This window comes from Aliidiomarina soli (genome assembly GCF_003986975.1).
GTDB lineage: Bacteria > Pseudomonadota > Gammaproteobacteria > Enterobacterales > Alteromonadaceae > Aliidiomarina > Aliidiomarina soli.
Genome location: NZ_PIPO01000001.1, coordinates 1 through 57,111 on the forward strand (window position 1 = coordinate 1; position 57,111 = coordinate 57,111).

Below are 57,111 nucleotides of genomic sequence, written 5' to 3' on the forward strand. Positions count from 1 at the left end.
GTGTGGAAGCGCAGTAATGTGTTGAGCTAACCTGTACTAATTGCCCGTGAGGCTTAACCATACAACACCAAAGACGTATGACTCTGCACGAGTGCGTGTTGAGGGTATTACTGACAGAGATTTTTTTAACGCAGCGTCTATCGAGATGATGACGTTGATGTTGCAACAGCTTGTTGAAGTTGAACCAAATTTGTCTGGCGGCCATAGCGACGTGGAACCACCTGAATCCATTCCGAACTCAGTAGTGAAACATGTCAGCGCCGATGGTAGTGTGGGGCTTCCCCATGTGAGAGTAGGACACCGCCAGGCATCCATATAAGTCAAAAAGGCCACCCATCTGGGTGGCCTTTTTGCTTATGGTTGTTTAAAAGCAGGCCTCGCCGGCCGCACACGGGCCTTGAATCTTGAATGGGAACGAGATGGTGAACGTTGCTGGCACCTGCAGACCCATTCAAGATTCAAGCCCCGCGCCTGGGTTGCCCATCTACCACCGACAGCCCATCCCCACACCGAGCACCATCTACCATCGACAGCCAATCCCCAAACCGAGCACTCATCCAGATTTAAAAAACCCAATGCACTCCAACCATCAAACCCGCCTTACTGGCAGGCTCAAGTGTAGCGACACGTTGCTGGGACTGATCATAAAGACGAACCTCACGCTCAAGACTGTAAGTAACCTGTGCACTGAAGCTAACCTCGTCAGCAAGCGCATAGCGAACCCCGAACGAGGGTAAGATATCCTGATGCTTGATTACCGGTACGTTGCTGTCCTGCTGCGAATAGAAGCGAGTTTGCCACTTCAGCCCGGCATCCAGATACCAGGTGTCATTCAGTCGATAGCTTATTTTTGCCTGAGGGATGGTCAGGTTGCCTGACCATCGGCTTGCATCCTCTTCGGTAAACACAAGGCCGATAACGGGGTAAAGAACATTCTCAGTATCATGCAGGAGCATCCCGACACCACCGACCCAGGCGATATTGCCCTTCCCCTGGCGGATAAGCGCGAACTGAGGATTATAGGTAATAGCCTGCGAATTAATTGAATCACGAAAGCCCAGCCGAACCCGGAGGCTAGGCCATAGTGACCACTCGTCATTGAGTGAAGCAAGGTACTGGACACCGGGGTTAATATGGGTGTAAATGCTTGAATTCTGACTAAAGTGATACAAGCGTTGCTCTGCCGAAAAAAGCAAAGCCTGATGTTCACCTGTCAGGCTCCAACTATCCGACACTGCAAAGTTCTCATCACTGCCGGAACCAAGGCGTTGCCATTCAAGATCGACGCTTGCGGCATTTGCAGAAGCGGTCGTTAAAAGTGTTAGAATACCCATCCCATGCATTAGAGTGAGCAGAATGCTGTTTGGCATAAACGCTGTTCCTTGTTGTAGTCACCAGGTGAGATCACTATGTCACATTTCGCCGTAGCATCGAGACGACTTTACATCGCAAACGAACTGCAACCTTATCGGGTCGACATTACCGACGGTGACCTTTTCTATATTCCTGGTTGGCTGACCAGAGATGAATCCAATAGGTACTATAGCAAACTGTCGCAAACACTTGAGTGGCAACAAGATCGCATTCAGGTATTTGGTAAGTGGCATTTAATTCCCCGGTTGCAGGCGTGGTATGGTGATGCCGATGCCAACTACCAGTATTCGGGACGTACTTTGACCCCTAATCCCTGGACACCTGAACTGGCGGTATTGCGCAACAAGCTTAGCGAGAGCGGGATGGCGAGTAACTCTGTGCTGGCCAACTGCTATCGCAATGGTGAGGATCGTATGGGCTGGCACAGTGACAACGAACCTGAGCTGGGCCCTGCACCCACCATAGCCTCGATTTCTTTAGGGGCGACACGGTGCTTTCAGTTGCGCCATAAAGGTAGCCGGCAACGCATTGATATCGAGCTCGAAAACGGTAGCCTGTTAATCATGGGTGGGCAGTTACAACAGCATTGGCAACATGGCCTTCCAACGCGTAAACGCTGTCTGGATGGTCGAATTAATCTTACTTTCAGGCAGGTTAATGGTCGTACAATCAGAGCAAACGGCCTGAAGTAGAAAGAGGTAAGTGAGATGAGTATGCAGCAGCTTATAGAGCAAAAACTAGAGAGGGTATTTACCCCCGAGTATCTTGATGTGTTGAACGAAAGCCATATGCATTCGGGCCCGGCGACTGAGTCTCACTTTAAAGTGGTCATCGTCAGCTCTGGCTTCAAAGGTGAGCGCTTACTCAATCGTCACCGTTCGGTGAATGAGGTTCTAGCAGAAGAGCTGGCTGAGCATATTCACGCGCTTGCGCTACATACCTACACCCCGGAAGAATGGGTAGAAAAGGGCAATGCGCCGTTATCACCAGCCTGTAGGGGTGGCAGTAAAACCGATTAGCAACTCAGATGTGTTGGAGCGCTGGTTTCAAGTACACTAGCTGACATTTGTTGAGTTAAAACATACTGTTTAATTTACTTTTGCAAGGAAAGACCATGGTCATAAAACCTAAAATTCGCGGATTCATTTGCACTAACGCACATCCAGTTGGCTGTGCAGAGAACGTAAAACGTCAAATTGAGTATGTGAAACGACAGCCAGCCGTTAACGACGCGCCAAAACGTGTTCTGGTTATCGGAAGCTCGACCGGATATGGCCTGGCGACCCGCATTGTGGCCGCGTTCGGCGGTGGTGCTAAAACTCTGGGTGTTTGTTTTGAGAAAGAACCATCTGAACGAAAAACCGGGACTGCAGGCTGGTACAACACAGCGGCTTTTCATCAGCAGGCCGGTGAAGCTGGCTTATATGCAAAAACTATCAATGGGGATGCATTTTCAGACGAGCTTAAAACTGAAGTGATTGAAGCGATTAAAGCGGATCTGGGTGAGGTTGATCTGGTGATTTATAGTCTCGCATCACCAAAGCGCAAAGATCCGGAGAGCGGCGACGTATTCAGTTCAACACTCAAGCCAGTAGGTCAATCCTATACCACGAAGACCTATGACACTGACAAAGACAAGGTACATGAAATCAGCCTCGAGCCTGCAACGGATGATGAGATTAATAATACCGTTAAAGTGATGGGCGGTGAAGACTGGGAGCGCTGGATTAAAGCATTGCACGATGCAGGCGTACTGGCGAAAGGGGCCAAAACCACTGCTTACACTTACATTGGCAAGAAGCTCACCTGGCCTATATACGGTCATGCGACTATCGGTAAAGCGAAAGAAGATCTGGATCGGGCTGCAGATGCGTTACGCACCCAGTACACCGATGTGCAACTGGAAGCTTACGTGTCGTCGCTAAAAGCGTTAGTGACGCAGGCGAGTTCTGCTATCCCGGTTATGCCGTTGTATATTTCGCTGATGTATGGGGTGATGAAAGAAGAGGGCACCCATGAAGGCTGCATTGAACAGACCTATCGGCTGCTCTCAGAGGGACTGTACGCGGCCAACCCGAGCCTGGATGATGCGCATCGCCTGCGTATGGATGGCCATGAGACCAATGACCAGACTCAGGCCAAAATTGAAACCTTGTGGCATCAGGTAAATCAGGACAACTTCCATCAGTTGGCTGATTACGAAGGGTATCATCAGGATTTTCTGCACCTTTTCGGCTTCGGATTTGACAATGTTGACTACGAACAGGATGTAGATCCGCTCGTAAACTGGTAAACTATGGCGCCGAGGTTTTAGCTTGGAATATATTGGCTTTCTAAATAGCGTAGAAAGGTAATGTAAAAAAATGCTAAAATCGCGGCCTTAGGTGTAAGAAGAATTTATACGCGCTCATGCTGGCACTCGACTGTGTCAGGTATGGGCGCGAGCATGTTTTTATAAGGAATTTGGTCGTCAGGCCGAAATAAAGTTTCAATCTTCCCTAAATTGAGTAGTGCTAACGCGTATGATTACGATAAAGAAAGGTTTGGACGTTCCTATCTCAGGCGCTCCACAACAAACTATTGAAGACGGTAAAACCGTCAAATCAGTCGCTACGCTAGGTGAAGAGTACGTGGGAATGCGCCCGACCATGCAAGTCCAGGTCGAAGACCGGGTCAAAAAAGGTCAGGTTCTTTTTGAAGATAAAAAGAATCCGGGTGTTAAGTTCACGGCTCCTGCAGCTGGTGTAGTCAAAGCCATCAATCGTGGTGCCAAGCGTGTTCTGCAATCTGTTGTTATCGATATCGATGGCGACGAGCAGGAAACCTTTGCCAAGTATGACTCGAAAGAGCTACTTAACTTAAGCCGCGAAAAAGTTCAGGAAAACCTGGTTGAGTCAGGCATGTGGGTTGCGTTGCGCACCCGCCCGTACTCGCGCTCACCAGCCCTGGATGCTGAAGCAAAAGCTATTTTTGTGAATGCGATGGATACCAATCCACTGGCCGCTGATCCTGCTTTGATTATCAATGAAGAAAAGCAGGCATTTATCGATGGTCTAAAAGTCGTTAGCCGTTTAACGGAAGGTAAACTTCATGTTGCCACTGCGCCTGACGCCAACATCGATTTCGGTGATGCACCGGTAAATCACGAGACCTTTAAAGGACCTCATCCTGCAGGTAACGTCGGTACTCATATTCACTTCATTGAAGGCGCTGATTTCAAATACAGCGTTTGGCACCTTGGTTACCAGGACGTTATCGCTTTCGGTAAGTTATTTACCACGGGTGAACTGTTCACCAATCGAGTGGTGTCTGTAGCAGGTCCTGCAGCAACTAAACCGCGTTTACTGCGTACTCGTATGGGCGCAAGCCTGGATGATTTGCTTGCCGGTGAAGTTAAAGAGGGCAACCAACGCGTGGTCTCGGGCTCTGTGCTTAATGGTCACAAAGCCGATGGCTCACATGCCTTTTTAGGCCGCTTCCATAACCAGGTATCACTATTGGGTGAAGGCGACGAGAAACAGTTGTTTGGCTGGATCTGGCCTGGCAAAGAGATGCATTCGATTACCCGTGCTTACTTAGGGCATATCATTCCTAAGAAGAAGTTTGATATGAATGCGTCAACCAATGGTTCTGAGCGTGCAATGGTGCCAATTGGCAACTATGAGCGTGTTATGCCGCTGGATGTGATTCCGACACTGTTGCTGCGTGCAATTGTGTCTGGCGACATCGAGACCGCTCAGGAGTTAGGCTGTCTGGAGTTGGACGAAGAAGATTTGGCTCTGTGTACTTATGTTTGCCCAGGCAAGTATGAATATGGCACAGCTCTTCGTAAGGTTCTCACGACCATTGAGAAAGAAGGCTAATCATGAGCATCAAGAATTACTTAGAACGTATTGAACCGAACTTTGAACCGGGTGGAAAGCACGAAAAGTGGTATGCACTGTATGAAGCAGTTGCGACCATTCTGTATACCCCTGGTATGACTACTAAAGCGACTACGCACGTACGTGACAGCATTGACCTGAAACGGATCATGATCTTTGTATGGATGATGACCTTTCCAGCGATGTTCTGGGGTATGTGGAACGTTGGTTTTCAGGCAAACCTGGCGGTAATGGACGGTTACCAACTTGCTGATATCTGGCAAGTGGGCTTGTTCCAGGCGTTAGGTGGCGAACTGGGCGGTGATGCGGGTTGGGCCACTATGATGTGGTACGGCGCCTGTTTCTTCCTGCCTATCTACGCGGTGACCTTTTTTGTCGGTGGCTTCTGGGAAGTACTGTTTGCATCAATTCGCAAGCATGAAGTAAACGAAGGTTTCTTCGTTTCCTCTGTTCTTTTCGCATTGATTCTGCCAGCAACTATTCCATTGTGGCAGGTAGCACTGGGTATCACCTTCGGTATCGTGATTGGTAAGGAAATATTTGGCGGCACAGGTCGTAACTTCCTTAACCCGGCCCTTACTGGTCGTGCATTCCTCTACTTCTCATTCCCGGCTGCCATTACTGGTGACCAGGTGTGGACCGCAGTAGACGGGTATGCCGGTGCGACTAAACTGACTCAGGCTTTCCAGGGCGACCTGGACTATTCAGATATGGCTCTGTGGGTGAACGCCTTCCTGGGTAAAATCCCTGGTTCAGTCGGTGAAGTTTCAACCCTGATGATTCTTATCGGTGGTTTGGCTCTAATTTACTTCCGCATCGCTTCATGGCGCATTGTTGGTGGTGTATTTGTCGGTATGGTGTTGTTCTCAAGCTTGCTGAACCTACTGGGTAGTGACAGTAACGCGATGTTCGCAATGCCTTGGTACTGGCATCTGGTTGTCGGTGGCTTTGCCTTCGGTATGATGTTCATGGCGACCGACCCGGTATCAGCATCCTTTACCAACAGAGGTAAATGGGCCTACGGTATTTTGATTGGTTTCATGACGGTGATGATTCGCGTTATCAACCCAGCCTTCCCTGAAGGCATCATGCTAGCCATTCTGTTTGCCAACGTATTTGCACCACTTTTCGACCATTTCGTGGTGCAGGCAAATATGAAGCGGAGGAAGTTACGCCATGTCTAAAAAGAATGAGAGCACCAGTAAAACATTTATCGTGGTGATCGCACTATGTCTGGTGTGTTCCATCATCGTATCTGGCGCGGCCGTTGGCCTTAAAGACCGTCAGGAAGCTAACGCCGCGTTGGCAATGCAGCGCAACGTGTTGCAAGCAGCGCGAATCGACTTTCCTAGTGGGGAAGCCGCTAGCATCTATGCCGAGCGTATTCGTGAGTATCGCCTGAATATGGAGACTTACGAACTCACTTCAGCCAGTGAAGAAGAACTCGCAGCAGCAGCTGACACTGAAAGCCAGGGTGAAGTTGCCCGTCGCTTAAGTGCTGACGAAGATGTTGCTGGTGTTCGAGACCTTGAACAGTACACGATGTTCTATGTAGCACTGGGTGAAGACGGCGAGTCAGTTGAATCTTATATTTTACCCATTCGCGGTGCAGGCTTGTGGGGCATGATGTATGCACTACTGGCACTGGAGAGCGACGGTCAAACCATCGCTGGGCTGAACTTCTACGACCACTCTGAGACTCCAGGTCTTGGTGGCGAAATTCAGAATCCACGCTGGGTTAGCAACTTCGAAGGCAAGCAAGCGGTGGATAGCGAGGGGAACGTGGAAATTCGCGTCACCAAAGGCGCAAACCCACAGGATAACGAAGTGGATGCATTGTCGGGTGCTACTATCACCAGTAACGGCGTGGACAACACGTTCCAGTTCTGGCTGAGTGACACGGCATATGGCCCGTTCCTGCAAAAACTGCGTGAAGGAGAGGTGTTGTAATGGCTAGTGCAAAAGAAATGAAGCAGGTGTTGTTTGGCCCTATCTTTGCCAACAACCCAATTGCATTGCAAATTCTCGGTGTGTGTTCTGCGCTTGCCGTTACCGGTAGCATGGATAACACCCTGGTAATGTGCCTGGCGTTGACCTTTGTAGTCGCCGTGTCGAACTTTTCGATTTCGTTGATTCGTAATCACATTCCATCGAGTGTGCGGATTATCGTCCAGATGACCATCATTGCGAGTCTGGTTATCGTGGTTGATCAGGTTCTGCAGGCCTATGCGTACGATATTGCACAAGAACTATCGGTCTTCGTTGGTTTGATTATTACCAACTGTATCGTTATGGGACGTGCCGAAGCATTTGCGATGAAAGAGCCACCAGGCATGGCGTTACTGGATGGTATCGGGAATGGCTTAGGCTATTCCATCGTTCTGCTAACGGTTGCGTTTTTCCGCGAACTGTTTGGTTCAGGTAGCTTATTTGGTTTACAAATTCTGCCATTGGCAACCGAAGGCGGCTGGTATACCCCAGTGGGTCTGCTGGTATTGCCACCAAGTGCGTTCTTTATTATCGGTGGTTTCATTTGGGTACTGCGTACCTTCCGCACCGAGCAAGTTGAGGCGAAGGAGTAAACAATGGAACATTATTTAACAATGTTTGTTCGCGCCGTTTTCATCGAAAACTTAGCGCTTTCATTCTTCCTTGGCATGTGTACTTTCCTTGCGGTATCGAAGAAAGTTACTACGGCTATGGGCCTTGGGGTAGCAGTTATTGTGGTGCTGGGTCTTGCCGTACCGATTAATAACCTGGTGAACACCTTTGTTCTTTCTCCTGGCGCACTTGGCTGGGCTGGCTTCCCGGACGCGGACTTAAGCTTCCTGCGCTTCCTGACCTTTATCGGCGTTATTGCAGCGTTGGTTCAGATCCTGGAAATGGCTTTGGATAAGTTTCTGCCCGCGCTGTATAACGCTTTGGGTATCTTCCTACCATTGATTACCGTTAACTGCGCTATCTTTGGTGGTGTGCTGTTCATGGTTGAGCGTGATTACAACTTTACCGAGTCCGTAGTCTACGGTGTAGGTAGTGGTGTGGGCTGGGCACTGGCAATCGTCTTGCTGGCGGCTGTGCGTGAGAAGTTGAAGTATGCTGATATTCCTGACGGTTTACGTGGTCTGGGTATTACCTTTATCAGCACCGGCTTAATTGGTTTGGGCTTCATGTCGTTCTCTGGCGTGTCTCTGTAGGCCCTTGTTGTAATGAATCAGGAATAAAAGGAACAAGTCGATGCAAGAAATATATCTTGGCGTAGGCCTGTTCACCATTATTGTATTAGCTTTGGTTGTAGTGATTTTGTTCGCAAAATCAAAGCTGGTACCTTCTGGTGACGTAGAAATCATCATCAATGATGATCCAGATAAGAAAATCACGACGCAGCCCGGCTCTAAACTATTAGGCGCCTTGGCTAACGCAGGTATCTTCGTATCCTCAGCCTGTGGTGGCGGTGGGTCGTGTGGCCAGTGTATCGTTAAAATTAAAGAAGGCGGCGGTGAGATTCTGCCAACTGAGCGTGACCATATTTCTCGTGGTGAAGCGCGGGACGGTGCGCGCCTGTCGTGTCAGGTGAATGTTAAACAGAACATGAAAATTGAATTGCCTGAAGAAGTTTTCGGGATCAAGAAATGGGATTGTACTGTTCGTTCAAATGACAACGTAGCGACCTTCATTAAAGAGCTGGTGCTGGAAATTCCGGATAGCGAGTCTGTTCCGTTCCGTGCTGGTGGTTATATTCAGATCGAAGCGCCTGCGCATCACGTTAAGTTTAAAGACTTCGACGTGGCTGAAGAGTACCGTGGTGACTGGGAACGCTTTAAGTTCTTTGACCTTGAGTCGAAGGTAGACGATGAAGTGATTCGTGCCTACTCAATGGCAAACTACCCGGACGAAGAAGGCATCATCATGCTCAACGTGCGTATCGCTACGCCACCGCCAAATGACATGACGTTGCCACCAGGTAAAATGTCATCGTACATTTTCAGCCTCAAAGCCGGTGATAAAGCGACCATTTCAGGACCATTTGGTGAGTTCTTCGCCAAAGAAACTGAAGCTGAAATGATCTTTGTCGGTGGTGGTGCTGGTATGGCGCCGATGCGGTCACATATTTTTGACCAGTTACGCCGACTCAACTCTAAGCGTAAAATTTCGTTCTGGTACGGTGCTCGATCTAAGCGTGAAATGTTCTACGTTGAAGATTTCGATATGCTGGCCGACGAGAATGAAAACTTCGAGTGGCACGTAGCGCTGTCTGATCCAACCGAAGAAGACAACTGGGAAGGTTTCACAGGTTTCATTCACAATGTGTTGATGGAAAATTACCTGAAAGATCACCCTGCACCAGAAGACTGTGAATTCTACATGTGTGGACCGCCGGTTATGAACGCGGCTGTGATCAACATGCTGAAAGATCTTGGTGTCGAAGATGAAAATATCATGTTGGATGACTTCGGTGGTTAATTCACCAGCTTGTTAATATGATAGTACAAGGCCGCCCCACTAAGGGCGGCCTTTTTATTTGCTCGCTGGTAATGCAAGGCTGGCGACGGTAAAGGGTGAAGCCGGGTAAATTATTGCGTATAATACGCACAGATTCTTTAAAGCGCGGAGTAGTAATGCAGACGTTTTTGTTGGTGTTCATCATGATGGTTATTGGTTTTGCAGCAATGGCTATTGGTTACATGGTGCAACGTAAGTCTATCTCAGGTAGTTGTGGTGGCCTCGGCGCCATGGGGATCGAAAAAGCCTGTGACTGTGATAATCCGTGTGACGAAAAAAAGGCGCACATGGCTAAGCACGAGCGCCGTGAAAAAATCAAAGAGTGGCAGAAAAACCAGATTAATTAACGTGCCGGGTCAAAGTGGACTAAACCATTTTGACCTATGGCATAACACCCTTGCTCAAAGGTGCAGCTTAGCTGTCGGGCAGGGGTGTCGATCACTTCCCAGTTCTGTCCCCAGTCCGCCGACCAGGCGACACCCGTGGCATTGCCCACTAAGATATAATCCTGATACGTCGTTAAACTGGTAAGGACCCCGGAAAGTGGTGGTACTGGCAGGTTGCTGAATTCATTGTTGTGATAGCGGAATACCTGGCTGGCATCACTGTCCGTTTCAGTGTCTGCTCCGGTGAGTCCCCCGGTAAACAAGATATCGTCGTTACCAAGAGGCCATACGGAGGTCACCGCGGCGCCCTCGGCACCTGAAATCGGTGTAGCAACGACCCGGAAACGTAACCCTGTACTCGATTTGTACATCAACCGGGCCTGCTCCGCGTAAGCGCTGCCCATGGCCCATGTATTGTTGGCGTAGCGAACACAGCTGCCTGACTCATTAAAACCACTTTCGTTAGCCTGAGCAGGCTGGTTAAAGCCACTACGGGCACTAAGCCAGGTACGCCCGTTGGTACTGCGTACCGCATGCCATTCCTCGCTTCTGCCAGAGCCCAGTATCCAGGTTTCACCATTGGAGTCGTGGTCGAAACATCGCAGTGTTCGGTCGCCATCGGCACGGTGCAACTGGTTCCAGCTATAGCCGCTGTTGCGGCTATGGTAAAGCCTTGAGTCTGAACCTCGTCCTGAGGTAAGTACATAAGCTTCGCGGTCTCCCTTGGCTTTGATTTGAGTAATGGGAAGGGTTCCGTCGCGACCCACGGGTTGCGAAAGCGTCCAGCTGTTACCGCCATCCTCAGAATATGCCACGTGCCCGTTGGTACTGCCCAGCCACAGGGTTTGTGCAGTATTGCTGGCCACAGCTTGCCATCTCGTTTCTTCACCAGCTTGCGGTAAATTCAGTTGGGTTACCGCCGTATCAGCAGCGGCATTTGTAGCTAGAAAAGAAAGGCCGAGTGCAACAGAAATCCGGCGTAGCGTCATGAATACCTCGTTGATTAAGGAAAGTTATAAGCACCAAAAGGAACTCAAGCTTATGCTATAGTGTCGCACGACCATATTCTAAAGCAACTAAATGCGCGCAGCTTTGCTGTGCTGACAAGGGTGATTATGTTTCGAAGAGCAGCAGCAACAGGGCGTGCCACCGTGCTGATGACCATCCTCAGTGGGCTGGCAATTTCAGCCTCTGCTGCGGAAGGAGACACCCAAAAACTCCTCGCGTGGTTTGCCGGCGATTTTACTAATTATCAGCAGACTATCCACCAGCCGGAGCAATCGCTGACCCCGGTGATTAAACGTATTGAGCCGCTGGATTATGCAGAGCAAGGTCATGCATTTTTGAGTGAGCAGGCCTACCTGTTTGAACCGGACCAGGTGATACGTCGTCAGATTTATCTGCTTGAGCGTGTTCGGGGCGGCTGGCGGCAGGCTGTATTCAACGTTGAAACTGAACTGGGCGCCGCTGAATTAGCCGACCCCTCGAACTGGCAAGCCTCATATGGCTGTGAGGTAAACTGGCGCTGGCGAAATGGCGAGTTTGAAGGTGAGCGTAATCACCAACGCTGTTATTTTTACCGCAGCAGTGATGGTCAGAAGGTGAGCCTGTCAAGCCAGTTACGCCTCAGTGAAAACGCTCTGACAATCACTGAGCAGGCATTTCTTGCAACGAATACGCCGTTACTCCGTAGCGATCTTGCTGGCACCCACCACTATGCGCGGATGCAATATTATGACGCGCAAGTTGAGTACCGCGCCCCGGGCACGGATCGCTGGCGGCAGGCAGAGTTAATCGGTGTGCTGCATAATCAAGGTGCGCGCGTTGGCATTCGCTTGTCCGAGCAACAGCAGGAGCTGCGTTATCAGTTTGCTGTTACAACGGGCGGTGAACAGGCAGAGTTCGCTTTATATGACCTGAATGGGATGGAAACTGTTCATCAGGAACATGTAGCGGTGAATGATGTGATCGAGTACCAATCAGATTATCTGAAAATCGAACTAACCCCTCGTGCCAGTCGCTCTGATTGAGTGCGATGGCGCAGGCGCGACCGGCTGTTCACTACTGATTTGCTGCGGCTGCCGCGTTTATAATCATTGCCATACGCTGAGCTGAGCGGGTAAGTTGTTCTTTAACTACCTGTTTGGCTTGAATAAGATAGGCCGAATCCAATTCATCACCTGGCTCCAAATCAGCGTAGGCATATTCCCGGGCCAGGTGGTTGGCTTCCTCCGCCCACAGCTGCAACGCCTCATACCAGTCCTCGGTGGACTCTGGCAACGGGTTCTGCGCAGCCAGTTGAGCCGGAGCCGGGAGCTCTTTGCGCTCAATGATCAGCGAGTCCCATACCCGGTGTAAATTGATCCGCTCTCCGTCTACGGTCACATAGGTGTCATTGCCCCCTCGGTCCCGAGCAAAACCAAGATGCAAGGGCTGATGCAAGTCGGTAATCCAATGACTGAATTTACGCAGTTCATCGGCTTGTGCGGTCGGGTTTGCCTGCGGGTCAAACATCACATCCAGTGCGTTCATTGCCGCACCCACCACACAGCGACGGTTAGGGCAGTGGCGTTGCATGTCGATCTGTTGTTCATCTGGTGGAATGTTAGCGAAGTGAAGCGGACCGAGGAAGCGACCCTCTTCAGTGCCACGAACACGGTCCGCCCAGGTGGTCGCTGATGCCAGTGAAGTTTCGTCAAGTCGCTGCAGATGGCTGTCGACCCAACGACGTGCCTGTGGGGTTAAATACTCATAGGCAGTGGCTCCGATATACTCGTGGCCGGTGAAACCCCAGGCATGGACGTTTGCCGGAAGCAGTAAACAGGCGGCGAGAATAAGACTAGCGAGTTTGTGCATCAAGAGACTCTCCGCTGACGCCAAGACTGTCATCGCTCATCAGGTATAAATAAACTGGCATAATTTCAGCTGCTGTTTTGAGCTTGCTTTTATCTTCGGCAGGGTAGGCTTTTGAACGCATCGCCGTACGGGTCGCACCAGGATTAATGACGTTGACCCGTAAATGACTGTTGTCGTATTCGTCAGCCAGCACCTGCGCCATGCCTTCGGTGGCGAACTTGGAGACCGCATAAGGTCCCCAGTGGGCCCGGCCGGTCCGGCCAACACCTGATGAGGTGAATACAACCGATGGGTTTGGCGCTGCCATGAGCACTGGTAACAAAGCTTTGGTCATCATAAACTGGGCCGTTACATTGACCTTCATGATGTCTTCCCAGGTTGCCAGGTCAATATGAGCGAACGGCGACAGCACTCCTAACATGCCCGCATTATGCAACAGGCCGTCAAGGCGACCAAACTGGTTCATAATGGTTGCAGCCATGTCGCGGTAATTGGCTTCGGTAGCGCCTTTCATATCAAGCGGGATAATAGCCGGTGTGGCGCCGCCGGCTGCTTCGATCTCGTCGTACACGGCCTCTAGTTTAGCCACGGTGCGACCCAGTAGAATAATCGTAGCACCATGGCGGGCATAGCTGAGCGCCGCTTCGCGGCCGATGCCGTCACCAGCCCCGGTTACAAGAATGATTTTGTCGTTGAAAGCGCCCTGAGCGGGCTGAAAAGTCTGATAATTTTGCATAATCACTGCTTCATGGTTAAAGATATGCGATAGTGTACCTGTTTATGAATTCTAACTCAGTAGTTGCCAAGAATTTGTTAGAAAAACCTTTAATATTCGCCCATTGGGGTGTATAAATTCTGTAAATACTCAGTAATAGAGTAAGCCCATATTAAGCGGCCAGGTGGCTGCTTAACATTAGAACAACAAGGATTGGGGATACCTCATGAAAAAATTATTGCTTTCCGTGGCCGTTGGCTCCGTTCTCGGCCTCACTGGCTGTCTGGCAGATGGTGAAGATGCACCAGTGTCACAGGAGCAGGCGGGCGTTCCATACGTGCGCGTTGCTTTTGATCCGGCTGCAGGTGATATTTCAGTTCCAAGTAACTTCCTGTATCTGGGTACCCAGGACGGTACTCTGGAAGTTCCGAATGAAGGCCCAGATGACCCGGCCAATGCGCTTGATGCGCTAGACGGATGGTCAACCACTTTCCCAGCTGTTTTTAGCTTCAACTACCCAACTGGCCAGTATGGCAGCCGTTCTGTAACTGTCGATGCGTCGACAGCGGAAGCGGCAGGTGCTGTCCGTGTATTTAAAGTGATCGAAGGCGGTAACGCGGTAAACGAGCAATGTGCAGCATTGCAGCCCGTGGTGGCCTGTGCAGTTCAGTCTGAACTCGAATTCGGTACTGATTTTGCTACCTCATTCAATTCGGTTAGTGGCGCGTTAAGTGTTGTTCCGTTGCGTCCGCTTGAGCCTGAAGCCAGTTACATGATCGCGTTGACCGATGGCATCGAAGATGACCGTGGTCGTGCGGTGCGTCCATCGCAAACGTATTTCGCAGCCAGTCAGGATGATATTGAACTTGAAGGCCAAGGTGCTCAGGTTCAGGCCATCGTCCGCCAGAATCATGCTGTTCTTGATGGTGCTGGAGTGAACCCGGAAAACGTGATTTACACGTCCCTGTACACTACTCAGTCAATCGATACGGTACTTCAGGTTGTGCAGTCATATCTGGCGAGCGATTTAGCAGCGCTGGGTGCTGGTCAGCCAACACTGACTTCAGGTATTCAGACGACCTTTACTACTATGACTGTTGCTCAGGCGCTGTCACAAAATGTTGAGGGTTTCCCTGCGACTCAGCCTGCACCTGGCGAACCTTTCTTTTTCGAGTATGCGGTATCGAATACAGCTGAATTGCATTCCGGTAACTTCGAACTGCCATACTTCAGTGGCTTACCTACTGCTGAAAATCAAACCGCACCACTAAGCGAGCGTTGGGAAGCTGAGTTTGTCAGCCCTGCAACGGTTGGACTGGCGCTTTCTGAAGGGCGTATCAGTGCGGAAAACCTGATTGGTTGCGGTATGCCGCAAGCGACGGTTGGTGAGTTTGGTGCTACTGAGAACCCTGCGGTGTTCTTAGGTGAGCTGGCTTATGCTGACTTACCAGCAACTGACGCGTGTGCGGTACTGGACGATGGTCGCCACCTGACCAAATACAACCCGCTACCATTGGTTCGTGCTTCGGTTGAAGTGCCTCTGTGGATGTCGGTACCGGTTGAAGCCCAGGTTAATGGCGTGCGTGCGACTCTAGGTCTGCCTGCTATCAGCGAGCCAGCTGGCGGTTGGCCTGTCGTGATCTTCCAGCATGGTATTACCGGTAACAAAGAGCAATTCCTGGCTATCGCCGGTGCCTTGTCGGTATCAGGCCATGCTGCAATTGCTATTGATCACCCGCTGCATGGTGAGCGTGGTTTTGGACCAATTAACGCGTCCTCTCAGTATACCGATGCTAATGGTGACCCGGCTCAGGGCGATCCGACGGCGTATCTGAACCTCGGCAGCTTGCTGACGGCGCGTGATAACGTGCGTCAGAGCACGGCTGATTTGCTGTCCTTACGCTTTGCGTTGTCGCGTCCTGATTCGACGTTTGGTGGTGCACAAATTGACGGTAATACCGTTAAGTTTGTTGGTCATTCACTGGGTGGTATTGCAGGCGTTAACATGACTGCAATTGCGAATACACCGTTCCCGCAAATGCCAGAAGGCTTTGCCTTGGGTGACTACTTCGGTATTGACCAGGCTGTCTTTGCGATGGCGGGTGGCGGTATTGCACCATTCCTGATTGACAGCGAAAGCTTTGGCCCGCTGATCCGTGAACAGCTTGCTGCTCAGTCTGGTGGTCTGCAGGGTGCTCAGCTGGAAGCGTTAATTCAGCAGTTTACCTTTGCTGCACAAACGGTTATCGATTCCGCTGACCCATTGAACTATGCCGGTCATTTGGTTGAGACTGAAACGCCACGCTTGTTAATTCAGGCAAATGACGATGCAGTTATTCCTAACCAGGCTTCAGTACCGCTTTCTGGTACAGAGCCGCTGGCAGTTGTATTGGGCTTAGACGAAGTCACTGAAACAGTGATGGGCGAAGAGCCTCAATCAGGCTTTATCAAGGTTGAAGGCGCCTCGCACGGTTCGCTACTGCAACAGGGCGAAGATGATGAGGAAGGCACAACCCAGGCCATTCAGCTTATGATTGCAACCTGGCTCGAGAGCCAGGGCACGGTTATCAACTTAGATAACGATGAGTAAGCGAATTACCTGATTGCATGAAACGAACGTAAAGCCAGCATTGTTACAATGCTGGCTTTTTTTATGGCTATGCGGACGAGTGTGTTTAAGCCTGGGCAGCAACTAGGCTACACTTAGCATTCAACCAGCTGTTTACATGAGGTTTTTGTGGATTTTTTAATAGAATTGGGTTTATTTGTCGGTAAGGCATTGATAGTCGTTGTGGCTGTTTTCCTTATTGTCAGCATTGTCGTTTCTGCTGCATCAAAGCAGAAAGAAAACAAAGGTGAACTGCGGGTTGAAAATCTGTCGAAAGAGCTGCGAAAAACCACGCGGCAGATCAAGCACAGTTTACTCTCAAAAAAGGCCCGTAAACGCGCTGAGAAAGAGGCTAAGAAAGAAGACGCCCACGAAGTCGATGCGGCCAATAAAGTCTTCCTGATCGATTTCAAAGGCTCTATGGATGCCAAAGAAGTCGAATCACTGCGTCGTGAAGTCAGCGCAGTGCTGGCGGTCGCCAGTGACAAGGACGAGGTGATGGTCCGGGTCGAAAGTGGTGGTGGTGTGGTCCACGGTTACGGTCTGGCCGCTTCACAACTGCAACGCTTGCGGGATCATGGCCTGTCGTTGACGGTGACCGTGGATAAAGTAGCGGCGAGTGGCGGCTACATGATGGCCTGTGTGGCGAATCATATTGTCGCGGCCCCGTTTGCTGTGGTTGGTTCGATTGGGGTGTTAGCGCAGATCCCTAATTTTCATCGTCTGTTAAAAGACAATAAAGTTGATTTCGAGCAAATCACTGCCGGCGAGTACAAGCGTACTTTGACTTTATTTGGTGAAAACACCGACGAGGGACGCCGCAAGTTTCAGGAAGACATTGACGATGTGCATGAGTTGTTTAAACGTCACGTGGCAGAGCGTCGCCCTGAAGTCGATATTGACCGGGTTGCTACCGGGGAAATCTGGTATGGCTCGCAAGCACTGGATTTGAAATTAGTCGATAAGATTTCAACCAGCGATGACCTGTTGCTGGATGCGGCTAAAAATGCGGATGTTATTAAAGTTAGCTATAAGCCTAAGCAAAACGTCGCTCACCGCTTGACTCACAGTGCAGCGGGAGCCCTTGAAGGTGTCCTCTTGAAATGGCTGCAACGAGCGAGTTTCTGGCACCGCTAAACGACTAGGGTTAGTGCAAACACGAGCAACAAAAAAGGGGCCTGAATGGCCCCTTTTTTATACCGGCTGGCGTTGGGTTAACTGCCGCCAGTGCTACCTTTTGTTGGCGTATCGTTGATACTGGCGGTGGCACTGGTTTCGTTGCTAAGGTCTGCATCCGGGTTATTGTAAACCTGCTCGTCAAACTGACCTTCGCTCTTACCAATAATAGTGGTGACCATACAGTCACCAGTAATATTAACCGCGGTGCGGGTCATGTCTAATAAACGGTCAACACCGATGATCAGCGCGATACCTTCGACCGGTAAACCAACCTGCTGCAAGACCATCGCCAGCATAATTAAGCCGACACCAGGAACGCCGGCAGTGCCTACTGAGGCCAGGGTGGCAGTAGCGATTACGGTCAGGTAGTCAACCAGGGTGAGATCGATACCATAGACCTGGGCGATAAAGACTGTTGCAACGCCCTGCATAATTGCAGTGCCGTCCATATTAATGGTCGCCCCCAGCGGCACAGTGAACGAAGACACTGAATTACTCACCCCGAGCTTACGAGTCGCCGTTTCCAGGGTGATCGGAATGGTAGCGTTACTGCTTGCGGTGGAGAAACCAAATAACTGAGCATTGCGCAGTTTGCGCAGGAAGATCATGGGGTTTAATCCGGTTAGTAGCTTGAGCATGGTTGGGTAGGTCACCAACGCATGCAATATGAGGACTACAAAAACCAGCACAAAGTACTTGGCCAGGCTGCCGATGGTGGCAAAGCCCATATCAGCGAAGAGCCGTGCCATCAGCGCAAATACACCATACGGAGCGACGCTCATGAGGATCATGACCAGCTTCATAATGACACTGTTGAAGTCCTCGAAAACGTTCTTTAGTCGTTCTCCGGGTTTCCCCACCAGGGTCAGCGCAATACCAAACAGCAGGGCAAAGACAATGATTTGAAGCATGTTGCCTTCGGCCATAGCGTCAATTGGGTTACGCGGTACCATGTCGATCAGTACCTGACCAAAAGAGGGGGCTTCCTCGGCATCGAAGCTGGCATCACTGGAAAGATCCATACCTTCACCTGGCTGCACCAGCAAGGCGGCGCCAATAGCGAATGAAATGGCGACAGCGGTGGTGAACAGGTACAAGGCAATGGCCTTACCCCCAAGGCGGCCTAGCTTGGCCGGGTCACTCAGGGCACTGGTACCCAATACCAGCGAGACGAATACCAGCGGGACCACCAGCATCATCAAACTGCTGATAAAAATCTCCCCAACCACGGTGAACAAACCGTTGACCAGGAATGCGTCAACCCAGGGGTGATCTGCAATAGTCAGTTGCAGCAGGACGCCAAGCAAAATGCCCGACACCATACCAATGACGATTTTATGAGTCAGGCTTAACTTCTTCGATGCCATAATTGATCCTGATTATTCTAATGCTGAATATAGAAAGGTTGTTAGACTAGCAGAGTTGCGCCCCGGGCCAAAGTAGTTCGAGGCTCTGAATGCGACAAGAGAGCATAAAAAAGGGGCCGAAGGGCCCCTTTACAATGAATGCTGACGCTTACTCTTTACAGGAAGGTTGGCGCAAAGCCGTTGGTCCACGCCATCGCGGTGAGTACCATCAGGATAACCATTAGCACCAGTCCGGCTGTTACCACCGAGCTTGAGTACATAAAGCCGCGTTCTTCGGGAATATGCATGAGAATAGGAACACCCGCATAGAGCAGGTAAACTGAATAGGCAATGCCAGCCAGAAATGCCATGGAAACGAACCACAATTCAGGATAGATAGCAGCGATACCGGACATTAAAACAGGGGTGGCGGTATAGGCTGCAAGTTCCAGAGACTGGGTAAAGGTGGGAGCTGCGCCAAATATTTTCGCCATCGAATGAATCAGATAGGACAGCGCAAGCACTCCGAGCACAATACCGACATACATGGTAATAGCTAAGGTTAATGCGCTTTGTTCCGTTAACACGATGGATTCACGGGCGCCAATACTGAACCCGGCATGGGCCGCTGAGTAATAGGCGAACGCACAAGGAATTAAAGCGACAAGTAAAATGTGCGACAATGAAAAGCGCAGGCTTTCATGTCGTTGATCAATGGTTTTCCACTCATCCACCGGATGAGCATAGAGTCCCCAGATGTGATTTAGTATCATACGACCCCCTAAAGCAGTCTTGCTTACAACGATGGCTACCTCAAGTAGTGTAGCTCTATGTATTATAGATAGTTATTAAGAGAATAGATTCACTTATGCACCTATAGTGCCGGATTGCCGCAAGTTATCAAGACCTAAAAATTCTGAACCAATAGACTTCATAATTTTTTTGTTATAAAGCTGTTACTGGCTGACCTGTTACCAACTGAATTAGAGAAGATAGATGGACGAGAAGATTCGCACACTGATCCAACCCGTTACTCAGTTCCTGCATTGCACAACGCCCGCTGCATGGCTACGTATGGCAGCGCAAGCAGAGAACCAGCAGGCGTTGCTACTTGACCACCTGCACTGTGAACTGAAGGCGGCGCAAAGCGCAGCGTTCTTAATTCGTCGTTACGCACCGGACAGTTTACTGGCGAAGCATGTTTTGATCTGGCTCAAGCCATATGAAGATTTCCTTTACCGGGGAGAAGGCGATGGTCGCTTCCAGGGAGGGACCGGGGTGTCGCGTTCAGAGTCTCAGGTGCGTGGTGATGACACGGTGGTGAACGAATTGATTGGTAAAATGGTATTACTTATCAAAGAAGAGTTGCATCATTTTGAGCAGGTGCTGGAGATCATGCAACGGCGTAATATTGAGCTGGAGCCGATCAGTGCGGCGCGCTACGCGGCAGGTCTGCGCACCCATATTCGGACCCATGAACCTGCTGCATTTATTGATAAGTTAATTGTCGGCGCTTATATCGAAGCACGTTCCTGTGAGCGTTTTGCGGCACTGGCGCCGATGCTGGATGATGAACTGGCGCGATTTTACACCTCGCTACTGCGCTCAGAAGCGCGTCATTATCAGGACTACCTGCAATTGGCACGGATGATTGCGGAGCAGGCCGGCACACCGCAACGGGCTGTGGACGACCGTATTCAGTATTTTGGAGAGGTTGAGGCTGAGCTGATCAAAACTCAGGATAACGAATTTCGTTTTCACAGTGGTAAGCCTGCCAACGTTGTGGCCGGGTAGTTAGCTTAAGGGCTCGTTACGAAGCTCAAAGGTGTTATCAGGGTGCACGGCTAAAATACTGCCTTGTTCATACCAGTCACCGAGCACGATGCGAGTCGCCTGCTGGCCGTCAGGCAGCTGATGTTGGTGAATATCAGGGCGATGGGTATGACCATGAATAATACGCGTGGCAGCAGATTTAACCAGCGCCGCCTGCACCGCCTCTTCGGTGGCGTCCATACGGCGTAGTTGCTCGTGGCTCAGCGGCTGCTGACTGGCGCTGCCGGAACGCAACTTAGCAGCGAGCGCGCGACGCCAGGCTAAAGGGAGGCGAGTTAACAAGGCCAGCAAGACCCGGTTGCGGATCACTTTTCGAAAACGCAGATAACCAGTGTCCAGCGTACATAGAGTGTCCCCATGCATGATCAGAGTTGCGCTGCCGTAGAGGTCGATTACCGCGGATTCAGGGAGCAGGGTAACCCCAGTCATGCGTGCAAAACGGCGGCCAATCAGGAAGTCGCGATTTCCAGCAATAAAATAAACGGCAACGCCACTGTCTGTCAGCGCACGTAACGCATTAATTACCCGGCAATGAAACGGCGTCAGGTCGTCGTCACCTATCCAGGCGTCAAATAAGTCACCGAGAATATAGAGTGCATCCGCCTGACGCGCTTCGTGTTGCAAAAAGTGAATGAAAAGCCCGGTAATATCCGGGCGTTCCGCACTTAAATGCAAATCCGAGATAAACAGCGTACTCATGCGTCTTTACGAGCGCTCTCAAGTACCACGTCTTCAACAGGCACGTCCTGATGGAAACCTGCGCTGCCAGTTTTAACCCCTTTGATAGCGTCAACCACATCCATACCTTCGATGACTTCAGCAAATACGCAATAGCCCCAGCCGTGCATGTTCTCGGCCTGAAAGTCGAGGAAGTCGTTGTCTTTAACGTTGATAAAAAACTGCGCAGTTGCAGAATGCGGGTCATTGGTGCGAGCCATTGCCAGGGTGCCGCGTTTGTTAGAGAGACCATTATTGGCTTCATTCTTAATTGGGTCCTGAGGTTCTTTTTGTTCCATACCTGGCTCGAACCCACCGCCCTGAACCATGAAGCCATCAATTACCCGGTGAAAAATGGTGTTGTCATAGAAGCCACTTTCAACATATTGAAGAAAGTTCGCTACGGTGTTTGGCGCTTTTTCATCGAACAGCCGGATTTTAATGTCGCCATGGTTAGTGGTTAGGGTGACCTGCATAATGTTCTCTCTCTATTAGTGACTGGTACATGCTACTGGTGCATGCTTGGGAATAAACAGTCTGCCAGTTTAACTCAAGCAGCGTGCTGGCAAAAGCTACTCGTGGGTCTGGGCCAACGTTTCGATAATAGGTGCGACCAACTGCCAGCACTCTTCGACACTGTCGACCGGGTGGTAGAGCTCAATATCGGCCGGGTCTATAAGACCATGCTCAGCCATAACTTCGAGGTTTATCACCTTTTGCCAGAAATCCTTGCCGTAGAGCAAAATGGGCACGCGTGGCATTTTTTTGGTCTGGATAAGGGTCAGGGTTTCAAACAGCTCGTCCATGGTGCCGAAGCCACCAGGAAAGACAATAATTGCCTTGGCACGCTTAAGAAAGTGCATTTTGCGCATGGCAAAGTATTGAAATTCGAACGAATGCTTGGCTGCAATGAACGGATTCACATGTTGTTCCCGGGGGAGCACAATGTTGAGCCCGATACTTTGATGGTCGACATCGTGCGCCCCCCGGTTGGCCGCTTCCATCACGCCCGGGCCACCCCCTGTGACCAGTTTGGTGTGAGTCAGCTGACGTTGCTCGATGAGCTGACCGAGACGGCGAGCTACTTCTCGGGCTTCTGCATAGTAGTGACTGAGGTTCTGGCAGCGACGTTCTTTCAGATCGTAGTCACTGATGTTGTCGGGCGCAGGGATCCGGGCACTGCCAAAAATTGGAATGGTGTGGCGAATATCAGCCTGATCCAGGGCATCCTCGACTAACAGCCATTCATGAGCGAGACGCTGAGCGCGGTCAATGTCTTCATCAGAGGCGGTCTCGGCGAGCTTCAAAAACTCGGGGGTGGGCATTGCTTTTACGGTCATTCATATTCCTCGTAACGCTTGAAAATGCTATGCTTTGCGACAATTTTGACTATATCACTTATTTTGCGCTTTAAAATGGAGTTGCATCACATGCTCAAGCTTTTTAACTCACTGACCCGCCAAAAGGAAACCTTTAAGCCGCTTAAAGAAGGTGAGGTTAAGCTGTATGTATGTGGTGTCACCACTTACGACTATTGTCACATCGGCCACGCCAGAACCTACGTGGCTTTCGATGTGGTGGTGCGTTACCTGCGCTACCTCGGTTATAAGGTGACATTTGTGCGCAATGTGACCGATCTGGATGACAAAATTATCCAGCGTGCGAATGAGAACGGGGAAGATTTTCAGGCGCTGACGGAGCGCTTTATCGGTTATATGCATGAGGATTTCGCGGCACTGAACCTGACCCCGCCGGATATTGAGCCGCGGGTGACCACGCACATGGACGAAATCATCGAGTTGATTGAAACCCTGGTGGCTAAAAAGCACGCCTATGAATCGGCGGATGGTGATGTCCTGTTTGATGTGTCCAGTTTTGCTGAGTATGGGCAGTTAAGTCGGCAGAACCTCGAACAGCTGCAGGTGGGCACGCGAGTCAGTGGCGATCAGGACAAGCAAAGCCCGCTCGATTTTGTGCTCTGGAAGCACGCCAAGCCTGATGAACCGAGCTGGTCATCCCCCTGGGGGCAGGGGCGTCCGGGCTGGCATATTGAGTGCTCGGCAATGAACGGCAAGCACTTAGGTAAGCACTTCGATATTCACGGCGGCGGCTCAGACTTAATGTTCCCGCACCACGAGAACGAAGTGGCCCAGTCGTGCTGCGCCCATGACACACCCTATGTGAATTACTGGATGCACAGCGGCATGGTTCAGGTTAATGAAGAGAAAATGTCGAAGTCGTTGGGTAACTTTTTTACTATCCGCGAAGTGCTGGCGCAATATGACGCTGAAACGGTTCGCTTTTTCCTTTTGTCGGGCCATTACCGCAGCCAGTTAAATTATTCAGAAGACCATCTGCAACAGGCTCGCGCCTCGCTTGAACGTTTATATACTGCGATGCGTGGGGTGGCACCGGCTGCGGCGGGCGACGCGGTCCGGAAGCCATTTGACAGCCGTTTTAAAGACGCCTTAGATGACGATTTTAACGTGCCGGAAGCAATGTCGGTGGTGTTTGAGCTGGCACGCGAAGTAAACCGTTTAAGTGAAAGTGACTCAGCTCAGGCGGCGCAACTTGTCACACTGATGCAGGAATATGGTCAGGTACTGGGTATCTTACAGCAGGACCCAGAGCAGTTTTTTCAACAGGGACAGGACGACGTGGCCGCTATTGAAGCCTTGATTACTCAGCGTAACGATGCGCGTGCAGCAAAAGACTGGGCACTGGCAGACGATGCCCGCGATAAATTAACTGCTATGGGTATTGTTTTAGAAGACGGTGCGGGTGGCACAACCTGGCGCCGTCAGTAAAAAAATTAGTAGAAACAACATCAGGACTAGGGAGAAGCCGAATGGCTACACCATTACTACAACAAATTAGTGATATCACGTCGCTGCAAGAGGGTGATGCAGATGCGTTGATTATTATTGGAAGCACGTTTTCAAGTCTGTCAGCCCCGTTGGCGGAGGCGATTGCAGCCGCTCAGGCACATGACAAACGGGTCGGTCAGTCGGCTCAGCTATTAATTTCAGACCATGCACCAGGCCAGCGCCTGATCGTAGCGCCGACCGGACCACTTGATCGCGACTATGACGATGTTCGTCGTTTCTATGATGCGGCAAGAAAGGGTATTCGGATTGCGCAACAAGCGGGCGCCACTAAACCAGCGGTGTGGGTGGTCGATGTGCCAGCTACGTCGGAATTCAATAACGCGGAAGCAGTGAGTTTCTTCGGCTTGTGCCAGGAGCTCTATGAGCCGTTAGAAGCACGCGAGCATTTCGGTGATGAAGCTATTGAAACCATTGAAAAAGTGACCTTCGTTAGCGGGCAACTCGATGTCGGGTACTTGCTGGCGGTTGAAGAAGGGCGCCGCGCCGGACGAGACTTGTGCGGGACTGAGCCGGAGCGTATGGCACCGATTCGTTTTGCTGAATACTGTAAAAACATGTTCCTCGGCACCGATGTCAAAGTCACGGTGATTGATGATCGGATGCAGCTGGAACATGAATATCCACTATTGGCCGCGGTCGGTCGCGCGTCATTTAGTACACCTCGCCAGCGTCCCTGTGTGATCCGTCTTGAATATACGGGCTCGGGTGAGATCACGGATAGCCTGTTTATGGTGGGTAAAGCAATTACCTATGATACCGGTGGCGCTGATCTGAAAACTGGCGGCCATATGGCCGGGATGAGCCGCGATAAAGGTGGAGCTGCGGGGGTTGCCGGCTTTGTCAAAGCAGTGGCTGAACTTAAGCCAAATAATCTGAAAGTGGTAGCAGAAATTGGTGCCGCGCGAAACAGCATTGGTTCCGATGCGTTTGTGTCCGATGAAATTATTACCAGCCACGCCGGGGTGCGGGTACGTATCGGAAATACGGATGCAGAAGGTCGCCTGGTGATGGCGGACTGTTTGTCGCATTTACGCGAAGAAGCGTTGCAGGCAGTGAATCCTAGCCTTTACACAGTCGCTACGCTGACCGGCCATGCCGCACTAAGCAAAGGGCCTTATACTGCGCTGGTGCCTAATACTCAGGCGCAAAGCAATGGGGTGATCAGTGGTTTACTGCAAGCCAGTGAGCTCTGGGGTGACCCGGCTGAACTATCCCCGAGTCGGCGCGAAGATTTCGATTTCGTGCAGGGGCGGACCAAAGCCGATGACGTGCTGTCGTCCAACAATGGACCGTCGGCGATGACCAAACGTGGTCACCAGTTCCCTATGGCGTTCCTGACTATTAGTGCGGGTCTTGATAAGCACGGTAAAAATAGTCAGCAACCACTACCTTATATTCATCTGGATATCGCCGGTAGTGGCGTTGATACTGGCGACTGGCAACATGGTAAGCCGACCTCAACACCGGTCCTGGCATTGGCCGGACATTTTCTCGCCCGGCACTAATGCCCCCTAAGTAAGGTAAGCTGGCCTCAGACCGTTACAAGCCCGCACTGCTGGTGTTGACCACCCGGCGTGCGGCAAAATTCACTTCAATATACTTGTCTTCACTTCCCCAGCGGCATTCGTTGGGGCGGTCAAAATCGTCACACCAGTCGGGCTCGCCCAACATGTGTTTCACTTCGCTATAGTGCATGCCCACATCAAGCAAATTGTAATTGGTACGGGTCACTTTTGGGTTGCCACAGGCAACCAGTAGCAGCGGAAGTACTACCATCAATAGCTTTTTCATAGATTAAGCCTCCAGGGCTCCTGATGCTTTCGCCTGGAGCCCTTTATTAGTGCAGTCAGCCGGGTTCAGATATCGAATTTGATCGATTCGAGTTCCTGCTTGGTTCGTCCATGCGCCGTTGGTGTGCGGCTTTCACTGTCAATATGGACAAATACAATATCATCAGCCACGCAAATGTTCTGTTTGGTTATTTTGTTACGGACCAGGCAGGTCACGGTCAGTGAACTGCGGCCAACACTTTTTATCGCCAGGCCAAACTCGACTACGTCGCCCTGAAAGGCTGAGGCTTCGAAGCTAATCGCGCCAATATGCTTAGTTACCAGGCTTTTTGCATCAAGCTGACAACTGGCAAAGATATAGGCTTCTTCATCAATCCATTCCAGAATGCGCCCCCCGAATAAAGAACCTGCGAAGTTAAGATCGTTCGGCATGACCAGTCGACGAGATAGAAAACGCATGAAAACACTCCTGTTTAAGCTGAATACGTGTTTAGTATAACGGATATCGGAGCAGGGTTTTTTTAAAATTTCGTGGTTTTAACCAGTTGAATATAAACAAAAAGGCCGGCTATGGTAGCCGGCCTTGACTGCGTGTAGTAATTAGAAGCGAACGCGCACGCCTGCACCTATATTGGTGCCGGGCAGCGGAGCATAATCACGAATGAACGAATTATGTACATAGCCTAAACGATTGGTCAGGTTTTCCGCTTTAACGTAAAAGGCGATATCCCGGGTGCCTGACAGCTGCGGATAAAAGTTCAGATAGGCACTAAGGACGCCAAAACCCTCTGTTTCCTCTTCATTGGCGGCCGTATCGCTTTGCTTCAGATAGTAGGTGTACGCTAACTTCGCGTCCCAGCTTGGCTGGGCGAAGGTTATATCTGCGCCAACTCGCTGAGCAGGGATACGGGGTACGTTACCACCGTCGCGAAGGCGGGCACGGGTGTAGTCTGAAAATGCACCGAACTTCCAGTTTTCATCTAACAGATAATGCGCAGACAGCTCGTAACCAAAGAGTTCAGCGTTCTCCTGAGTGTACTGATAGACCGCCAGGCCAGAAGTGTCGTGTTCGTGGTCATGACCATGATCATCGCCGTGGTCATGGTCGTCAGCAAAGTCACCCTCAAGATCGGCGCTTAAAATACCGGTGTTACGGGTATAAATGAAGTCATTAATGCGGTTGTAGAACAGGTTCGCATCGAAGTGCCATTTGACGCCATCATAGTGCATGCCAAGATCAAGGTTGGCTGAGCGCTCTTTGTCCAGCGCGTTGTCTGCATAGGCCAGGTGATATGCCTCGTGCCCATGATCGTGGTCATCCGCCCCTTCTTCGTCTTCAGCGTGTTCCTCGTGGATTTCATAAATGCCACCTACATCATAGGTGCGGGTAGCAAAATGTGCGCCGTTGGAAAATAGTTCACCAGCTTGAGGAGCGCGCTCGCTGTATGCAAGGTTGGCGGTAAGGCTGAGCATTTCATTGACCCGGTAATTAACACCTGCAGACCCACTCACTGGGGTGTAGTCCAGCTTCTCAATCGCGTCAGTGCTGAGCTCCACGTACTCGACGCGAGCACCAAGTTCGTAAGTAAGGTCGCCAAAGCGACGCTCTGTGAGCCAGAAAACACCAGCAAGATCGGTGGAGGAGGCCGGGGTAAAGGCTTCTACTCCGTATGCATCGTAGTCTTCCTGCTTTAACTGAACGCCAAAGGCTCCACCCCAGCCCGCGATTTCAGCATAACGGGCAGTGATACGTGCTTCCGTCTGCTTTTTACTGAATGCTGATTCTACGTATTCGCCAGCAAGTTCTTCGTGGGTTAACTCGGTATAACCCAAATTTGCATTAATCCGGTCGATACCACGCCATGGGTTGTCCAATTGGCCGAGGACCTGAACCCGGTCCTGGGTCATGCTAGCAATAACATTGTCATGGTCGTCGCCATGTTCGTCCGCATGCTCATCAGCATGGTCGTGATCATGTTCTTCGCCCTCGTCGTGGCTATGTCCTGGAATGCCATAGTCACGTTCGATGCGTCCGTAGCTGGCGCCGATAAAACCGCGGTTGCCAATAAAGCTGGCACCCAGGGTTGCCCCCATGTCGTCGGTGAAACTGTTTTCAATCAGCTCGCCTGTTTCGCCATCCGGGTTAGTAAAGCCTGGTACTCGATAGTCGTCTGAGTCCCGCTTGAAACCATCAATATGCATAACGAAAGGACCATTACCCTGACGTAGCGAGGCACTGGCAGAGCGTTCATTTGCTGCGCTGCCTACACCAGCCGAAACTTGCCCTTCGGTGCCTTGTAGTTGCTGCCGTGGAATGCGGTTATCAACCACGTTGACCACACCACCGCTTGCCCCACTTCCATAGAGTAACGTAGCCGGGCCGCGCAGGACTTCGATTTGTTCGGCGGTACTGGTTTCTGTAGAGACTGCATGGTCGGGTCCGCCACGAGAGACATCTCCGACATCCAGCCCGTTTTGCAGAATGCGCACACGGGGGCCGTCCAGCCCACGGATCACCGGACTACTGGCCGTAGGGCTGTAATAGGTGCTTTGAACACCGGGTAAGTTGCGCAGTGTTTCGCCCAACGTAGGTGCCTGGACTTCGCGTAATGCGTCGCCGGCGAGTACGTAGACAGGCTGGGTCGATTCAATCGCTGTGCGGTCGAGCGGATTTGCTGTGATTACAATGCGCTCTAGAGCTTCATGACTATCAGACGCCTCGTCCTGAGCCAACGCGGCGGGACTGATTAATAAGGCGCTAACTAAAACATGGACCGGGTGCTTTTTTAACAACTTCATCGTTTCACTCTCTATCTGGGGCTTTTATAAACTGATTTCGTAGCGGATTTTTCCGTGTGATAATATAACATTACATTTAAATGGGAGGCAGTGCAACCGATCATGGTGGTCTTTTGTTAAAGACGGTACACTGGGTGCATTCAGTTTTTTTAGCTATTAGGGACTCTCTAGTTATGTTTCGAGCGAAGTTTATTGCAGCAGGTCTGTTAGCTGCCTCACTGACAGCCTGTGCCGGGTATAGCGGTGGCTATGCTAATTCGGCAGAACCACAAGCGCGCGAAGAAGCGGTGCGTGCGCATATGAAATTTCTGGCCGACGATCTGTTGGAAGGACGAGATACCGGAAGTCGCGGGCACGATATTGCTTCGGCGTATATTGCAGCTCATTTTGAGGCGCTTGGCTTAGCCGCTTATGGTGAGGATGACTACTACCAGTGGATGCCGGCGCGGCAGACCCGTCTGGTCGCCAACAGTGCCAGTTTTGTGGTGCATAAAGAGGGCAATGAGATCGAGTTGGAGTATCCGAAAGCGTTCTTTACCGGGCCAAGCGCTGCCGCCACTGAACAGAGCATAACGGCCGAGATGGTATTTGTCGGCTACGGCCTGGTGTCTGACACTTTTGCGATTGATGACTACGCAGGGCTGGATGTGGATGGAAAAATTGTGGTGATGCTAAATGGTCGCCCGGAGCATTTACCAAGTGAGGAAGCGGCGCATTTGAGCCGCCTGAAAACGGAACTGGCTGCAGACCGTGGGGCGGTGGGGATTGTTACCTTGCATACGCCAGAGCGTGAAGCTGTGCGGCCTTATGAAACATCGCTGATGTACCTGAATGCGCCAAGTGTCCGTTGGTTAAACGAGGCTGGGGAAGTACAGGGGCATACCAGTATTGAAGGCAGTGCGTATCTGCATTACGAAGCGGCTGATGTATTATTCGAAGGGGCTGCGCAAAGCTGGCAGGACGTCCTTGCTACGCTAGAGCAAAAAGAAAGCCCGCAGGGCTTCGCGCTGCCAGGACAGGCGACCTTAGCCCGGCAGTCAACGCATGAAGACTTGCAAAGTCCAAATGTGATTGCAGTGCTGGAAGGGTCCGATCCGGAGTTGAAAGATGAGTATGTAGTTTACACCGCGCACTCTGACCACCTCGGTCTGGCCCGCGATATGAGTACCGATAATAAAGTCTTCAATGGTCTGCTGGATAACGCCTCGGGTGTAGCCATTATGCTCGAAACCGCGCGCATGTTTGCGGATGCGAAAGCACGGGGTGAGGGTCCGCGCCGTTCGGTGATGTTTGTCGCCCTGACGGCCGAAGAGAAAGGACTTTTAGGCGCCGATTACTTTGCCGAGAACCCGCCGGTACCAGCATCGCAGATGGTAGCCAACGTTAACCTGGATATGCCAGTGTTGCTGTACCCGTTTGCGGATGTTGTCGCCTTCGGCTCGGCTCACTCAAGTCTGGGTGATGTAGTTGAACGCGCGGCCGGCCGTTATGGGATTGAGTCCAGTCCTGATCCAATGCCTGAGCAGGCGATCTTTACCCGTTCTGACCACTACATGCTGGTCAAGCGCGGTATTCCAGCGGTTTTCCTGATGACTGGGTTTACTTCGCAGGATGAAGAGGAGGACGGTGGTGCTGTGTGGGGCCAGTTTTTCGCTGAGCAATACCACAGACCAATGGATGACATCCCTAGTTTGACTGAAGCTTACGGAGAAATCCGTTACGACTTTGGCGCGCTATTCGCGCAGATTAACTACGCGATTGGCGAGGAGATCGCCAATACGTCGGAGCGCCCGTACTGGCTTGATGACAGCTATTTCGGTAATTTATTCCGTGATGACGACCAGCGTCAGCGCCACTAGGAGTCTGCTGTCGGTGAAAGCGGTCCATTCGATTCTTGCTTGCTGTCTGCTGTGCTGGGCCTGGTTGCCCGGCACAGCAGCGGCCGCTCAACCGGCGGCCGGGCTCGCTCTTGAAGTTCAGGGGCTGCAATCCAGATATACCGATATTGCCGCCGAGGGCGACTGGATTGCTGACGATAAGTTTAATGAAGTTGGTCTGGCACTGCGTTGGCAATGGCACAACGACTGGTTAGTGGAAGCTACGCTCAGTCGTGGTGGCCAGTTGCGTTATCTGCGTGAAACGGGTAGCAACGACGATGGAGCGACTGAGTACGAAACCCGCCAGGGACGAACTTACGGGTGGTCAGTTGGCGCTGGCAAACGCTTCTGGGTCAGTGAATACTTCTCCTGGGTGACTACGGTTGGCTATATGCAACGCGGGATCCGCAGTCCGGATTTTTCTGAGCCGACGCTGAACTCATCGCGAACGGTCGAGCACAACGCTATGCTCGGGATAAAAGCAGAGTACAGAGTGTTGCAACGACTCTCCGTATCGCTCAATTTCAACCTGCTCAGCTCTGGTGAACGGCAGCAGGGTTTAGGTATTGCCTACTACTTCTTCTAAGTCTTATTTTTAGTTTTTACAAGGACGCAGTTATGACCGACTCCTTTACATTGGATCCGCGCTTGCAGCGTGATTGCCGGGTGGTCGCTGAGCTGCCGTTGTCTACCGTATTGCTGATGAATGATACGCACTACCCGTGGTGCATTCTGGTGCCGCGGCGCGCTGATATTCGTGAGTTGTATCAACTCAGCGAAGCCGACTATGGGCAACTGCAACTTGAGTCGAGAACCTTAGGTCGCGCATTGATGGATGCCTTTCAGGGCGATAAGCTGAATGTGGCGGCGCTGGGCAACGTGGTTGCACAGCTGCATATCCATCATATTGTGCGTTACACGGAGGACCCGGCGTGGCCTGATCCGGTATGGGGTAAGTACCCGGCGAAACCTTACACTGACGACGAAGCAGATAAACTGGTAGAGCGGATCCGCCAGGCGTTGCAACTCACCAGCCAGTAAAATAACGGTTAGATACTGTCCGCAATTTCATTCAGTACCTGAGTTGACCAGTCGGCAATGCGCTGGTCGCTTAATTCATACTGGCAATCTTCATCCAAAGCCAGCCCAACAAAATGTGACTGGTCGCTATTCAGTGCTTTAGAGGCGATAAAGTCGTAGCCCTGGTTCGGCCAGAAGCCAATCCGGGTAATGTCGGGCGCAGCAATATGCTCGTGCAGCATGCCAAGCGCGTCCTGAAACCACTCGGCGTAGCCGTTCTGGTCGCCCATACCAAACAAAGCAATGGTTTTGCCGCTCAGATCCAGTTCGCCGACGTCACTCCACTGACTTTCCCAGTCTTCCTGAAGCTCGCCAAAGTCCCAGGTTGAGATACCGAAAATAAGAATATCGTACTCAGCGGTCAGGGCCAGCGGTTCGTCCTTGATGTTATGCAGATTGACGATGTCATCGCCAATGAAATCGCGGATTTTTTCCGCTGCGATTTCGGTGTAGCAGGTCGTTGACCCGTAAAACAATCCGATTTTAAAACTCATGCTGACCTCGGTACTGACAGGGCTTGGGTTGATAGGCTTGGGTTACTCGGCGTAGTTTAACAAACTTTCTGCTGCAGAGGCGATGGATGACAGCCTGTTTTCGACTGCGTATACTGGCGCCACGTTCGATGCAGCCTGAAAGCTGCCCGCGCAATGCTTAACATAGGAACGCAGTAGCCATGAGCCAAGCCTTACCAGAATCTAATGCACGAAACCTGGATGAACTTTTAGAGCAAATTGAACCCGTTTTTGACGATGTGGTGATAGACGGCAGCGACGATGAATTGTTTGCCAGCGGCTATTTGCGTGGTCACTTCGATTTGGTGGCGGCGCAACTGAGCTTGCAGGGTGAACAACAAGGCGACTCGTTATGGCCTGCACTGGAGAAAGCAATTGCCGATGCCAGTCACGAGCTGACACCAGCGGATCAGATTCACGTCGAAAATCTCTATCTCAAGCTGCGCGCTCGCGCAGGACTTGCCTGAGCCCGATGCAGTAAGCGGTTACTGTCAATAGCGCGTTGAACGCGGTTAGTCGTGGCGCCCGGCAGGCCAAAGATACGGTCAACCAAATGGCGCGCGCACCAGGGCGCGCTAGTAAAGCCGCGCGAACCTAATCCGCCGAGTACCCAGACCCCGGGTGGTGCGTAGGGCAGCGGGCCGACCAGCGGCAGGTGATCGGCAGTGGTGGCGCGAACACTGGCTCGCGCTGCAACACAGTCACTCTCGGTTATCGCTAAAGGTAAATAACGTTCGCTTAGAGCAATGTTTTCCGCATCGTGATCCGCGTGCGGTTGGTAGTCTGTTTCGCCGCTGGCTAATTTGGTGAAGGTAGCGCCGAGGCAATGTTGCCCTGAATCCGCAGGGGTCAGGTAGCCTTTGTGGCAAATCACGGCTTTTAGTGGGGCCGTCGCGACCGTTGCCTTGATCTGGGTAACCTGTCCGGCGGCGGGTCTGATATCAAGTTGATTGTCGTTTAATTGCTGAAGGTTAGCCCCGCTCGCCCAGATCACCTGGTCAGCGTGCATAGTGCCTTGACTGGTTTCGATGGAAAATCCAGCCTGCTGTTTTTCAACATGCTCTACCCGGGTATTCAGGTGCAATTCGTCGACGGCTTCAGAAATAAGCTGTTCGACCAGGCGGGCAGGGTTGAGCCAACCAGCCGAGGGCAGCCAGAGCCCACCGTGGCAGCATTGTATGCCACTGATAGCAGACGCCTGAGTGGCATCCACCAGGGTAGCGAAGTCGGCGGGATAATAGCTACGTTGCATACTATGGTGCTGGCGGGTTGCCATTTTATCATTGAAGGCAAGCTGCAGTACGCCGCTCCAGTGGCATAACGAGGGTGCATGCTGTTGATAAAACTGGCGTGCGTACACAAATGCCTGGGTGTAGAACTCAGTGGTCGGGGTAAAGTCCGCCTGCAGTAACGGATAGACCGCCCCCTGGGCATTGCCGGATGCGCCTGCAGCCAGGGTGGTGTCCTGGCACAACAGAATAATTTTAAGACTGTCTTTGTCGCCGCGGCCGAACCGTTGGCGGTATGCTTTAAGCTGCTGAACCATGCTTGCTGCGGCGATACCACCACCGATAACGGCGATGGTTTGCGGCGCTGATTTTTTTTGTACTGCCCGCGGTTTTGGCGACTGAGGTTGCACCCGACTGCCAACCAGCATTTCCCGTTTATGGCCGAATCCTTTCTGTTTGCGCATTGCAAAGCCCGCATCCTGCAAGCCTCGGCGGACCTGGCCGACTGACGTGAAGGTAGCCAGTGTACAGGTGTCCGCGGCGGCCGCCGCCATTGCCTGATACAAGTCGGGTTGCCACATTTGTGGGTTTTTACTGGGCGCAAACCCGTCCAGATACCAGGCGTTGACCACCTTCGGATTCGCAACCTGCCAGGCTGGCAGGGCGTCCAGGATTTCACCGAAATGCAAATCCAGGGTAATACGCGGGTGTAAATTCAGTCGGTGACAGCCTCTGACCAGCGGCGGGTAGCAGGCAACGAGTTGCTCTACCAGGGTTCGCAGTTGCGGCCAATGTTGCAATGCCTGGCGGATGCTGGCGCTGGTCATGGGGTAACGTTCGAAGCTGACTAAATGCAAATGAGCATCGGCTGGCGCATGGCGTAAAAACTCAAAGGCGGTCAGCAGCATATTGAGGCCGCTGCCAAAACCAGTTTCGGCGACCACGAACGGTGTGCTGGCGGGCAGATTGCGAAAACGTTCCGGTAGCCGGTTGCCTTGCAGGAAAACGTAATGACTTTCGGCCAGACCATCTTGATTGGAAAAATAAATATCATCAAAGAGATCGGATATTGGCATGCCTGATTGATTGAAATGGATGGCGGCAGGCTGAATAGAATGACTCAAAATATAGCCCCTGCGGTTAGGCGAAAATCCAGTAAATGTCAGCGTTACAGAAACGCAGAAGACAGCGTCGGAAAGCTCAGCTAAGCTGACCACTCAACGCGACCATTTTCGTTTGCTACTGAACGCGCTATGATACCGACAAATTGTAAGATAGGACAATAGAATGAGACGTGCAGTTATTACTGGCCTTGGTGTGGTATCAAGCATTGGTAACAACCAAGAAGAAGTTCTTGAATCATTGAGAACAGGCCGCTCGGGCATTACCCGCTCGGAAAGCTTTGCTGAAATGGGCTTACGTTGTCAGGTTTGGGGCGACGTGAAACTGGATGTGAACGAACTTATTGACCGCAAAGCTAAGCGGTTTATGGGTGATGCCGCAGCTTATGCATACATTGCGCTGGAGCAGGCATTAGCCGATGCTGGCTTAAGCGATGAAGAGATTTCCAATGAGCGAACCGGTTTAGTGGTTGGTTCAGGTGGCGCCTCCGGCGAGCACCAGGTTGGAGCCGCGGATATTCTTCGCGAAAAAGGCGTTAAGCGTGTAGGCCCTTACATGGTGCCACGCTGCATGGCGTCATCGACCTCGGCATGTCTGGCGACACCGAAAAAAATTAAAGGTGTTAACTACTCGATTAGTTCAGCCTGTGCGACCAGTGCTCACTGCATTGGCCACGCGCTGGAGCTTATTCAGTTAGGTAAACAGGATCGTGTTTTCGCCGGTGGTGGTGAAGAGTTGCACTGGACGCTGGGTATGGAGTTCGACGCGATGGGTGCGTTGAGTACGAAGTACAATGACACCCCTGAAAAAGCATCGCGAACCTACGACAAAAGCCGTGATGGGTTTGTTCCTGCGGGTGGTGGCGGCATTCTGGTGGTTGAAGAGCTTGAAACTGCGCTGGCGCGTGGGGCAAAGATTTACGCTGAGATCGTGGGTTATGGTGCTACCTCCGATGGTTACGACATGGTCGCCCCGTCAGGTGAAGGCGCTGTGCGTTGTATGAAAATGGCAATGCAGGACTTAGATGCGCCAGTTGATTACGTAAACACCCATGGTACCAGTACGCCGGTAGGTGACGTTAAAGAGCTGGAAGCGATTCGCCAGGTTTTCGGTGACAAGACACCAATGCTGAGTGCAACCAAAGCAATGACCGGCCACTCGTTAGGTGCGGCTGGCGTGCATGAAGCGATTTTCTCGTTGTTAATGATGCGTGATGGCTTTGTTGCCCCGTCAATTAATATTGACGAGCTGGACGACGAAGCGGCTGGCATGGACATTGTGCGCGAAAGCAAAGCGGCTGACCTGAACCTGGTTATGTCAAACAGCTTCGGTTTCGGCGGCACTAATGCAAGTCTGGTATTTCGCAAATTTACCAGCTAAGCGTGACCGCTGGAATTTAACAGCTAATTAAGACGATTTTTTATATAGTAAAAGGGCAGCCATGGCTGCCTTTTTTTGTGAACTCAGGTGCAGCGCTAACGATGGGGAGTATCGAACGGTCATTATGAAATTTCTAATCGCGGACAATATTCCTTACGCTCCGCAGGTGTTTTCTGCGCATGGTGAGGTGGTAACGTTTAGCGGGCGTGAGCCTGCGGCAGACGAATTGCAGGATGCTGAGGTGCTGCTGGTTCGCTCGATCACCCGAGTGGATGACAATCTTCTTGATAAAGCGGCGGCGCTGAAATTTGTTGGCACTGCGACCATCGGCACTGAACATATTGATACCGATGCACTGCAGGCACGTGATATTGCCTTTGCCAGTAGCCCGGGGGCGAATGCTGAGTCGGTGGCTGAGTATGTTCTGACCGCGTTGCTGGCGCTGGCGCAAAAATATGCACTGGCGCTGACCGGGCTCACTGCTGCTATTGTTGGCGCAGGGAATACGGGTAGCGCGACCGGACGCCGATTGCAGGCGCTGGGTTTAAATGTAGTGTATTACGATCCGCCCAGAGCCAGACGTGAGGCCAGCTTTGACAGTGCCAGCTTCGAGCAGGTGTTGCAGGCAAACGTTATCAGCCTGCATGTGCCGATGGAGAAGGGCACCGATGACCCAACCTATCATATGTTCGGTGCAGCAGAACTTGCCCGCTTGTCTGCTCCGCAGGTTTTGATCAATGCCTCGCGTGGCGCTGTGATCGATAATACCGCATTGCGTCAACAATTGCAGGGGCCTGCGCCCGGCAGGGTAAGGCTGGTCCTCGATGTATGGGAAGGAGAGCCCAGCATCGACAGCGGATTGCTGGCGCTGGTTGATATTGCTACGCCGCATATTGCCGGGCACAGTCTAAACGGCAAGGTGAATGGGACCCGGATGTTGTATGATGCCTGCGCCGAACAGTTTGGCTGGAGCGAGCATCAACCTGAGTGGACGGCGCTGATGCCAAAGCCACCCATGGTAAACTGGCACTGTCAGCAGATGCCAGAACAAACGACCTTAACCCAGTGGCTTTTAAGCAACTACCCGATATGGCAGGATGACAGCCTGATGCGGCGTTATGGTCATAATGCACAGGGTTTCGACCAGTTGCGGCGCGATTATGCGGTACGTTATGAATTGAAAAGTCATCGCCTGCTGTGCGGTGACGGTGTAGACGATGCAACAAAGCAGCGTTTGCAGGAGTTAGGTTTTTTATTTTGAATTGAGGAATCACGATGTCTTTGTCGGTGAATGTAGCAGTATTAGGTGCAACTGGCCTGGTTGGTAAACAAATGATGGAATGTCTGGAAGAGCGTAAATTTCCGGTTAACAAACTGGTTCCATTGGCCAGTGCCCGCTCGGCAGGGCAGGAAGTTGAGTTTCGTGGTGAAAGCCTGACTGTTGAGGATGTGGAGAGCTTTGACTGGAGTGAGGTTGATATGGCCTTTTTCTCCGCCGGTGGCAGTGTCAGTGCACAGTATGCGCCGATTGCAGCAGAAGCTGGATGTGTGGTGATCGATAACACCTCACATTTTCGCTATGAGCCGGACATTCCGCTGGTGGTGCCAGAGGTCAACGCCAGCGCACTGGCGGATTTTCGTAACCGCAACATCATTGCTAACCCGAACTGTTCAACCATTCAGATGCTGGTGGCGTTAAAACCTATTCATGAGGCAGTTGGTATTGACCGTATTAACGTGTCGACATACCAGTCTGTGTCTGGTGCGGGAGCGTCAGCAATGACTGAACTGGCAACCCAGACTGCTGAGTTACTGAATGGTAAACAACCGACCATTGAAGCCTTCAGTCGTCAGATCGCGTTTAACTGCATTCCGCAAATTGATGTGTTTCTTGACAATGACTACACCAAAGAAGAGATGAAGATGGTGTGGGAAACGCAGAAAATTTTTGCCGATACTGATATTCGGGTTAACGCAACAGCGGTCAGAGTACCGGTATTTTTCGGTCACGCTGAAGCGATCCATCTGGAAACACGGCAGCCGATTGATGCGCAGCAGGTGAAAGATTTACTGCGCAGTGCTGCAGGCATTAAATTAATGGATGAACGCGAGCAGTTCCCAACCCAGGTCGGCGACTCGGCCGGACACGATGAGGTCTTTGTCGGCCGCGTACGCAATGATATCTCGCATCCGAATGGAATTAACCTCTGGGTGGTTGGTGACAATATCCGTAAAGGCGCAGCAACCAACAGTGTGCAAATCGGTGAGTGTTTACTACGTGACTACTGGTAGGGGTAGTTAGGCGCATTAAAAAATGCGTTTGCTGAGTTAAATCAGCATATAGTTTTTTGTCCTGCTGCCGTTATAGAATCAGGTACGTGCCTGGTTTATAGTATGAGGTGCGTAGTGTGTTCTGTAACGGCCCACTGCCTTCGTCCGAAATTGGGCCCTTAGATAAAAATAAAACACATAGGGAATACTTATGAAATCTGGATCCGTGCTGCTCATCGTGCCGATGATTCTAGCTACCCTGAGCGCTTTTTCCGCTGCTGCGCAGCAAAGCGACCCGGTTGTTATTCGAGGGCCAGCAGGCTCGGAACAAAGTGATGTCCGCAACGGCAACGAACGTTATGGACCTATCACCAGTGCAGATACCTTATGGAGTATTGCCAGCCAGGCCCGACCGCATTCGACTGTCACTGTGCAACAGGTGATGGCGGCCATTGTGCAGGCGAACCCGCATGCCTTTATTAATAATAATCCGAACGCCATGGAAACCGGATTTTTCCTGCGACTGCCTAGTTTGCAGGAAATCCAGATGGTTAACCCGGAGGCGGCACGCCGCCAGATTGAGCTCGGTGACCAATTACAGCAGAGTAACCGGCAGGTGCAAAACAACCGCCGTGAAGCCGATATCACGGCAGCGCAACGCAATAGTCTGCTAGCGCAAACCCGCACAGATGCGCAACAGGCATTAGAAGAAATTCGTGACAACTATGCAGAAGAATTCAGCGACCTCCGCCAGCGGTTAGCCCAGTCCATTGAAAATACTGAATCTGTTTACGCTGCCAACGAAGAACTGCGCGAGCGCATTGATGCGATAGCCGTTGCCTTGGATCAGATTCAAACCAATATGGTTGATGAAAATGAGTTCCAGCAACAACTGCAGGCGCTGATGGAAGATCAGCAGGAACTGCGGATGCAACAGCAGGCGATGGAAGAAGTGGCAGAGGAAGAAGATCTCGCCAACCGCATCATGAGTAATCCGCTTGCTCTGGGTCTTCTGGCATTTGTCCCAGCATTATTGCTGATTATTATTGCCTCAATGGTATTGCGTCGACGCGGCCCGGCGATTGCGCCAGTAGCAGCGACTGCGAGCGGTAGCAAGGCAACCACCGACAACGCGACGGCTGCCAGTATGATGGCCACCAGCGACGAGGATGAAGATGACTTCGAGCTGGACGAGGCGATGGCTGAATTTGATGACATGGATGACGATGACGGGGATGACCTGTCAGCACTGGAAGACGAAATGCTGGTGCCGGATGAAGAGGATGACGACAGCATTCAGCTCGATGACGATATGGATGATCTTGATCTGAGCGAGTTTGATACGCTGGAAGAGGATTATCCACAGGACGACGCCGCGGATGACAAGCCGGCCACCACTGAAGACGATAGCAACAAGACCGATGCGGGCGATGACCTGGATGAAGGTGATAGCGAACTGAGCCAGTCAGACCTGGATGACCTGTTTGCCGGTGGCGATGACGAGGATGACGCTGATGATTTAGTTAGCGATGACCCGTTTACAGCGACGGAAGAGGACGACAGCGATTCTGACGGTCTTGACCTCGAAGACGGCTCGCTGGACCTGGAAGGTCTTGACGAGGAGGCCGCTGATGAGAGCGCTCTCGACGAGGTAAGCGACGATGCAGAGAATGCCGGCGACCTCGAGGAGGCGGACAGCGACGAAGCACAACCAGTTGCCACCGCGGCAGACGAGCCAGCGAAAGAAACTGAGGCGAGCGCCCCGGATGAGCAGGCGGACGGTGAGTCGACGGATGAAGAAGAGCCGGCACCTGGTGAATTATTTGCTGCTGGTGACGACGATGACGAGCCTCTGGATCTGGATAGCGAAAGCGATGACGATGAATTCGACTTCGATAAAATGATGGAAGATCTGGAAGACGATGATCTGGATGATGAAATCGATGAAGAGGATATCGAATCGCTGTTAGCTAAGTCAGATGCAATGGTTCAACAGTCGCAGCAGGACGATGCTGAGGCAGCGACAGCGACCGAAACTGATAGCGAAGAAGATGACCAGGCAACGGCTGACGAGCAACCAGCCGATGTCAAAGAATCAGAACAACTGGACGCTGAAGAGTCGCTTGATTTTGATGACGACGAAGAGCAGACAGACGATGAATTCCTCGAAATTGATGACATCATGGACGATGCGGATAGCACGGGTGGCGACGATAGTGCGGAAGATGATGACCAGCAGTCAGAGTCTTCGCGCCACGCTGATGAAGAAGACAACTTAGCGGCTCAGCTTGATTTAGCACGTGCTTATCTGGAAATGGAAGAAACAGAAGAAGCACGGCAGACCGTTGAAGCTGTGATTGCTCAGGCGTCTGATGAGCTGCTGGATGAAGCGAAAGAGTTGTTAGCCCGTATCGATAGTTAAACCGCGGAGCAAAATGCGTATAATGTGCGCCCAATCGAAATCGTAGTTTAATGAGGGCGTTATCAGTATGCGCATTGCATTAGGGGTCGAGTACAGTGGCCAGCAGTATTACGGTTGGCAACGCCAGCAAGGCATGCCAACCGTGCAAGGTTGTCTGGAGAAGGCGCTAAGCAAAATTGCTGCCCATCCGGTGGGCGTTATCTGCGCCGGACGTACTGACGCAGGTGTCCATGCCACGGGGCAGGTGGTTCATTTTGACGTCGAGGTGGACCGGGCCGAACCGGCCTGGACGTTAGGGGTGAATAGTAACCTGCCAAAAGACATCGCGGTGCGCTGGATGCATCCGGTTAGTGACGATTTCGATGCGCGTTTTAGCGCGACCGCCCGCCGTTATCGCTATGTCATTTACAACAGTCCGACACGGCCGGGGATCCTCGCTGCTGGCGTGACTCATATTTATCACCAGCTCGATGTCAGACGGATGCAGCAAGCGGCCCCGGTATTGCTTGGTGAACATGATTTTAGTGCGTTTCGGGCGGCTCATTGCCAGTCCAATACGCCGTATCGCAACCTGCAGGAAATCGATGTTCAGCAACGCGGCGATTATATTCTGGTGGAAGTAAAGGCGAATGCATTTTTGCACCATATGGTGCGTAATATCGTCGGTTCGTTGATAATGATAGGGCAAGGCGAGCAGCCCGTTGACTGGCTGGCGCAATTGCTGGAAGGACGAAACCGGACCCTGGCCGCAGCCACGGCAAAGCCAAATGGCTTGTATCTGGTTGATGTTACTTACCCTGAACACTTTGGGCTGCCGCGCTGGGCGTGGGGGCCATTATTCTGGTAGACCCGCCTGCATTACTCGACGAAACGGGCGTGCGGGCAACTACTAAGACCACTTTTTACTGCAATTTGACGGCGTAGTATGCTTTAATTGCCGCAGAATTAAGTATGTAAGGTTACGCAATTTATGAGCTGGATCGAAAAAATTCTTGCCAAACCGCAAGCCAATAAGCGCCGCAATATCCCGGAAGGGGTGTGGAGCAAATGCTCCGGCTGCGAGGCCATTCTATACCGCGCAGATCTGGAACGTAACTTATCCGTTTGTCCGAAGTGTGGCCATCATATGCGAGTCACGGCTCGCGAGCGCCTGGATGGGTTTCTCGATGCGGATGGCCGTGAGGAGCTGGGCGTTGACCTGGAACCTCAGGATGTTCTTAAGTTTCGCGATTCAAAAAAATACAAAGATCGGATTGCCGCAGCGCAAAAAGCAACGGGTGAGAAAGATGCACTGGTGGCGATGCGCGGCAAGTTGAAAGGCATCCCGGTCGCCGCGGTTGCGTTCGAATTCAACTTTATGGGCGGTTCGATGGCCTCCGTGGTTGGTGCACGCTTCGTCAAAGCGGTGGAGTTATGCCTGGCAGAGAATATGCCACTGGTGTGCTTTGCCGCATCAGGCGGAGCCCGTATGCAGGAGGCGTTGTTCTCGCTCATGCAGATGGCCAAAACCTCAGCAGCGCTGGCGCGGATGAGCGAGAAAGGCTTACCTTATATTTCGGTACTGACTGACCCGACTATGGGTGGCGTGTCTGCGAGTCTGGCAATGCTTGGGGATGTTAATATCGGTGAACCTAAAGCCCTGATCGGGTTTGCCGGGCCACGGGTGATCGAACAGACCGTGCGTGAAACACTGCCCGCTGGTTTTCAGCGCAGTGAGTTTTTACTCGAACATGGCGCTATCGATATGATTGTAGATCGTCGCGACATGCGTGACCGGGTGGCGTCACTGCTTGCGAAAATGCAGGGACTGGATGCACCGGCAGAGCCGGTTGATACCTCTGAGTCCTGACTTGTATGAGCACAGACTCCTTACTGCCTGAAGCTCATACTGACTGGCAGTTGGCCGATTGGCTTGAGTATCTGCAACAGCAGCATCATAAAGAAATAGATCTCGGTTTAGAGCGCATTGGTCAGGTGGCCAATGCGCTTTCTGCTGCTAAACCTGCGCCTTTTGTTGTCACGGTCGCTGGCACCAACGGCAAAGGCTCGACGGTTCGCTACCTGGAACAGATGCTGTTAGCTGCTGGTCAACGCACAGCAACCTATACCTCCCCTCATTTTTTGCGTTACAACGAGCGCGTCCGTATTAATGGTCGTGAACTCGAGGATGCTGATCATTGTCGCGCCTTTGCGGCAGTTGAAGCAGCCCGGGGCAGCACCAGCCTGACCTATTTTGAATTTGCTACTCTGGCCGCTTTATGGCTGATTGAACAACACCAGGTCGATATTGCAATTCTCGAAATCGGTCTCGGTGGGCGGCTTGATGCGGTTAATTTGGTTGAACCTGATGTCGCGGTGGTGACCACGGTCGGTATCGACCACGTTGAATTTTTAGGCAATGACCGCGAGCAGATAGGCTTTGAAAAAGCAGGGGTGTATCGCCCAGGGAAACCTGCGATATGTGCCGATCCTAATCCGCCTCAGCGGCTACTTGACCACGCAGAAACCATTGGCGCCGACCTCATCTGCGTGAATACGGATTTCAGTTTTGAGCGCACGTCCGAAAACCACTGGTGCTATGTCAATCCGTCCCATCAGGTGGTAATGGATAAACTCCCGCTTCCTCAGCTACCGCTGGTCAATGCGGCGACTGCCTTGACGGTGCTGCAGCATCTTCCGCTCACTCCTGATCGTGCAGCGATTGAAAAAGGGCTGTCAGAGGCCCGATTGCCTGGTCGGCTGGAGGTATTCAGCCAGTCGCCCTGGGTTATTCTTGATGTGGCACACAATCCTCATGCTGCGGCCTATCTTGCCTCGCAACTGAGTGAGCGCTGGCCAGGTAGGCGGGTACTGGGTGTGTGCGCCATGCTGAAAGATAAAGATATAGAAGGGACATTAGCCTGCCTCACCGATAAGGTGTCGACCTGGTATCTTGCCGCGACACCGGGGCCGCGCGGGGCACCTGCTGCAAGGCTGGCTGCTGCACTGGCGGACCGTCAGGCTAAAACCTTTGCGACAGTGGCAAGCGCATATCAATCTGCACTAACAGATGCCGAAGAGGGTGATATCGTGTTATGCTTCGGCTCGTTTTTGACAATTCAGGCCATATACGAACTGGAGGGCTGAGCGCTTGGCAAGTCCGTTGCAAAATCGCATCGTAGGTACCGCTATTTTAGTCGCGTTAGCCGTTATTTTTCTGCCTGACTTACTGGACGGCGAAAAACGTTCACGCGACGAGGCGTTGGAAACCATTCCACTGCGTCCTGCATTGACGGTCGAACAATCCACCGTTGAGTTCCCGGATGATTTTGAAGAGCGGGTTGATCAGGCTCAGCCAAGACCTGTGCAAGAAGAAGAGTTTTCCAGCCCCCCTGAACCAGTCAGTGTTACGATCGGCCAGAATTCAGGCGACAATGTAGACGGCAATGTAGACGACAGGGGTGACGAGAACACCGACATGCCAGCCTGGGTCGTTCGTCTCGGTGCATTTCGCAATACCGATAATGTTACACGTTTAGTCAACCAACTGCAGGGCGAGGGTTACAATGCATTTAGCCGAACCGTCCGCGGAAATAATGGTGAATTGCAGGTGTTGATGGTCGGCCCCGATTTTGACCCTGAGCGTTTACGTGGCCAACTGGCGGAACTAAACGCACTGACAGGCCTCGAAGGTCAGCTCGTCCCCTATCAGCCAACACCGGAATAACTATGCTCTGGGTCGATTTTTTTATTTTAGGGTTGATTACGCTATCTGCGCTGATCAGCCTGGTTCGCGGTTTCGTCAAAGAAGCCATGTCGCTGGCAGTCTGGATCGGCGCCTTCTTTATCGCCAAACATTTTTATGCTGACCTCGCTTTGTATCTGGGCCGGATTGAGGATGACATGGTGCGCAATGCAACCGCCATTGCGATTCTCTTTGTGCTGACGTTGATTGTCGGTGCACTGCTCAATTTCATGCTTAGTCAGCTTGTGGTTAAAACAGGCCTGAGTGGCACGGACCGGGTATTAGGCTTGGTGTTTGGCGCGCTGCGCGGAGTGCTGATTATTAGTGCGCTGCTCTTCTTTGCCGACTCCTTTACCGACATGAGTGATGAAACCTGGTGGCAGGATTCCCGCCTTATCCCTCATTTTAAGATTTATATTCAGTGGTTCTTCAGTTATCTGGAGAACTCTTCAAGCTTTTTGCAACAAGACGTTTAGCGAGGACAAAAGCATGTGTGGTGTTGTTGGGATAGTAGGTAACCAACCAGTCAATCAGGCTTTGTATGATGGGTTAACCATGTTACAGCATCGTGGTCAGGATGCGGCAGGTATTATGACCATTGACGGTGGCACCTTGCGCTTGCGTAAAGGCAACGGTCTGGTGCGCGATGTATTCCATACACGCCATATGAAACGGTTATCAGGCCACGTTGGCATTGGTCACGTGCGGTATCCGACTGCGGGCTCGTCCAGTTCAGCCGAAGCTCAGCCTTTTTATGTGAATTCACCATTTGGCATTGCGCTGGCACATAACGGCAATCTGACCAACGCTGAGGAACTGCAACAGTCGTTATTTGATTCAGCCCGGCGCCATATCAATACCACCTCAGATTCTGAGATCCTGCTCAATATTTTTGCCCACGAGCTTACCAAAACCGATGCGATGCAACTCACTGAAGAGCATATCTTTAAGACGGTAGCCGAAGTGCATCGTTTAACGCGCGGGGCCTATGCGGTAGTGGCGATGGTTATCGGACATGGCATGGTGGCGTTTCGTGACCCCTACGGCATTCGTCCGCTGGCGATCGGGAAGCGTGAAAATGAGCAGGGTACCGAGTACATGGTAGCCTCTGAAAGTGTGGCCATAGACGGCACCGGTTTTACTTACATGCGTGATGTAGAGCCAGGCGAAGCCATTTACATTACTGAGCAGGGTCAGCTATACAGCCGTCAGGTTGCCGATAACCCGGTGCATAACCCCTGTATTTTTGAGTATGTTTACTTTGCCCGTCCTGATTCATTTTTGGATGGGGTCTCAGTGTATGCGAGCCGCATTAATATGGGCCGCAAGCTGGGTGAGAAGATTAAGCGCGACTATGCAGATCTGGATATCGACGTTATCGTTCCTATCCCGGAGACAGCCTGTGATATCGCCCTGGAGATGTCGCGCGTGCTAAACCTGCCCTACCGGCAGGGTTTCGTTAAGAACCGCTACATTGGCCGTACCTTTATCATGCCGGGACAAACCCAACGGCGTAAATCGGTGCGCCGCAAGCTAAATGCGATTAGCGCCGAATTCAAAGGCAAGAACGTGTTGCTGGTGGATGATTCTATTGTACGTGGGACCACGTCTGAGCAGATCATTGAGATGGCTCGTGATGCTGGCGCTAAGAAAGTGTACTTCGCTTCTGCGGCACCAGAAATTCGTTTTCCGAATGTATATGGAATCGATATGCCAAGCGCCAACGAACTGATTGGTTATGGCCGTGAAGTCGATGAAGTGTGCAAAATTATCAAAGCAGATGGCCTGATTTACCAGGATCTAAGCGACCTGATTGCGGCAGTAGCGAGTGAAAATACCAAGCTTAAACGGTTTGAAACCTCGGTGTTCAATGGCCACTATGTGACTGGCGATGTGAGTCAGGGCTATCTGGATCGTCTCGATGCGGCGCGCAATGACTCGACGCGGGACGAAGAAGGCGAGGCAGAGACGAACCTGGAGCTGCATAACCTGGATGATTAGATGATTTAAAATCGCTAATTGAGCAGGACTAAAAAGGGCCCATAATTGGAATAATTATGGGCCCTTTTTAAATTGTCCGATCCGCGTGTTGCTAGTCCTGCTGGAACGGATAGACCGAGCCCAGGTGCATGAGCTGAGTCAGTTCGTCCAGTGCAGTACGCGACTCAAGCAGCAGCTGAGGATCCGCTAAATCAGCCACCGCTAACTCGTCGCGATAATGTTTATCTACCCACTGGTTCAAACGTTCAAAGAGTGCATCATTCATCACCACGTGCGGATTGACGGCCTTCAGTTCTTCGTCATTCAGTGCCACGCGCAGTCGCAGGCAGGCCGGTCCGCCGCCATTGCGCATACTTTGTTTAACGTCGAAGTAACGCACATCGCTGATCGGGCCATTGCCGGCAGCAAGTTCCTGCAGGTAGGCGGACACGCCCGCATGCTCTTCACATTCGGTCGGCGCCACGATAATCATTTTGCCATCCGGTAGCGTAATTAACTGGGTATTGAACAGGTAGGTATCGACTGCATCCTGCACACTGACCGCTGATGTTGGCACTTCGATGAAGTGCATCTGAGCGCCCAGTTTGCTTTCTATTTCGTGCAGTTTGCTGTGGGTGTCGACAAAGGCCTGTTCGTGGTAGAACAACACATTCTGATTGCCAACCGCGATCACGTCGTTATGGAATACACCCTGATCGATGACATCCGGGTTCTGTTGCATAAATACCGTATTGTCGTCGCTCAGTCCATGTAACCGGGCCACTGCCTGAGAGGCCTCAAAGGTTTGCCGGGCAGGGAAGCGCTGTGGTGCCGGCTTGCTGCTATCAAAGGCGTAACGACCATAGACAAAGACCTCTACGCCGGCATTGCCATACTGCTGACAGAGGCGCGTATGGTTGGCTGCGCCCTCATCGCCGAAATGCTCATTGTCAGGTAAATGGAGATGGTGTTCGAAGTAACGTGAGTTATTGAACATCGCCTTTAAAATGCGCCCGGTGGTTAGTGGTTCCAGCGAGCGGTGGAATTTATTGGTCAGGTTGGCCGGGGTAAAATGGACTTTGCCATTGGCAGTGTCGGCACTGGGTGACACGGTGGCAGCGTTGGCTGTCCACATGCTTGATGCTGAGCAGCAAGCGCGATAAATAGCAGGCGCCTGGCTGGCCGCTTTGGCCAGAACGTCACCATCGTTGCCGGTAAACCCTAAGCGCCGCAGGGTGTCAACATCCGGCCGTTCCTGTGGAGCAAGCACACCCTGGACCATGCCCATGTCATGCAGCGCTTTCATTTTGCGCAGACCCTGTTTGGCCGCAGAGCGCGGATTTGAGGCTGCCTGAGCATTGCTCAGTGACGCCACATTGCCAAAGGACAAACCCGCATAATTGTGAGTTGGGCCTACAAGACCGTCAAAATTGACTTCAAAATGCTGCATGTAGCTCGGCTCCCTAAAACAATTCAAATTTCCAACTGGGCCATTATACGTGTCTTCAGTCGCTTTGAAAGCCTTATTTGCCAAGGCCTGTAGCAGGATTAACCAAAGCTGGATAAGTATGCAAAGTGGCCGAATTTCCATCTATTGTGAAGACTGTGGGTTGTCACTCGGCTCGTTTACCGATATATCTTAAAAAAGGAATCAACTTACACATTCGCTTGAATAACCTGCAACGAGGGCTTATATAAGACCTCGTTGTTCTTTATTCCGACCAAAGAGTTTAATAACGCCATGGCAAAATCGCTCGTTATCGTCGAGTCTCCGGCAAAAGCAAAAACTATTAATAAGTACCTTGGCAACGACTTCATCGTGAAGTCGAGTGTCGGGCACGTGCGTGATCTGCCAACCCGAAGTGTGGAAAAGGCGCCGACTAAGTCGCCAGCTGAGGTGCGTAAGATGGCACCGGATGAGAAAGCTAAATACCGCGCAGAACGCGATTATATTAACCTGGTCGGGCGCATGGGGATCGACCCTGAGCATGGCTGGAAACCATACTATGAAGTGCTGCCGGGCAAAGAAAAGGTGGTCAAAGAATTACAAAGTCTGGCTAAAAAAGCCGATAAGGTTTATCTGGCAACGGATTTGGACCGCGAAGGGGAAGCCATTGCCTGGCACCTTAAAGAGCTGATTGGTGGGGATGAAGAGCGCTATCAGCGGGTGGTATTTAATGAGATTACCAAAAAAGCCATTCAGGACGCATTCGCGCAGCCATCGGAGCTGAATGTGTCGCGTGTTGAAGCGCAGCAAACCCGGCGTTTTCTGGACCGGGTGGTCGGTTTCATGGTTTCGCCATTGCTATGGAAAAAAATCGCCCGCGGCCTAAGTGCCGGGCGCGTGCAGTCAGTGGCTGTACGTTTAGTGGTGGAACGTGAACGGGAAATTAAAGCCTTTATTCCAGAAGAATTCTGGGACGTGCATGCGGACTTAACTGCGGCGCAAAAAGCGGACTTGCGGATGCAGGTTATGCGCTTTAACGGCGCGGCTTTCAAACCGACCAATGAAGCCATGGCAATGGCCGCCGTGGATGCGTTAAAAACGGCGTCTTATGCGGTCAGTGCGCGTGATGATAAGCCAACCAAAAGTCGTCCTACTGCCCCGTTTATTACCTCAACCTTACAGCAGGCGGCAAGTACCCGACTGGGTTTTGGGGTGAAGAAAACCATGACCATGGCGCAGCGGTTATATGAAGCGGGCTACATTACCTATATGCGAACCGACTCGACCCATTTGAGTCAGGATGCGCTGAGTAGCGTACGCAAGTTTATCGAAGATGAATTTGGTCCTAAATATTTACCGGAAAAGCCTAACTTCTACGGCAAAAAGGCCAATGCGCAAGAGGCGCATGAGGCCATTCGACCGTCTAATGTGATGATTAAATCAGGCACGTTACAAGGCATGGACCGTGATGCGGAGCGGTTGTACGAGCTTATCTGGCGCCAGTTTGTGGCCTGTCAGATGACGCCTGCCGAGTATGACTCGACATCGTTAACGGTCGCCGCTGGCGATTATGAGCTGAAAGCGCGCGGTCGAGTGATGCGCTTCCCTGGCTGGACTAAAGTACAGCCAGCGGGGAAACGAAAAGGCGAAGAAGATGCGTCACTGCCGGATGTAAAAGTAGGCGATACACTGGCGCTTGAAGCACTGGATCCGCAGCAGCACTTTACCAAGCCACCAGCGCGTTTTTCTGAAGCCTCATTGGTTAAAGAACTGGAAAAGCGCGGCATTGGCCGACCGTCGACTTACGCTTCGATTATTTCAACGATTCAGGATCGGGGCTATGTCCGGGTCGAACAACGACGTTTCTATGCCGAAAAAATGGGCGAGATCGTTACCGATCGGCTAACTGAAAACTTTGCTGAATTGATGAGTTATAACTTCACCGCAGAAATGGAACAGCGGCTGGATGATATTGCTGAAGGGAAGGCGGACTGGAAACAGGCGCTTGACCAGTTTTATGAAGACTTTAAAGGCAATTTGCATAAGGCTGAGCTACCGCCGGAAGACGGTGGCATGCGCAGCAACGAAATGGTTCTGACCGATATTGATTGCCCCAAATGTGGTCGCAAGATGGGTGTTCGTACCGCGTCGACTGGGGTTTTTCTAGGCTGCTCCGGGTACAACCTGCCACCCAAAGAACGCTGCACGCAGACCCTTAATCTGGTCTCCGGTGATGAAGCAGTGAAGGTCGATGAAGACAACGAAGAAGCTGAAGCGCTGGCTCTGCGGGCGAAGAAACGTTGCCCTCAGTGTGGAACTGCAATGGATAGCTATTTGCTGGATGAGAAACGCAAGTTGCATGTATGTGGTAATAATCCGGTCTGTGATGGTCATCTGATCGAACAGGGTACGTTTAAGATCAAAGGGTACGATGGCCCGCTGATCGAGTGTGATCGCTGTGGCTCTGACATGCAGCTAAAAAGTGGCCGTTTTGGCAAGTACTTCGGGTGTACCAATGATGAATGCAAGAACACACGTAAATTATTGAAAAGTGGTGAAGCTGCGCCACCACGTGAAGACCCGGTGCACCTTCCTGAGATGCCATGTGAGCAGTCGGATGCCTATTTCGTGTTGCGGGATGGTGCCAGTGGCATCTTCTTGTCGGCCAGTACCTTCCCTAAATCGCGTGAAACCAGGGCGGTGACGGTCAAAGAACTGGTGCGTTTTAAGGATCGCCTGGCGGAAAAGTTTCATTACCTTGCTGAAGCACCCACTGAAGACAACGATGGCAACGATGCTGTGGTTCGTTTCAGTCGCAAAGAAAAGAAACAGTATGTGATGACAGAAGTGGATAAAAAGCCGACTGGCTGGCAGGCGCATTATGAGAATGGTGTCTGGAAACAGGTCGAAGGGAAGAAAAGTAGTCCGCGTAAAAAAGCCACAACGAAACGCAAAACTAGTACAAAGACGACAAAGCGTACGAAGAAAAGCAGCTAGTTCGATTGCGTGACTAGCTGTCACTAACTAAATTTGGGGTTCCGCTTATTATTTTCAGCAAGGAGCCTGCTGATGCACAAGTTCGCATGGATAGCGATTGTGGTCCCCCCAATGGTAGTGAGTCCCCGGGCACTCGCGCTTAGCGTGTGCCCTCCGTTACTTATCCCTGCTATGGTCGCCAAAACGGTTGCCGAGCAACCGCTGGTGACCTTCAGGTTGCGAGCCGGTCCTTTGCGGCCTCAGCTCGAACGCTTGTTGCGTGAACATCTGCAGATTCAGCAGGTGGTCTGGAAGGCAGCCAGCGACCAGCAGTGGCCATCGGAGTACAGGCTAACGGGTCAGCATGGGTTAGCCCTGGTTGAGCAGTTGGCAACCCCCTATCAGCTTCAGGTGTCGTTGTACGCGAATCACATAGCGGTAGTCAGACCTGCCATGGAGAACGCCCTGTGAACGGTGCGACGCTGTGCCAGGCGCGCGCAGGCGCGGTTGCCGTGATGATAGTGATACTCACAGGCTGCAGTGCCTCTAAAGGCTACCAGCAGGCGTACGCGCATGCTGAAGACAAGCTCGCTGCGGCCTATGCTGAGCCGCAACGCACAAGCAAACCTTCACTGGTGCAGCTGGATAGTGGTTTCTTTGTGCCTTCGTTACCGATAGATGGGCCTGAACCCGGCTGGGGACAGCAGTGGACCGAGTTCACCTTCGATAGTTATCCGTTGCAGCAGGCACTGCGTGAACTGTTGTTACCGGAAGGGGTGAGTGTGCGTTTGCTTGACCAGATTGACCCACAGCAACCAGTGACTCTTGCTTTTTCGGGCACGTTGAGCGAGGCCTTGCAGCAAATTAGTCTGCTCAGCGGGGTTTATCTGCAGCAGGGGGCACAGATGGTGACGGCACGGCGCTTCGAGATGGCCGAGTTTGATGTCGCCTTTCTCGCCGGAACGACCAATTTCTTCCTCGGTGAAGATACGCCGGCACAGCGCAATACCACTCAGCAGTCGGTGTTGCAGACTGCTCCTGCGAGCGAAGATAGCAGCCAGTATCTCAACTTTACCAGTGAATCCTTATCGGTTTGGAATGATCTTGAGCTGGCGCTGACCCTGTTGTTGTCTGCTGAAGGTGAGCTCGCTATTAACCAAAGTTCGACCTCGGTGCTGGTGCGGGACTATCCGCAGTATGTGGAGCAGGTACGAGCGTACCTGTTGCAGCAAAATCAGCGTCTAACCCGGCAAGTAGCGGTCGACGTGCAAATCATCGACGTGTCATTCAGCGATAGTCAGCAAGTCGGGATTGACTGGGATCTGATTTATCAGTCGACGTCAGGGAGCGGCATCGTCAACTTTGCCAGTTCTTTCGCTCAGTCTAACGGTGGCATGAGTAATACCGCTGAGCTCGGTTATACTCGCCAGGGTGGCCGCTTTGACGGATCTCAGGTACTCATCGACGCGTTGTCTCAGCAAGGTGTGGTTGAGGTGAGTACGCACCCACGGGTAGTCAGCCTGAATAATCAGATCGCCAAAATAGTGCTGCAGGACAATGCGACCTATCTGGCGTCAGCGGGCAGTACAGCCACCGCCAATGTTGGCAGTAGTGATCTGCTTATCCCCGGTGTGGTTACGACCGGTTTTGAATTGTACGTATTGCCGAAAGTGGCCAATCAGCAAGTGGTGATGCAACTGTCGACCAGTCTTTCTGATCTGATTGCGATTGACCAGGTCACCTCGGGCGAGAAGACCATTCAAACCCCGCACACCAACCGCAAGAAATTTTTCATGAAAGCGATGGTCGCAGATGGTGAAACCCTGCTCATATCGGGGCTGCAAAACTCACGGCGCCACTGGCGTGAACAACGTAACCTGTTCAGTTTTCTGTTTGGTGGTCGCCGTGATACCACGCAGCTGCGCAGCGAAACCTTGCTTTTGCTGACCCCGCGTATTTTGCCCACCGCAGACGTGCTGTGAAGACTGAGCGGGGGCAAAGCCTGGTGGAAACGCTGTGGGTGTTACCACTGGTGTTGGTCATAGGCTTAGGGGGTATTCAGTTGTTATGGCTGTTTTTGTGTTTCCAGTTGGTGCAGGCCACCGCTATGCATGTGGTACGCCAGGCTAGTTTAGATGGTTTTAACCGGTTGCGGACCTATGAAGTAGTGGAGAAGCGGATGCGACCCATGCCCGGACGTGTGCTTCATGTCCCTTTGGTTAAGCGGATTCATCCCAGTAACACTCAGATCCGTCGTTATGGGACGCCCATTACCGACGAAGGACGGCGCTATTACCAACTAGACACCAACTTTGCTCTGGCCCGACTGGATTCAATGCCCTTCGATGAGCGTCAGTTATGGCTTCGGGCGCGGACATTGCAAATTGAGCTGGTCTGGTGCCAGCCGTTGCAGGTACCTATGGTTGCGGACATGATCGGCTATTTCTTGCGTTACTCGCTGGATATTAATCAGCAATATTGCAATCTGCAACGGGTCGGGCGAGCACCCATGATGGCGGTAAAAGGAAAAGCAGCGGCTCAGTTACAGGCACCGCTGCGGATTGCAATTACAGAGCTGGAGCAGGACTAGTGGTCGTTCAGTTCGACGCAGGCTTGCAGGGTGTTTTCCATCAGACTGGCAACCGTCATCGGACCGACCCCACCTGGTACCGGCGTAATGAAACTGGCGCGCTGAGCGGCGATTTCAAACTCCACATCACCACATAAACGACCGTCTGGCATACGGTTGATACCTACATCGATAACCACGGCACCAGGTTTTATCCAGTCGCCTGGAATAAACGCCGGGCGACCGACCGCGACGACCACGATATCCGCCTCGCGGACATGCTTTTCAAGGTTACTGGTGAAACGGTGACAAACCGTGGTGGTTGCGCCACCAAGCAGCAGTTCCAGGCTCATCGGGCGGCCAACAATATTGGAGGCACCGACGATGACGGCATGTTGCCCGTGCAGGTCGACGCCGGTCGAAGCAAGCAGGGTCATTATCCCTTTTGGTGTGCAGGGGCGAAGGACTGGTATACGTTGCGCGAGACGCCCAATATTGTATGGATGAAAGCCATCAACATCTTTAGTTGGTTTAATCCGTTCAATAATTTTGGTTGTGTCGAGCCCTGCAGGCAGCGGCAACTGGACTAAAATCCCATCGATATCGGCGGCGTCATTGAGTTCGTCGATAAGCGCTTCGAGCTGTTGCTGGCTGACAGTCACCGGCAGGTCATAGGCTTTGGATACAAAACCGACTTCTTCACAGGCTTTACGTTTACTGCCTACATAGACATGTGACGCCGGATCCTGACCCACCAGAACCACGGCCAGACCAGGCGCGCGATGGCCATCGGCGATATGTTTTGCTACTTGTTTCTTGACGTCCTGGCGAATGGTATGGGCGATGGCTTTGCCATCAATCAATGCTGCGTGTTCTGAATTTGCCATGTTGAGATGCCACCTGGTATCACTAAAAGGTATCGACGAGAGATCTATGCCGCTGATGGCTGAATATTGTTACAAAAAATCCGCAATAAGGACAGATAAAGGCAGCACTTTTGAGTAAAACTGGAGGAACCCTGAGCAGGTTGCTTCAAAAATAGGCTAACAAACAGTTTTCCGGAAAAAACGTTTGACGCTTCCTAAGCTTAACGGTAATATTCGCCCCCGTTGTCAGCCACGAATTGTTCCTTCGGGAAGCAGTGTCTGAAGCTGATAACGGGCGTAGAAAGTACGGCGATTAGCGCAGTTTGGTAGCGCACTTGGTTTGGGTCCAAGGGGTCGCAGGTTCAAATCCTGCATCGCCGACCACTTTCTTCAGTGAGCTGGAGGACGTGCAGCGCGCCCGTAGCTCAGTTGGATAGAGCAACGGCCTTCTAAGCCGTCGGTCGCAGGTTCGAATCCTGCCGGGCGTGCCAGTCACTCTATACTTGCGCGGCCACGGCAACGCGATTCAGCGATCAGAACAACCCTGTGGTGGGTGTAGCTCAGTTGGTAGAGCCCCGGATTGTGATTCCGGTTGTCGTGGGTTCGAGTCCCATCATCCACCCCATTTCCTATTTGTCGGCGATTAGCGCAGTTTGGTAGCGCACTTGGTTTGGGTCCAAGGGGTCGCAGGTTCAAATCCTGCATCGCCGACCATCTTTATTCGTTCTATTTTCTACCTCCTCTTGTGTTTCACCATCTGGTTTCTTAATCGGTATTCTCTTCTCTGTGTTTTTGCGGCGCGTCGCATAAAGCTCGAAATTGTTGCTGCATTCGGTCGAGACCGAGCTGTCTTAATTTTTTGATATTGTCTGCCGGGATCTGTTCGGCCTGTTTATGTGCCCGAATTGCCCGTTCTAACGAGGCTTCCCGGAGCAGATGCAGACACGCATGAGGCGCGCGGTTGGTGTAATTGGCAGCGTCTGACTGATCACTATCGGCAAAGATATACTCAGGGTGGAAGTGGGCAATCTGATAAGTCCCGGTAAAACCTTCAAGCGCTATGATCTGTTCTGCATACCCAGCGGTATTAAGGAAAGCGTCGAAGCTGTCATCCAGTTGCGGTAAAATTAGCAGCGTCGTTTCCAGCTCACTGTCATCTTGCAACAGATTTAGCTCAGCGAGCAGGGCATCATAAAACTCATTGTCACTGCTAAATGCCAAAGGTTGATAACGAATACTCGCTCGCTCGACTTCGCGTCTGGCAAAGGGGCAAATATTCAAAGGCACAATAAATGTCTCGACCCAATGGCGAGTTTTCGCTATTGCTTGACTGTCTGAACTTGATAGTATTTTTGGCAAAATAGATCTGAATCGCAAAATTTGTGGCGTTGGGCGCAGAGAGTATTACGCAATCGGTAGCGAGTAAAGTAAGCTAGTGGGAGAAATAGGGGGAACTTGTTTTCGATGGTTGCTAAGTGCTTGAATTCTGCTTAACTAATAGATAGATACGTTTAGCAACTAAGACATCGAGGCAGGTTATGGATATTGATAAAGTGGTTCAAAGTCCGTCAGATTATTTCTCGGCACCGGCGCAAGTGGCAACCGAGCCAGCACTCTCGTTAGAGCAAAAAATCCGCGTTCTGGAAAGCTGGGAACTGGATTCAAACCGACTACTAACCTCTGGCTCGGAGAATATGCCGGGGGACGAACACGAAGAAATTTCCACCCAACTACAAGACATACGAAAGACCCTGAGCGACTTGCGCGGCGACTGATTCGCCGCCAGCGGCCAGGGGGCAACCAGGGAAGCAACACATGGCAAACTCGAAATCCCCTTGGTCAGGGCAGACATTAACTGCGCAGGGCTTAGGTTTAACTGACGACAAGACCGGTGCGGTTGTACTACCTACCTATGCCGCGACGACCTATTTGCGTGACGCTGATAATCAATATCGCAGTGGTCATGTCTATTCACGGGACGACAATCCAACCTATAAACCTGTGGAGCGTTTGCTGGCTGAACTCGATCAGGGTCAGGATGCGTTACTTTTTGGTTCGGGTATGGCTGCGGCGGTGGCAGTGTTTCAGGCACTCAAGCCGGGTGATCATGTCATAGCACCCAAGGTGATGTACTGGTCGTTACGCAACTGGTTGCTTGGGTTTGCCAAGGAATGGGGGCTCGACATTGAGCTGGTTGATTGTACTAACGTTGAGGCAGTAGAGGCTGCTATTCGCCCGGGCGAAACCCGCTTAGTATGGCTGGAAACCCCGGCCAACCCAATGTGGACACTGAGTGATGTTGCGGCAATTGCTACGTTGTGTAAGCGCAACGATGTTCTGCTGGCAGTCGACTCCACCTGCGCAACGCCGGTGTTAAGCAAGCCACTCACACTGGGGGCGGATATCGTAATGCACTCCGCGACCAAGTATCTGAATGGTCATTCTGATGTCATTGCTGGCGCGCTGATTTGCGCCGGCGATTCGCCGTTCTGGCAACGCATCCGCAGTATCCGCCGCGGCGGTGGTGCGGTGTTGAGCCCGCAGGATGCTAACCAGCTGTTGCGGGGAATGCGAACACTTTATATTCGGGTACGTCAGTCATGTGAAACAGCCATGCTGCTTGCTACCACATTAAATAATCACCCCTTGGTCAGTAAGGTGCATTACCCGGGCTTAACCAGTGCCGCGGATCATGAGCTGGCGAAACAACAAATGCCCGGTGGTTTTGGCGGCATGCTCTCAATTCAGGTTGCTGGTGGCGAACATAGCGCGATAAAGACA

The 57,111-nt window shown here is 51.8% G+C and carries 53 protein-coding genes, 4 tRNA genes and 1 rRNA gene (1 of these 58 only partly in view); 41 read left to right on the forward strand and 17 right to left on the reverse strand.

From position 1 onward, the window contains the following. The first annotated feature begins 193 nt into the window (after positions 1 to 193). Positions 194 to 309: ribosomal RNA gene (gene rrf / locus CWE14_RS00010) — 5S ribosomal RNA — on the forward strand. A gap of 254 nt (positions 310 to 563) precedes the next feature. Here rrf and CWE14_RS00015 read toward each other — a convergent pair. Further along, positions 564 to 1,370, reverse strand: coding sequence for a DUF6268 family outer membrane beta-barrel protein (locus CWE14_RS00015; protein WP_126797526.1), 807 nt, complete (start codon positions 1,368 to 1,370; stop codon positions 564 to 566). Positions 1,371 to 1,409: 39 nt separating this feature from the next. On the opposite strand from CWE14_RS00015, the gene CWE14_RS00020 reads away from it, so the two are divergent. The 10 genes from CWE14_RS00020 to nqrM all read left to right on the forward strand — a co-directional run bounded on the left by CWE14_RS00020 (position 1,410) and on the right by nqrM (position 10,105). Continuing rightward, positions 1,410 to 2,066, forward strand: coding sequence for an alpha-ketoglutarate-dependent dioxygenase AlkB family protein (locus tag CWE14_RS00020; RefSeq protein ID WP_126797527.1), 657 nt, complete (start codon positions 1,410 to 1,412; stop codon positions 2,064 to 2,066). A 15-nt stretch (positions 2,067 to 2,081) separates the two neighbouring features. Further along, positions 2,082 to 2,393 carry a BolA family protein gene (locus CWE14_RS00025; protein WP_126797528.1) on the forward strand — a complete coding sequence of 104 codons (312 nt, stop codon included), beginning with the start codon at positions 2,082 to 2,084 and terminating at the stop codon, positions 2,391 to 2,393. Between the two features lie 95 nt (positions 2,394 to 2,488). Continuing rightward, a complete protein-coding gene (fabV, locus tag CWE14_RS00030; RefSeq protein ID WP_126797529.1) occupies positions 2,489 to 3,667 on the forward strand; it encodes an enoyl-ACP reductase FabV in 1,179 nt (392 codons plus the stop codon). A gap of 229 nt (positions 3,668 to 3,896) precedes the next feature. Continuing rightward, positions 3,897 to 5,237, forward strand: coding sequence for a Na(+)-translocating NADH-quinone reductase subunit A (locus CWE14_RS00035; RefSeq protein WP_126797530.1), 1,341 nt, complete (start codon positions 3,897 to 3,899; stop codon positions 5,235 to 5,237). 2 nt (positions 5,238 to 5,239) lie between these two features. Next, the gene (locus CWE14_RS00040; RefSeq protein WP_126797531.1) at positions 5,240 to 6,442 is read left to right on the forward strand and encodes an NADH:ubiquinone reductase (Na(+)-transporting) subunit B; all 1,203 of its coding nucleotides are present in this window, start codon (positions 5,240 to 5,242) and stop codon (positions 6,440 to 6,442) included. Continuing rightward, on the forward strand, positions 6,435 to 7,208 hold the full coding sequence (locus tag CWE14_RS00045; protein WP_126797532.1) for a Na(+)-translocating NADH-quinone reductase subunit C: 774 nt from the start codon (positions 6,435 to 6,437) through the stop codon (positions 7,206 to 7,208). The genes CWE14_RS00040 and CWE14_RS00045 overlap by 8 nt, the downstream gene beginning before the upstream one ends. Then, entirely contained in the window at positions 7,208 to 7,840 is a 633-nt protein-coding gene (locus tag CWE14_RS00050) for an NADH:ubiquinone reductase (Na(+)-transporting) subunit D (RefSeq protein WP_126797533.1), read from the forward strand. Before CWE14_RS00045 ends, CWE14_RS00050 begins: the two co-directional genes overlap by 1 nt. Positions 7,841 to 7,843: 3 nt before the next feature. Continuing rightward, positions 7,844 to 8,452: an NADH:ubiquinone reductase (Na(+)-transporting) subunit E gene (gene nqrE / locus CWE14_RS00055; RefSeq protein ID WP_126797534.1), complete on the forward strand. Its 609-nt coding sequence runs from the start codon at positions 7,844 to 7,846 to the stop codon at positions 8,450 to 8,452. A gap of 40 nt (positions 8,453 to 8,492) precedes the next feature. After that, positions 8,493 to 9,719 carry an NADH:ubiquinone reductase (Na(+)-transporting) subunit F gene (gene nqrF / locus CWE14_RS00060; protein ID WP_126797535.1) on the forward strand — a complete coding sequence of 409 codons (1,227 nt, stop codon included), beginning with the start codon at positions 8,493 to 8,495 and terminating at the stop codon, positions 9,717 to 9,719. A 155-nt stretch (positions 9,720 to 9,874) separates the two neighbouring features. After that, on the forward strand, positions 9,875 to 10,105 hold the full coding sequence (gene nqrM, locus CWE14_RS00065) for a (Na+)-NQR maturation NqrM (RefSeq protein ID WP_126788454.1): 231 nt from the start codon (positions 9,875 to 9,877) through the stop codon (positions 10,103 to 10,105). On the opposite strand, the gene CWE14_RS00070 is transcribed toward nqrM, so the two are convergent. Continuing rightward, positions 10,102 to 11,133 carry a WD40/YVTN/BNR-like repeat-containing protein gene (locus CWE14_RS00070; protein WP_126797536.1) on the reverse strand — a complete coding sequence of 344 codons (1,032 nt, stop codon included), beginning with the start codon at positions 11,131 to 11,133 and terminating at the stop codon, positions 10,102 to 10,104. The genes nqrM and CWE14_RS00070 overlap by 4 nt on opposite strands. A gap of 126 nt (positions 11,134 to 11,259) precedes the next feature. On the opposite strand from CWE14_RS00070, the gene CWE14_RS00075 reads away from it, so the two are divergent. Further along, complete coding sequence (locus tag CWE14_RS00075; RefSeq protein ID WP_126797537.1) at positions 11,260 to 12,174, forward strand: CpcT/CpeT family chromophore lyase; 915 nt, start codon at positions 11,260 to 11,262, stop codon at positions 12,172 to 12,174. Between the two features lie 31 nt (positions 12,175 to 12,205). Here the strand turns inward: CWE14_RS00075 and CWE14_RS00080 are convergent, their stop codons facing one another. Both CWE14_RS00080 and CWE14_RS00085 read right to left on the reverse strand, forming a co-directional pair. After that, on the reverse strand, positions 12,206 to 13,000 hold the full coding sequence (locus CWE14_RS00080) for a S1/P1 nuclease (protein ID WP_157981754.1): 795 nt from the start codon (positions 12,998 to 13,000) through the stop codon (positions 12,206 to 12,208). Further along, positions 12,984 to 13,736, reverse strand: coding sequence for a YciK family oxidoreductase (locus CWE14_RS00085; protein WP_126797539.1), 753 nt, complete (start codon positions 13,734 to 13,736; stop codon positions 12,984 to 12,986). The genes CWE14_RS00080 and CWE14_RS00085 overlap by 17 nt, the downstream gene beginning before the upstream one ends. A 205-nt stretch (positions 13,737 to 13,941) precedes the next feature. Here CWE14_RS00085 and CWE14_RS00090 point away from each other — a divergent pair, with 205 nt between their 5' ends. Then, on the forward strand, positions 13,942 to 16,305 hold the full coding sequence (locus tag CWE14_RS00090) for a VolA/Pla-1 family phospholipase (protein WP_126797540.1): 2,364 nt from the start codon (positions 13,942 to 13,944) through the stop codon (positions 16,303 to 16,305). A gap of 147 nt (positions 16,306 to 16,452) precedes the next feature. After that, positions 16,453 to 17,460 carry a protease SohB gene (sohB, locus tag CWE14_RS00095; protein WP_126797541.1) on the forward strand — a complete coding sequence of 336 codons (1,008 nt, stop codon included), beginning with the start codon at positions 16,453 to 16,455 and terminating at the stop codon, positions 17,458 to 17,460. 77 nt (positions 17,461 to 17,537) lie between these two features. Here sohB and CWE14_RS00100 read toward each other — a convergent pair whose 3' ends face one another. Together CWE14_RS00100 and CWE14_RS00105 are read right to left on the reverse strand one after the other, a co-directional pair. Beyond that, positions 17,538 to 18,869, reverse strand: coding sequence for a dicarboxylate/amino acid:cation symporter (locus tag CWE14_RS00100; protein ID WP_126797542.1), 1,332 nt, complete (start codon positions 18,867 to 18,869; stop codon positions 17,538 to 17,540). A gap of 155 nt (positions 18,870 to 19,024) precedes the next feature. Beyond that, entirely contained in the window at positions 19,025 to 19,621 is a 597-nt protein-coding gene (locus CWE14_RS00105; RefSeq protein ID WP_126788446.1) for a Yip1 family protein, read from the reverse strand. Positions 19,622 to 19,844: 223 nt separating this feature from the next. On the opposite strand from CWE14_RS00105, the gene miaE reads away from it, so the two are divergent. Further along, a complete protein-coding gene (gene miaE, locus CWE14_RS00110) occupies positions 19,845 to 20,642 on the forward strand; it encodes a tRNA isopentenyl-2-thiomethyl-A-37 hydroxylase MiaE (protein ID WP_126797543.1) in 798 nt (265 codons plus the stop codon). On the opposite strand, the gene lpxH is transcribed toward miaE, so the two are convergent. The 3 genes from lpxH to CWE14_RS00125 all read right to left on the reverse strand — a co-directional run bounded on the left by lpxH (position 20,643) and on the right by CWE14_RS00125 (position 22,738). Further along, entirely contained in the window at positions 20,643 to 21,380 is a 738-nt protein-coding gene (gene lpxH / locus CWE14_RS00115) for a UDP-2,3-diacylglucosamine diphosphatase (protein ID WP_126797544.1), read from the reverse strand. Next, the gene (locus CWE14_RS00120; RefSeq protein ID WP_126797545.1) at positions 21,377 to 21,874 is read right to left on the reverse strand and encodes a peptidylprolyl isomerase; all 498 of its coding nucleotides are present in this window, start codon (positions 21,872 to 21,874) and stop codon (positions 21,377 to 21,379) included. The genes lpxH and CWE14_RS00120 overlap by 4 nt, the downstream gene beginning before the upstream one ends. Positions 21,875 to 21,970: 96 nt before the next feature. After that, positions 21,971 to 22,738 carry an LOG family protein gene (locus CWE14_RS00125; protein WP_126797546.1) on the reverse strand — a complete coding sequence of 256 codons (768 nt, stop codon included), beginning with the start codon at positions 22,736 to 22,738 and terminating at the stop codon, positions 21,971 to 21,973. Positions 22,739 to 22,828: 90 nt separating this feature from the next. Here CWE14_RS00125 and cysS point away from each other — a divergent pair, with 90 nt between their 5' ends. Then, the gene (gene cysS / locus CWE14_RS00130) at positions 22,829 to 24,205 is read left to right on the forward strand and encodes a cysteine--tRNA ligase (protein ID WP_126797547.1); all 1,377 of its coding nucleotides are present in this window, start codon (positions 22,829 to 22,831) and stop codon (positions 24,203 to 24,205) included. 41 nt (positions 24,206 to 24,246) lie between these two features. Continuing rightward, positions 24,247 to 25,791, forward strand: a complete 1,545-nt coding sequence (locus CWE14_RS00135) for a M17 family metallopeptidase (RefSeq protein WP_126797548.1) — start codon at positions 24,247 to 24,249, stop codon at positions 25,789 to 25,791. Between the two features lie 34 nt (positions 25,792 to 25,825). On the opposite strand, the gene CWE14_RS00140 is transcribed toward CWE14_RS00135, so the two are convergent. From CWE14_RS00140 to CWE14_RS00150, 3 genes are all read right to left on the reverse strand, one after another. After that, entirely contained in the window at positions 25,826 to 26,077 is a 252-nt protein-coding gene (locus CWE14_RS00140; RefSeq protein WP_126797549.1) for a hypothetical protein, read from the reverse strand. Between the two features lie 65 nt (positions 26,078 to 26,142). Further along, complete coding sequence (locus CWE14_RS00145) at positions 26,143 to 26,535, reverse strand: acyl-CoA thioesterase (protein ID WP_126788438.1); 393 nt, start codon at positions 26,533 to 26,535, stop codon at positions 26,143 to 26,145. 141 nt (positions 26,536 to 26,676) lie between these two features. Beyond that, positions 26,677 to 28,875: a TonB-dependent receptor gene (locus tag CWE14_RS00150; RefSeq protein WP_241972282.1), complete on the reverse strand. Its 2,199-nt coding sequence runs from the start codon at positions 28,873 to 28,875 to the stop codon at positions 26,677 to 26,679. Positions 28,876 to 29,048: 173 nt separating this feature from the next. Between CWE14_RS00150 and CWE14_RS00155 the strand changes: the two genes are divergently transcribed. From CWE14_RS00155 to CWE14_RS00165, 3 genes are read left to right on the forward strand one after another with little or no spacing between them, the layout of a single operon-like run. Continuing rightward, positions 29,049 to 30,734: a M28 family metallopeptidase gene (locus CWE14_RS00155; RefSeq protein WP_126797550.1), complete on the forward strand. Its 1,686-nt coding sequence runs from the start codon at positions 29,049 to 29,051 to the stop codon at positions 30,732 to 30,734. Between the two features lie 13 nt (positions 30,735 to 30,747). Beyond that, positions 30,748 to 31,338 (forward strand): autotransporter domain-containing protein, encoded by a 591-nt coding sequence (locus CWE14_RS00160; RefSeq protein WP_126797551.1) that lies wholly within the window; start codon positions 30,748 to 30,750, stop codon positions 31,336 to 31,338. 32 nt (positions 31,339 to 31,370) lie between these two features. After that, entirely contained in the window at positions 31,371 to 31,793 is a 423-nt protein-coding gene (locus CWE14_RS00165) for an HIT domain-containing protein (protein WP_126797552.1), read from the forward strand. 8 nt (positions 31,794 to 31,801) lie between these two features. Here the strand turns inward: CWE14_RS00165 and fldB are convergent, their stop codons facing one another. Then, positions 31,802 to 32,326, reverse strand: coding sequence for a flavodoxin FldB (gene fldB / locus CWE14_RS00170; RefSeq protein WP_126797553.1), 525 nt, complete (start codon positions 32,324 to 32,326; stop codon positions 31,802 to 31,804). A 179-nt stretch (positions 32,327 to 32,505) separates the two neighbouring features. Between fldB and CWE14_RS00175 the strand changes: the two genes are divergently transcribed. Next, positions 32,506 to 32,811: a YfcL family protein gene (locus CWE14_RS00175; protein WP_126797554.1), complete on the forward strand. Its 306-nt coding sequence runs from the start codon at positions 32,506 to 32,508 to the stop codon at positions 32,809 to 32,811. Here the strand turns inward: CWE14_RS00175 and mnmC are convergent. Continuing rightward, the gene (gene mnmC, locus CWE14_RS00180) at positions 32,775 to 34,697 is read right to left on the reverse strand and encodes a bifunctional tRNA (5-methylaminomethyl-2-thiouridine)(34)-methyltransferase MnmC2/FAD-dependent 5-carboxymethylaminomethyl-2-thiouridine(34) oxidoreductase MnmC1 (RefSeq protein WP_126797555.1); all 1,923 of its coding nucleotides are present in this window, start codon (positions 34,695 to 34,697) and stop codon (positions 32,775 to 32,777) included. The genes CWE14_RS00175 and mnmC overlap by 37 nt on opposite strands. Positions 34,698 to 34,860: 163 nt before the next feature. Between mnmC and fabB the strand changes: the two genes are divergently transcribed. The 10 genes from fabB to purF all read left to right on the forward strand — a co-directional run bounded on the left by fabB (position 34,861) and on the right by purF (position 46,493). Then, on the forward strand, positions 34,861 to 36,075 hold the full coding sequence (gene fabB / locus CWE14_RS00185) for a beta-ketoacyl-ACP synthase I (RefSeq protein ID WP_126797556.1): 1,215 nt from the start codon (positions 34,861 to 34,863) through the stop codon (positions 36,073 to 36,075). A 124-nt stretch (positions 36,076 to 36,199) separates the two neighbouring features. Beyond that, entirely contained in the window at positions 36,200 to 37,336 is a 1,137-nt protein-coding gene (locus CWE14_RS00190) for a 4-phosphoerythronate dehydrogenase (protein WP_198676498.1), read from the forward strand. Positions 37,337 to 37,350: 14 nt separating this feature from the next. Then, complete coding sequence (locus CWE14_RS00195) at positions 37,351 to 38,367, forward strand: aspartate-semialdehyde dehydrogenase (protein WP_126797558.1); 1,017 nt, start codon at positions 37,351 to 37,353, stop codon at positions 38,365 to 38,367. A gap of 190 nt (positions 38,368 to 38,557) precedes the next feature. Continuing rightward, positions 38,558 to 40,768 (forward strand): FimV/HubP family polar landmark protein, encoded by a 2,211-nt coding sequence (locus tag CWE14_RS00200; protein ID WP_126797559.1) that lies wholly within the window; start codon positions 38,558 to 38,560, stop codon positions 40,766 to 40,768. Positions 40,769 to 40,835: 67 nt separating this feature from the next. Then, positions 40,836 to 41,615, forward strand: coding sequence for a tRNA pseudouridine(38-40) synthase TruA (gene truA / locus CWE14_RS00205; RefSeq protein ID WP_126797560.1), 780 nt, complete (start codon positions 40,836 to 40,838; stop codon positions 41,613 to 41,615). Between the two features lie 123 nt (positions 41,616 to 41,738). Beyond that, complete coding sequence (gene accD / locus CWE14_RS00210) at positions 41,739 to 42,617, forward strand: acetyl-CoA carboxylase, carboxyltransferase subunit beta (RefSeq protein WP_126788426.1); 879 nt, start codon at positions 41,739 to 41,741, stop codon at positions 42,615 to 42,617. A gap of 5 nt (positions 42,618 to 42,622) precedes the next feature. Further along, positions 42,623 to 43,894, forward strand: coding sequence for a bifunctional tetrahydrofolate synthase/dihydrofolate synthase (gene folC, locus CWE14_RS00215; RefSeq protein WP_126797561.1), 1,272 nt, complete (start codon positions 42,623 to 42,625; stop codon positions 43,892 to 43,894). Between the two features lie 4 nt (positions 43,895 to 43,898). Further along, positions 43,899 to 44,474 carry an SPOR domain-containing protein gene (locus tag CWE14_RS00220; RefSeq protein WP_126797562.1) on the forward strand — a complete coding sequence of 192 codons (576 nt, stop codon included), beginning with the start codon at positions 43,899 to 43,901 and terminating at the stop codon, positions 44,472 to 44,474. Positions 44,475 to 44,476: 2 nt separating this feature from the next. Continuing rightward, positions 44,477 to 44,968 (forward strand): CvpA family protein, encoded by a 492-nt coding sequence (locus CWE14_RS00225; protein ID WP_126797563.1) that lies wholly within the window; start codon positions 44,477 to 44,479, stop codon positions 44,966 to 44,968. A gap of 13 nt (positions 44,969 to 44,981) precedes the next feature. After that, positions 44,982 to 46,493, forward strand: coding sequence for an amidophosphoribosyltransferase (gene purF, locus CWE14_RS00230; RefSeq protein WP_126788422.1), 1,512 nt, complete (start codon positions 44,982 to 44,984; stop codon positions 46,491 to 46,493). 91 nt (positions 46,494 to 46,584) lie between these two features. Here the strand turns inward: purF and astB are convergent, their stop codons facing one another. Beyond that, positions 46,585 to 47,922: an N-succinylarginine dihydrolase gene (gene astB, locus CWE14_RS00235; RefSeq protein ID WP_126788421.1), complete on the reverse strand. Its 1,338-nt coding sequence runs from the start codon at positions 47,920 to 47,922 to the stop codon at positions 46,585 to 46,587. A 291-nt stretch (positions 47,923 to 48,213) separates the two neighbouring features. On the opposite strand from astB, the gene topA reads away from it, so the two are divergent. From topA to CWE14_RS00255, 4 genes are all read left to right on the forward strand, one after another. Then, on the forward strand, positions 48,214 to 50,916 hold the full coding sequence (gene topA, locus CWE14_RS00240; protein WP_126797564.1) for a type I DNA topoisomerase: 2,703 nt from the start codon (positions 48,214 to 48,216) through the stop codon (positions 50,914 to 50,916). Between the two features lie 72 nt (positions 50,917 to 50,988). Further along, positions 50,989 to 51,366, forward strand: coding sequence for a hypothetical protein (locus CWE14_RS00245; protein ID WP_126797565.1), 378 nt, complete (start codon positions 50,989 to 50,991; stop codon positions 51,364 to 51,366). After that, complete coding sequence (locus tag CWE14_RS00250) at positions 51,363 to 52,877, forward strand: hypothetical protein (RefSeq protein WP_126797566.1); 1,515 nt, start codon at positions 51,363 to 51,365, stop codon at positions 52,875 to 52,877. Before CWE14_RS00245 ends, CWE14_RS00250 begins: the two co-directional genes overlap by 4 nt. Further along, positions 52,874 to 53,485 carry a hypothetical protein gene (locus CWE14_RS00255; RefSeq protein ID WP_126797567.1) on the forward strand — a complete coding sequence of 204 codons (612 nt, stop codon included), beginning with the start codon at positions 52,874 to 52,876 and terminating at the stop codon, positions 53,483 to 53,485. Before CWE14_RS00250 ends, CWE14_RS00255 begins: the two co-directional genes overlap by 4 nt. Here CWE14_RS00255 and folD read toward each other — a convergent pair. After that, positions 53,482 to 54,351, reverse strand: coding sequence for a bifunctional methylenetetrahydrofolate dehydrogenase/methenyltetrahydrofolate cyclohydrolase FolD (gene folD, locus CWE14_RS00260; protein WP_126797568.1), 870 nt, complete (start codon positions 54,349 to 54,351; stop codon positions 53,482 to 53,484). The two genes, CWE14_RS00255 and folD, sit on opposite strands and share 4 nt — an antisense overlap. 286 nt (positions 54,352 to 54,637) lie before the next feature. On the opposite strand from folD, the gene CWE14_RS00265 reads away from it, so the two are divergent. The 4 genes from CWE14_RS00265 to CWE14_RS00280 all read left to right on the forward strand — a co-directional run bounded on the left by CWE14_RS00265 (position 54,638) and on the right by CWE14_RS00280 (position 55,044). Beyond that, positions 54,638 to 54,714: transfer RNA gene (locus CWE14_RS00265), tRNA-Pro, on the forward strand. A 30-nt stretch (positions 54,715 to 54,744) separates the two neighbouring features. Then, positions 54,745 to 54,821: transfer RNA gene (locus CWE14_RS00270), tRNA-Arg, on the forward strand. Between the two features lie 58 nt (positions 54,822 to 54,879). Beyond that, positions 54,880 to 54,955 (forward strand) — tRNA-His (locus CWE14_RS00275). Positions 54,956 to 54,967: 12 nt separating this feature from the next. Further along, positions 54,968 to 55,044: transfer RNA gene (locus tag CWE14_RS00280), tRNA-Pro, on the forward strand. Between the two features lie 51 nt (positions 55,045 to 55,095). Here the strand turns inward: CWE14_RS00280 and CWE14_RS00285 are convergent. Continuing rightward, positions 55,096 to 55,707: a DUF1415 domain-containing protein gene (locus CWE14_RS00285; RefSeq protein WP_338022813.1), complete on the reverse strand. Its 612-nt coding sequence runs from the start codon at positions 55,705 to 55,707 to the stop codon at positions 55,096 to 55,098. Positions 55,708 to 55,868: 161 nt separating this feature from the next. On the opposite strand from CWE14_RS00285, the gene CWE14_RS00290 reads away from it, so the two are divergent. Further along, a complete protein-coding gene (locus CWE14_RS00290; protein ID WP_126797569.1) occupies positions 55,869 to 56,105 on the forward strand; it encodes a hypothetical protein in 237 nt (78 codons plus the stop codon). Positions 56,106 to 56,145: 40 nt separating this feature from the next. Next, positions 56,146 to 57,111: the 5' portion of a trans-sulfuration enzyme family protein gene (locus CWE14_RS00295; protein WP_126797570.1), read on the forward strand. 195 nt of this gene lie beyond the right edge of the window; only the first 966 of its 1,161 coding nucleotides appear in the window; the start codon lies at positions 56,146 to 56,148; its stop codon lies beyond the right edge, outside the window.

Bases quoted from the DNA above. Each gene is read 5' to 3' on its own strand.
- cysS (WP_126797547.1), top strand. From the start codon at position 22,829: ATGCTCAAGCTTTTTAACTCACTGACCCGCCAAAAGGAAACCTTTAAG.
- CWE14_RS00145 (WP_126788438.1), bottom strand. From the start codon at position 26,535: ATGCGTTTTCTATCTCGTCGACTGGTCATGCCGAACGATCTTAACTTC.
- CWE14_RS00105 (WP_126788446.1), bottom strand. From the start codon at position 19,621: ATGATACTAAATCACATCTGGGGACTCTATGCTCATCCGGTGGATGAG.
- CWE14_RS00190 (WP_198676498.1), top strand. From the start codon at position 36,200: ATGAAATTTCTAATCGCGGACAATATTCCTTACGCTCCGCAGGTGTTT.
- CWE14_RS00020 (WP_126797527.1), top strand. From the start codon at position 1,410: ATGTCACATTTCGCCGTAGCATCGAGACGACTTTACATCGCAAACGAA.
- CWE14_RS00045 (WP_126797532.1), top strand. From the start codon at position 6,435: ATGTCTAAAAAGAATGAGAGCACCAGTAAAACATTTATCGTGGTGATC.
- nqrE (WP_126797534.1), top strand. From the start codon at position 7,844: ATGGAACATTATTTAACAATGTTTGTTCGCGCCGTTTTCATCGAAAAC.
- truA (WP_126797560.1), top strand. From the start codon at position 40,836: ATGCGCATTGCATTAGGGGTCGAGTACAGTGGCCAGCAGTATTACGGT.
- topA (WP_126797564.1), top strand. From the start codon at position 48,214: ATGGCAAAATCGCTCGTTATCGTCGAGTCTCCGGCAAAAGCAAAAACT.
- CWE14_RS00120 (WP_126797545.1), bottom strand. From the start codon at position 21,874: ATGCAGGTCACCCTAACCACTAACCATGGCGACATTAAAATCCGGCTG.
- CWE14_RS00200 (WP_126797559.1), top strand. From the start codon at position 38,558: ATGAAATCTGGATCCGTGCTGCTCATCGTGCCGATGATTCTAGCTACC.
- lpxH (WP_126797544.1), bottom strand. From the start codon at position 21,380: ATGAGTACGCTGTTTATCTCGGATTTGCATTTAAGTGCGGAACGCCCG.
- CWE14_RS00015 (WP_126797526.1), bottom strand. From the start codon at position 1,370: ATGCCAAACAGCATTCTGCTCACTCTAATGCATGGGATGGGTATTCTA.
- folD (WP_126797568.1), bottom strand. From the start codon at position 54,351: ATGGCAAATTCAGAACACGCAGCATTGATTGATGGCAAAGCCATCGCC.
- CWE14_RS00125 (WP_126797546.1), bottom strand. From the start codon at position 22,738: ATGACCGTAAAAGCAATGCCCACCCCCGAGTTTTTGAAGCTCGCCGAG.
- CWE14_RS00090 (WP_126797540.1), top strand. From the start codon at position 13,942: ATGAAAAAATTATTGCTTTCCGTGGCCGTTGGCTCCGTTCTCGGCCTC.
- CWE14_RS00085 (WP_126797539.1), bottom strand. From the start codon at position 13,736: ATGCAAAATTATCAGACTTTTCAGCCCGCTCAGGGCGCTTTCAACGAC.
- folC (WP_126797561.1), top strand. From the start codon at position 42,623: ATGAGCACAGACTCCTTACTGCCTGAAGCTCATACTGACTGGCAGTTG.
- CWE14_RS00080 (WP_157981754.1), bottom strand. From the start codon at position 13,000: ATGCACAAACTCGCTAGTCTTATTCTCGCCGCCTGTTTACTGCTTCCG.
- CWE14_RS00150 (WP_241972282.1), bottom strand. From the start codon at position 28,875: ATGAAGTTGTTAAAAAAGCACCCGGTCCATGTTTTAGTTAGCGCCTTA.
- nqrM (WP_126788454.1), top strand. From the start codon at position 9,875: ATGCAGACGTTTTTGTTGGTGTTCATCATGATGGTTATTGGTTTTGCA.
- CWE14_RS00225 (WP_126797563.1), top strand. From the start codon at position 44,477: ATGCTCTGGGTCGATTTTTTTATTTTAGGGTTGATTACGCTATCTGCG.
- CWE14_RS00100 (WP_126797542.1), bottom strand. From the start codon at position 18,869: ATGGCATCGAAGAAGTTAAGCCTGACTCATAAAATCGTCATTGGTATG.
- CWE14_RS00290 (WP_126797569.1), top strand. From the start codon at position 55,869: ATGGATATTGATAAAGTGGTTCAAAGTCCGTCAGATTATTTCTCGGCA.
- miaE (WP_126797543.1), top strand. From the start codon at position 19,845: ATGGACGAGAAGATTCGCACACTGATCCAACCCGTTACTCAGTTCCTG.
- CWE14_RS00025 (WP_126797528.1), top strand. From the start codon at position 2,082: ATGAGTATGCAGCAGCTTATAGAGCAAAAACTAGAGAGGGTATTTACC.
- CWE14_RS00245 (WP_126797565.1), top strand. From the start codon at position 50,989: ATGCACAAGTTCGCATGGATAGCGATTGTGGTCCCCCCAATGGTAGTG.
- CWE14_RS00050 (WP_126797533.1), top strand. From the start codon at position 7,208: ATGGCTAGTGCAAAAGAAATGAAGCAGGTGTTGTTTGGCCCTATCTTT.
- astB (WP_126788421.1), bottom strand. From the start codon at position 47,922: ATGCAGCATTTTGAAGTCAATTTTGACGGTCTTGTAGGCCCAACTCAC.
- accD (WP_126788426.1), top strand. From the start codon at position 41,739: ATGAGCTGGATCGAAAAAATTCTTGCCAAACCGCAAGCCAATAAGCGC.
- CWE14_RS00195 (WP_126797558.1), top strand. From the start codon at position 37,351: ATGTCTTTGTCGGTGAATGTAGCAGTATTAGGTGCAACTGGCCTGGTT.
- nqrF (WP_126797535.1), top strand. From the start codon at position 8,493: ATGCAAGAAATATATCTTGGCGTAGGCCTGTTCACCATTATTGTATTA.
- CWE14_RS00165 (WP_126797552.1), top strand. From the start codon at position 31,371: ATGACCGACTCCTTTACATTGGATCCGCGCTTGCAGCGTGATTGCCGG.
- fabV (WP_126797529.1), top strand. From the start codon at position 2,489: ATGGTCATAAAACCTAAAATTCGCGGATTCATTTGCACTAACGCACAT.
- CWE14_RS00135 (WP_126797548.1), top strand. From the start codon at position 24,247: ATGGCTACACCATTACTACAACAAATTAGTGATATCACGTCGCTGCAA.
- CWE14_RS00070 (WP_126797536.1), bottom strand. From the start codon at position 11,133: ATGACGCTACGCCGGATTTCTGTTGCACTCGGCCTTTCTTTTCTAGCT.
- CWE14_RS00175 (WP_126797554.1), top strand. From the start codon at position 32,506: ATGAGCCAAGCCTTACCAGAATCTAATGCACGAAACCTGGATGAACTT.
- fabB (WP_126797556.1), top strand. From the start codon at position 34,861: ATGAGACGTGCAGTTATTACTGGCCTTGGTGTGGTATCAAGCATTGGT.
- CWE14_RS00075 (WP_126797537.1), top strand. From the start codon at position 11,260: ATGTTTCGAAGAGCAGCAGCAACAGGGCGTGCCACCGTGCTGATGACC.
- CWE14_RS00040 (WP_126797531.1), top strand. From the start codon at position 5,240: ATGAGCATCAAGAATTACTTAGAACGTATTGAACCGAACTTTGAACCG.
- fldB (WP_126797553.1), bottom strand. From the start codon at position 32,326: ATGAGTTTTAAAATCGGATTGTTTTACGGGTCAACGACCTGCTACACC.
- purF (WP_126788422.1), top strand. From the start codon at position 44,982: ATGTGTGGTGTTGTTGGGATAGTAGGTAACCAACCAGTCAATCAGGCT.
- CWE14_RS00140 (WP_126797549.1), bottom strand. From the start codon at position 26,077: ATGAAAAAGCTATTGATGGTAGTACTTCCGCTGCTACTGGTTGCCTGT.
- CWE14_RS00035 (WP_126797530.1), top strand. From the start codon at position 3,897: ATGATTACGATAAAGAAAGGTTTGGACGTTCCTATCTCAGGCGCTCCA.
- CWE14_RS00155 (WP_126797550.1), top strand. From the start codon at position 29,049: ATGTTTCGAGCGAAGTTTATTGCAGCAGGTCTGTTAGCTGCCTCACTG.